Origin of the sequence: Mesorhizobium sp. M0011 (assembly GCF_040324155.1) — a bacterium.
GTDB lineage: Bacteria > Pseudomonadota > Alphaproteobacteria > Rhizobiales > Rhizobiaceae > Mesorhizobium.
Genome location: NZ_JAMYVQ010000041.1, coordinates 1 through 43,991, shown reverse-complemented (window position 1 = coordinate 43,991; position 43,991 = coordinate 1). Strand labels below are relative to the sequence as shown.

34 protein-coding genes and 10 pseudogenes are annotated in these 43,991 nt (G+C 57.9%); 12 read left to right on the top strand and 32 right to left on the bottom strand.

Features of this window, described 5'->3' with window-relative positions:
- Positions 1 to 199 precede the first annotated feature (199 nt).
- Both NKK51_RS29400 and NKK51_RS29395 read right to left on the bottom strand, forming a co-directional pair.
- Positions 200 to 415, bottom strand: a complete 216-nt coding sequence (locus tag NKK51_RS29400; protein ID WP_352555666.1) for a helix-turn-helix domain-containing protein — start codon at positions 413 to 415, stop codon at positions 200 to 202.
- 174 nt (positions 416 to 589) lie between these two features.
- Entirely contained in the window at positions 590 to 868 is a 279-nt protein-coding gene (locus tag NKK51_RS29395; protein ID WP_348524474.1) for a helix-turn-helix domain-containing protein, read from the bottom strand.
- Positions 869 to 958: 90 nt separating this feature from the next.
- Between NKK51_RS29395 and NKK51_RS29390 the strand changes: the two genes are divergently transcribed.
- Positions 959 to 1,237, top strand: a complete 279-nt coding sequence (locus NKK51_RS29390; RefSeq protein ID WP_023671869.1) for a DNA -binding domain-containing protein — start codon at positions 959 to 961, stop codon at positions 1,235 to 1,237.
- 8 nt (positions 1,238 to 1,245) lie between these two features.
- Here the strand turns inward: NKK51_RS29390 and NKK51_RS29385 are convergent, their stop codons facing one another.
- The 10 genes and pseudogenes from NKK51_RS29385 to NKK51_RS29335 all read right to left on the bottom strand — a co-directional run bounded on the left by NKK51_RS29385 (position 1,246) and on the right by NKK51_RS29335 (position 11,739).
- Positions 1,246 to 1,677, bottom strand: coding sequence for a DUF2285 domain-containing protein (locus NKK51_RS29385; protein ID WP_352555674.1), 432 nt, complete (start codon positions 1,675 to 1,677; stop codon positions 1,246 to 1,248).
- Between the two features lie 121 nt (positions 1,678 to 1,798).
- Positions 1,799 to 2,056 carry a transcriptional regulator domain-containing protein gene (locus NKK51_RS29380; protein ID WP_352555664.1) on the bottom strand — a complete coding sequence of 86 codons (258 nt, stop codon included), beginning with the start codon at positions 2,054 to 2,056 and terminating at the stop codon, positions 1,799 to 1,801.
- A gap of 43 nt (positions 2,057 to 2,099) precedes the next feature.
- A complete protein-coding gene (locus tag NKK51_RS29375; protein WP_352555662.1) occupies positions 2,100 to 2,717 on the bottom strand; it encodes an acyl-homoserine-lactone synthase in 618 nt (205 codons plus the stop codon).
- Between the two features lie 90 nt (positions 2,718 to 2,807).
- Positions 2,808 to 3,535 (bottom strand): annotated as a pseudogene (locus tag NKK51_RS29370) (LuxR family transcriptional regulator).
- Between the two features lie 312 nt (positions 3,536 to 3,847).
- A complete protein-coding gene (locus tag NKK51_RS29360) occupies positions 3,848 to 5,602 on the bottom strand; it encodes a CocE/NonD family hydrolase (protein WP_352555658.1) in 1,755 nt (584 codons plus the stop codon).
- A 586-nt stretch (positions 5,603 to 6,188) separates the two neighbouring features.
- Entirely contained in the window at positions 6,189 to 7,295 is a 1,107-nt protein-coding gene (locus NKK51_RS29355; RefSeq protein WP_352555656.1) for an ABC transporter ATP-binding protein, read from the bottom strand.
- The gene (locus tag NKK51_RS29350) at positions 7,292 to 8,308 is read right to left on the bottom strand and encodes an ABC transporter ATP-binding protein (RefSeq protein ID WP_352555654.1); all 1,017 of its coding nucleotides are present in this window, start codon (positions 8,306 to 8,308) and stop codon (positions 7,292 to 7,294) included. Before NKK51_RS29350 ends, NKK51_RS29355 begins: the two co-directional genes overlap by 4 nt.
- Positions 8,305 to 9,198 (bottom strand): ABC transporter permease, encoded by an 894-nt coding sequence (locus tag NKK51_RS29345; protein ID WP_352555652.1) that lies wholly within the window; start codon positions 9,196 to 9,198, stop codon positions 8,305 to 8,307. Before NKK51_RS29345 ends, NKK51_RS29350 begins: the two co-directional genes overlap by 4 nt.
- Position 9,199: 1 nt before the next feature.
- On the bottom strand, positions 9,200 to 10,138 hold the full coding sequence (locus tag NKK51_RS29340; protein WP_352555651.1) for an ABC transporter permease: 939 nt from the start codon (positions 10,136 to 10,138) through the stop codon (positions 9,200 to 9,202).
- Between the two features lie 20 nt (positions 10,139 to 10,158).
- Entirely contained in the window at positions 10,159 to 11,739 is a 1,581-nt protein-coding gene (locus NKK51_RS29335) for an ABC transporter substrate-binding protein (protein WP_352555649.1), read from the bottom strand.
- 779 nt (positions 11,740 to 12,518) lie between these two features.
- Between NKK51_RS29335 and NKK51_RS29330 the strand changes: the two genes are divergently transcribed.
- From NKK51_RS29330 to NKK51_RS29315, 4 genes are all read left to right on the top strand, one after another.
- Positions 12,519 to 13,883 carry an NAD(P)-dependent oxidoreductase gene (locus tag NKK51_RS29330; protein WP_352555647.1) on the top strand — a complete coding sequence of 455 codons (1,365 nt, stop codon included), beginning with the start codon at positions 12,519 to 12,521 and terminating at the stop codon, positions 13,881 to 13,883.
- Positions 13,880 to 14,587: a class I SAM-dependent DNA methyltransferase gene (locus NKK51_RS29325; protein WP_352555645.1), complete on the top strand. Its 708-nt coding sequence runs from the start codon at positions 13,880 to 13,882 to the stop codon at positions 14,585 to 14,587. Before NKK51_RS29330 ends, NKK51_RS29325 begins: the two co-directional genes overlap by 4 nt.
- Positions 14,584 to 15,513, top strand: coding sequence for a 2-oxoglutarate and iron-dependent oxygenase domain-containing protein (locus NKK51_RS29320; protein ID WP_352555643.1), 930 nt, complete (start codon positions 14,584 to 14,586; stop codon positions 15,511 to 15,513). The genes NKK51_RS29325 and NKK51_RS29320 overlap by 4 nt, the downstream gene beginning before the upstream one ends.
- A 401-nt stretch (positions 15,514 to 15,914) precedes the next feature.
- Entirely contained in the window at positions 15,915 to 17,141 is a 1,227-nt protein-coding gene (locus NKK51_RS29315; protein WP_352555641.1) for an ATP-grasp domain-containing protein, read from the top strand.
- Between the two features lie 967 nt (positions 17,142 to 18,108).
- Here the strand turns inward: NKK51_RS29315 and NKK51_RS29310 are convergent.
- The 6 genes from NKK51_RS29310 to NKK51_RS29285 form a co-directional block, all read right to left on the bottom strand.
- Positions 18,109 to 18,300 (bottom strand): hypothetical protein, encoded by a 192-nt coding sequence (locus NKK51_RS29310; RefSeq protein WP_352555639.1) that lies wholly within the window; start codon positions 18,298 to 18,300, stop codon positions 18,109 to 18,111.
- Positions 18,301 to 18,965: 665 nt separating this feature from the next.
- Positions 18,966 to 20,021, bottom strand: coding sequence for an ATP-binding cassette domain-containing protein (locus NKK51_RS29305; protein ID WP_352555638.1), 1,056 nt, complete (start codon positions 20,019 to 20,021; stop codon positions 18,966 to 18,968).
- Positions 20,018 to 21,052 carry an ABC transporter permease gene (locus NKK51_RS29300; RefSeq protein ID WP_352555636.1) on the bottom strand — a complete coding sequence of 345 codons (1,035 nt, stop codon included), beginning with the start codon at positions 21,050 to 21,052 and terminating at the stop codon, positions 20,018 to 20,020. The genes NKK51_RS29305 and NKK51_RS29300 overlap by 4 nt, the downstream gene beginning before the upstream one ends.
- A 171-nt stretch (positions 21,053 to 21,223) precedes the next feature.
- A complete protein-coding gene (locus tag NKK51_RS29295) occupies positions 21,224 to 22,195 on the bottom strand; it encodes a glycine betaine ABC transporter substrate-binding protein (RefSeq protein ID WP_352555634.1) in 972 nt (323 codons plus the stop codon).
- A gap of 152 nt (positions 22,196 to 22,347) precedes the next feature.
- Complete coding sequence (locus NKK51_RS29290) at positions 22,348 to 23,433, bottom strand: mandelate racemase/muconate lactonizing enzyme family protein (protein WP_352555632.1); 1,086 nt, start codon at positions 23,431 to 23,433, stop codon at positions 22,348 to 22,350.
- Between the two features lies 1 nt (position 23,434).
- Positions 23,435 to 24,325: a LysR family transcriptional regulator gene (locus NKK51_RS29285; RefSeq protein ID WP_352555631.1), complete on the bottom strand. Its 891-nt coding sequence runs from the start codon at positions 24,323 to 24,325 to the stop codon at positions 23,435 to 23,437.
- 142 nt (positions 24,326 to 24,467) lie between these two features.
- Here NKK51_RS29285 and NKK51_RS29280 point away from each other — a divergent pair, with 142 nt between their 5' ends.
- The 4 genes from NKK51_RS29280 (at position 24,468) to NKK51_RS29265 (ending at position 28,322) form a co-directional block, all read left to right on the top strand.
- On the top strand, positions 24,468 to 25,376 hold the full coding sequence (locus NKK51_RS29280) for an NAD(P)-dependent oxidoreductase (protein WP_352555629.1): 909 nt from the start codon (positions 24,468 to 24,470) through the stop codon (positions 25,374 to 25,376).
- A gap of 25 nt (positions 25,377 to 25,401) precedes the next feature.
- On the top strand, positions 25,402 to 26,175 hold the full coding sequence (locus tag NKK51_RS29275) for a class II aldolase/adducin family protein (RefSeq protein WP_352555627.1): 774 nt from the start codon (positions 25,402 to 25,404) through the stop codon (positions 26,173 to 26,175).
- A gap of 136 nt (positions 26,176 to 26,311) precedes the next feature.
- On the top strand, positions 26,312 to 27,238 hold the full coding sequence (locus tag NKK51_RS29270) for a 2-hydroxyacid dehydrogenase (RefSeq protein ID WP_352555625.1): 927 nt from the start codon (positions 26,312 to 26,314) through the stop codon (positions 27,236 to 27,238).
- Positions 27,239 to 27,281: 43 nt separating this feature from the next.
- Positions 27,282 to 28,322, top strand: coding sequence for a GlxA family transcriptional regulator (locus tag NKK51_RS29265; RefSeq protein WP_352555623.1), 1,041 nt, complete (start codon positions 27,282 to 27,284; stop codon positions 28,320 to 28,322).
- A 22-nt stretch (positions 28,323 to 28,344) separates the two neighbouring features.
- On the opposite strand, the gene NKK51_RS29260 is transcribed toward NKK51_RS29265, so the two are convergent.
- The gene (locus NKK51_RS29260) at positions 28,345 to 28,524 is read right to left on the bottom strand and encodes a hypothetical protein (protein ID WP_352555621.1); all 180 of its coding nucleotides are present in this window, start codon (positions 28,522 to 28,524) and stop codon (positions 28,345 to 28,347) included.
- Positions 28,525 to 28,558: 34 nt separating this feature from the next.
- Complete coding sequence (locus tag NKK51_RS29255) at positions 28,559 to 29,563, bottom strand: GlxA family transcriptional regulator (RefSeq protein WP_352555670.1); 1,005 nt, start codon at positions 29,561 to 29,563, stop codon at positions 28,559 to 28,561.
- A 382-nt stretch (positions 29,564 to 29,945) separates the two neighbouring features.
- Between NKK51_RS29255 and NKK51_RS29250 the strand changes: the two genes are divergently transcribed.
- Entirely contained in the window at positions 29,946 to 30,281 is a 336-nt protein-coding gene (locus NKK51_RS29250) for a hypothetical protein (RefSeq protein WP_352555619.1), read from the top strand.
- A gap of 15 nt (positions 30,282 to 30,296) precedes the next feature.
- Here the strand turns inward: NKK51_RS29250 and NKK51_RS29245 are convergent, their stop codons facing one another.
- From NKK51_RS29245 to NKK51_RS29210, 8 genes and pseudogenes are all read right to left on the bottom strand, one after another.
- Positions 30,297 to 31,670: a CapA family protein gene (locus NKK51_RS29245; protein WP_352555617.1), complete on the bottom strand. Its 1,374-nt coding sequence runs from the start codon at positions 31,668 to 31,670 to the stop codon at positions 30,297 to 30,299.
- A gap of 21 nt (positions 31,671 to 31,691) precedes the next feature.
- Complete coding sequence (locus tag NKK51_RS29240; protein ID WP_352555615.1) at positions 31,692 to 32,441, bottom strand: ABC transporter permease; 750 nt, start codon at positions 32,439 to 32,441, stop codon at positions 31,692 to 31,694.
- A gap of 1 nt (position 32,442) precedes the next feature.
- Positions 32,443 to 33,372, bottom strand: a pseudogene (locus tag NKK51_RS29235) (ABC transporter permease).
- A gap of 6 nt (positions 33,373 to 33,378) precedes the next feature.
- Positions 33,379 to 34,980: pseudogene (locus NKK51_RS29230) on the bottom strand (ABC transporter substrate-binding protein).
- 174 nt (positions 34,981 to 35,154) lie between these two features.
- A pseudogene (locus NKK51_RS29225) lies at positions 35,155 to 35,322 on the bottom strand (IS110 family transposase); the annotation flags it as partial.
- 154 nt (positions 35,323 to 35,476) lie between these two features.
- Positions 35,477 to 36,322: a LuxR family transcriptional regulator gene (locus tag NKK51_RS29220; protein WP_352555613.1), complete on the bottom strand. Its 846-nt coding sequence runs from the start codon at positions 36,320 to 36,322 to the stop codon at positions 35,477 to 35,479.
- Between the two features lie 343 nt (positions 36,323 to 36,665).
- Positions 36,666 to 37,007 (bottom strand): annotated as a pseudogene (locus NKK51_RS29215) (hypothetical protein).
- Positions 37,007 to 37,850, bottom strand: a pseudogene (locus tag NKK51_RS29210) (IS5 family transposase); the annotation flags it as partial. The pseudogenes NKK51_RS29215 and NKK51_RS29210, both read right to left, overlap by 1 nt.
- Before the next feature lie 107 nt (positions 37,851 to 37,957).
- Between NKK51_RS29210 and NKK51_RS29205 the strand changes: the two are divergent.
- Positions 37,958 to 39,004: pseudogene (locus NKK51_RS29205) on the top strand (IS110 family RNA-guided transposase).
- 1,212 nt (positions 39,005 to 40,216) lie between these two features.
- Positions 40,217 to 41,506, top strand: coding sequence for a diaminobutyrate--2-oxoglutarate transaminase (ectB, locus tag NKK51_RS29200; protein WP_502902521.1), 1,290 nt, complete (start codon positions 40,217 to 40,219; stop codon positions 41,504 to 41,506).
- A 105-nt stretch (positions 41,507 to 41,611) separates the two neighbouring features.
- Here ectB and NKK51_RS29195 read toward each other — a convergent pair.
- The 4 genes and pseudogenes from NKK51_RS29195 to NKK51_RS29180 form a co-directional block, all read right to left on the bottom strand.
- Positions 41,612 to 42,523 (bottom strand): annotated as a pseudogene (locus tag NKK51_RS29195) (IS481 family transposase).
- 4 nt (positions 42,524 to 42,527) lie between these two features.
- Positions 42,528 to 42,980 carry an ISAs1 family transposase gene (locus NKK51_RS29190; RefSeq protein ID WP_352555611.1) on the bottom strand — a complete coding sequence of 151 codons (453 nt, stop codon included), beginning with the start codon at positions 42,978 to 42,980 and terminating at the stop codon, positions 42,528 to 42,530.
- A 7-nt stretch (positions 42,981 to 42,987) separates the two neighbouring features.
- Positions 42,988 to 43,374, bottom strand: a pseudogene (locus NKK51_RS29185) (ISAs1 family transposase); the annotation flags it as partial.
- Between the two features lie 62 nt (positions 43,375 to 43,436).
- A pseudogene (locus NKK51_RS29180) lies at positions 43,437 to 43,670 on the bottom strand (transposase family protein); the annotation flags it as partial.
- Between the last annotated feature and the right edge of the window lie 321 nt (positions 43,671 to 43,991).

Genomic DNA, 43,991 nt, shown 5'->3' with positions numbered 1-43,991 from the left:
ACAGCCCGAAGGGCTGCCCACGCCAAGGGGCGAAGCCGAATGGCCGAGACCGCCTGAGCTTGCCGAAGAAAAGCGGGCTCGGTTCACGAGCACCTGGTGCGCGCTGTAACGCGCGCGGGCGCTCCTGTCAGCAGCATGAAAATGCCTGGAAACCTTAGGCCGAGTCTCATCAACCGCGGTTTCGTCCCTCCTTCCAGATCTATTCAGAATGAGGGTTGAGTAAATCGGCCGGCTCGATTCCGAGCACTCTGGCGAGTTTTGCCACAGTATCAATACTGGCGGCATAGACCGAGCGCTCAAGTGCGCTGACATATGTTCGGTCGACGCCAGCTTCGTGCGCCAGCGCTTCCTGGGACAGTTTCTTTTTTTGGCGTTGCCTACGCAGATTGCGGGCAAAGACCTCTCGGATTTCCATGCACGAGAAGCCACCCTCTTGTCGAGGATTTCACCACGGAGTATTCTCTACAAAGATCAGAGACAACAAAGGGCGAGCGGCTGCACGGCATCATTTCGCGAGGGCAAATCCCCTGAGCCGTGAACTCAAGGACGGGAATCGTGAAGTTTGGCAGCCAAACAAAGCGCACGCCATCTACAGGTCACGGGCGCGACGCAATTGTGCCAGAAGCTCGCAAGGATCGATACCGAGAGCCTCGGCGACGTCGAGAAACTCAATGACGTCCAGCCGACGTTCACCACCCTCGTACTTGGCCACGAAGGATTGTGGGCGGCCCAACATATCAGCAACCTGGGTCTGGGTGGCACCTTTGGTTTTGCGCGCCGCAATCAGCCGTTGTAGCAGCCGGCGCTGGCGAGCTGATCGAAGTGATTTCGGCATCAGACGAACCGGGCCAAGAAGGAACCGGCTCATGGACTAATCCCAGTTTCGGATTATCCCATTTTAGGATCTTGTGCGGTCAAAGATCTGCGCGGCGCAGGATAGGTCTCGGCGAGAGATGAAATGGTAGACAGATTGCTCAAACCTGCTGTTGCCGACGAGGTCCCATGGGCGGAGAGCCTGACCGCTTACGACGATGAGCACTTCACGACATATTTGAAGCTCTTAGATGCATGCGCCGGCAATGCCAGCGAAGAAGAGATGGCCCAGGCGATATTGGGAATCGATCCGGTGCAAGAGCCAGCGCGCGCCCAAAGGGCGGTTCGCAGCCATCTGGCGCGCGCCCACTGGCTGGTGGTGGCGGGGTACAAGGAGCTGTTCTCTGGCCGCCAAAAGGCCTGATGGTGGCGTTATAGAAGAAGACGCTTATAACCACTGTTCATTAGCGAGCGCCCGCGTCTGACTGCACGGCGGACGCTGTCTCGAAGATGGTCACCGGGGTCGGCCCAGTCCTGCTCGACACGGGCTCTGCCGAAGAGAGCAAGGCCGATTTCGCGGTGTGATACGCCAGCGATGAAGCCATCGAGGGCATGTAAGACTCGGCGCAACCGCGAGCTACGGGGCTCGGTCGGAAAGAATCCTGATTGCAGCCTGCCGGTCCAACAGAGGCTGTTCAGACATTCCAACGCGTTCAGGCGCTGCTTCAGTTCCTCTGGCGACCAGAGGACCGAGGATGTCAATCGCACAGGTTCGAGGATGCTGACGCCGGAAGCAGCCAGCTGCAAGCTCCTGCCACTGTCCTCGACTAGGAGGTGCTGATGCCCGTCCCGCGTGACGAGCATGGAGATGCGGCAGGAGTGCCGGTCGAGATCAAGCAAGTCGACCCCGCGCGGCCGCGCCGCCGTTTCGGCCACAACGGGCAAAACATGCGGACATTGGCAGCGGCACCAAAAGACGCTCGCATCAGTTCCTTTTGAGCTTGCAAAACAGAAGGCCCCAGCGCGAGAGATCAACAGTATTCGAAGCCAGGCTGATAATGTCCATGGACCGGGCGTTCGTGCGTTCGGCACCGCGTAGCGCGTTCGCCAGATCCTTTTGGAAGTCCGGATTGCGCCTGAGGAATTCCCAGGCCCAGCCTCGGCTGGTGAGCTGGTCGACATAGCCATAGGCACGATCATCTTGCCTGTCCGGCCAAGCAGGGCCAAGTCTTGTTTCGTCCATTGCATCATTTCCAGAAAGGGTTGGATTGCAGGCTCAGGCGATCTTAAATGACCGGGGTCCACAGGATCGGGCCCTTGAGCCCGCCATTGCGACGCAGGGCTTCCAAGCTCTCTCTCGAGACGTCGAGATATCCGGCAACGGCGTGTGTGTTGCCAATTGTTTGCGGATCGGACAACCGTTCAAGTGGCCAGCCGGCGCGACGCAAAATCCGCTCTATGCGCAGATCGGTTACGGTGACGATGCTGCGCAGACCGCGTGACAAACCAAACTCGACCATTCCGGCAAACAGCTCGTAGGTGCCAATTGCGATGCCCGCCTGTTTGGGCGCGGAAGGCGGCAGATCAAGCGCAAAACGGCTGCTTTCCCAAACACGTGGATCTTCCGGCGCTGGACGGTCGGCAAGAAGAGCGAAGAAGTTATCACGCAGCATCGTCGGTCCTGTAGTCGGCAATAGGCGCACGCAGCCGTCGATGCATCCGGCGGCCGCACGCAGCAATAGGTAATGGGGACGAAGCGCATCAAACGGATCGACCTCAAAGCCGCCGCTGAACGAAACGTCCCAATCAAGTCGATCCCTGAAAACGCGATACCGCAAGCGATGCATCTGCTCGAGCTCGTCGCTGAACTCAGCGTAACAATCCGGGGTGATCAACTGCAACATGATGGCCTTCTCCTCGCATGGATAGCACCTGCGATTGAAGGCAAAGGCCGGAGTTGAAACAACCTGTGTATGTGCCCAGGTTTCGGGAGATCAGGTGAAGAGAGATGGCCGAGACAGTGCCAGCCGAACAGCTGCCTGAATAGCCGTCTTCACGCCAAGCTTCTTCTTGGCGTTATCCCGATGATAGGCTGCGGTGCTCCGACTGATTCCCAAGATGCGGCCGATTTCCCACGCCGTCTTGCCCCGAGCCGCCCACTTCAGACACTCCATTTCCCTTTGAGATAGGGTAACGCCATCCACGGTCCTGCCGTCGGCCAGCTTGCGACAGGCATGAAGATGGAAGAAGATCGCGATGAGTTCGAGCGCGCGGTCATATCGATTAATCAGGCGAAAGAACGGTGGTCGCCTTTCATCGGAGGCGAAGGTCAGTGCTGCAAAACTACCGGTGCTGTCATGGATCGGGATCGTGAAGCCGCAGTGAATGCCAAATTGCGTCGCCTCATCCATCAGTTGTCGCTGCTGCGTCGATAGTTCGAGATCAGCACCGTGCGCATCCCAGTTGAATGGTTCCTGACCACCACGCGCTTGATGAATTACCGGGTCAATCTTTTCATACCGACTGTGAAGGTAGTGAGATGTCAGGATTGAGGGTAGGTGGAAATCAGGCGCACGTTGCGGCCCTTGCCAGAAGAAGGGAAAAAATAGGCGAAAGACGGCAAATCGAGCGAAGAGGCAATCTCGCCCAGAGCGTTGCGCAGGTCCGTCGCGTCAGCGCTGTTTGCGATTTGCTCGACAAATCTATGAAAAGCGTCTTGCATAGCTACATCAGGTCGGCTGGCTCGAAGCCCTGAAGCCTTTGAAGCCTTGAAGCCTTGAAGCCTTGAAGCCTTGAAGCCTTGAAGCCTTGAAGCCTTGAAGCCTTGAAGCCTTGAAGCCTTGAAGCCTTGAAGCCTTGAAGCCTTGAGTGTTATCCAAATATTTAATTCAAGCGAGGGCGTAACGTTTGAGGAGAACGGTCCAGTCGCTGACTATCGCTCGGCGAGAGGGTGAAGGAAAATCCTTGTGCGCATGCGGGTCTCGCATGCGCACCGTCAAACGGAATCCCTACCGGACTGTCGTGTTAGGCAGGATCAAAATTCATTTGGGTTAGGGGACTGGAAGCCTCCAGCTATGAATTTACCTTCCTTGCGGCTTGGTTGATTAAGAAGTGTACCGCCTGCAGGCGCTGGGGCTTGTGCTATCACGCCTGGGAAGATCGGCAGGATTATTCTGGAAGAATGCGTTTCAGAATGGTAAATTCGATTGATAGAGAGAGAGCCAGCTGGAATGCTCGCAACTAAACGGTGCGGGATAGGGTTTGGTGCGCCAATTGTCAGCTCAAGACTATGCCCCTTTCGTACAACGTGAGCGAGCGGATTGAGCAAAGACATCCTTACTTCATATATCTGTTTCGGCTTAAGCTTTTCGTTCTTTGCGAACGAATGTAACACCTCCTCGGAAGTGGTCTGTGCTTCATCAATCTCTTGGAAAGATGCACGGTGTAAGCCTGATTGTAGGAACAGAACGGTATCATCTGGACCGACATCTTTGAGCGTGATTGCTAAATCGGCATCGTCTCCGCTATCAATGCTAAGAAATAGAATCACCTCCGGGTTCCCTAACAGCGTCATGTCATCGATTGTCGCTTCGGTTCGATAGTTTAGTACTCCGTATTCATATGGCAGAAGCGCAAATTGTTTATCCCCGCCAGTAAGTTCGACTCCGGTCGGATAGATATAGGAACGGACACCTTCCTTTGGGCTTGAGGAAGGCTGTTCGATTGAAAGGCTCCCGTCTGACGTGAGGAAAAAGGGCCGCCGTTTCACCGCAGGCTCTGGCCAGGTAGAATGAGACGTAGTCCAACCTGCAATCGCTTTCTTCGGATCGCCTTCGGCCGCACTCACTTCCCAGAATACCTTTACGGCCGGTTCATTCTCAATGCCATTTTGGATACCTTTGACCCAGCGATCTAGGAACCTAATCTGTTCGGCGCGGATGAAAGGATAGCCCCTCCAGAAGGATCCGGTTCTGTGGTCCCCATTCGTCAGTAGTAGTCGTTTGTTTTTCAAGTTAGGCATCAATCGACCGAAGATTCGCGCGCCCTCTCTCGCGGCGCCGCCCCATTCATCGTGCCACGCGCCTATGATCATAGTCGGTACGTTAATTTGGCCTACAACCTCAGCGCGGGCGGGATCCACGCTGTGCCACCACTCATCTTTGAACGTGTGCTCTCGCATCAAGTCAAAATATTGGTTCTTGACAATCTGCTGAGCACTTCCACGAATCTTATCGTATTCGGTGTCGCCGTGGCTTAGCCGCCAATCCACTCCGCTCAAGTGAGTGTGAATCTGGGTCCAGATTTCCCATGTCGCTAAGCTTGGCTGCATCATGCCGCCCAAGTATCCCATGGTTTCGAAACCATCGCAGAGCGCAGAGGGCACAATGGCTTTCAAGTGAGGAGGCTTCTCCGCAGCGACCCAGAGCTGGCTCGATCCCACATATGAATTGCCCGCCATCCCGATGTTCCCGTCGCTCCAAGGCTGCTCAGCGATCCATTCGATGATCTCGGCACCACAGGCGCCTACTATGCGGTTCGGAAACCAGTGGTCGACGATACCTTCCGAGCACCCTGTTGCAGGCCAGTTTGCGCCGAGGATAGCATAACCAGCATCTAAGCATGGCTTGGCATCTTCGAACGGTATTGCACTGCCGGCATAGGGAGAGAAGGTAAAGATGGTCGCGTGTCGGCCGATCTTAGGGCGGTATGAAACGTATGCGATACGTGTGCCATCTCTCATGGGCACGTACGCTACGTCGCAAATAACATCAGATTCCATATAGTTCATGTTGTCCTCCGTGTTTAGCTATGCGCAAGGTCTGGCTACTGCCAAGATGGGTTCAGTCCCGATAAGGCTACACAGGATGCGGCCGTCCGAACGGACCCTCCACGATCGCTGCCATAGGTAATCGGAGTAATCCCGCGCCGACGTCCGCCGGGGAGACACCAGAAGAGCCACCGGCGGAGCGCTCCAAATTCTATGGATTTCCGCTAATGCCATCGAGAATGCGTTAGCTGAGTCCGACAGGCCCAACTGGGGGTAATGTTGCTCTTCCGACACACCGAAGTCCGCGGGCCCGGGCGTGACAAAAAATACCTGTCGGTTTTGAGCGGCAGCATTGAACACGCGGTTTATTTTTCCTGGGGCGTCCATCTTCGCGAGCTCCTATTTCCTCGTGAAGGAATGCACCCGTTGAAAGGCCTGGCGTCGGCGCCCCCAACGATCTCAGTACCTTAGATGCGGATCAAACTCGTCGTGAGCGTCGCGTGCCAAGCCCGTCAGTTCCACAGGCGTCACTTCGCTCGCTATCACGAGCAAAGCCAATCGGTGGCGTCGTATCTATGTATTTGCTCAATATCATTTCAGCGATCCCTCACTTTCTCCCGATTATCTTGGCGCGACGAAGCGTGGCGGCTGTATAGGCGCGATCATGACTCGCCACCGTTGGAGTTGGCCTAACTGGAGACAGCGGTCCCTGCTCCAACTGCCCCATTTCGCCCTTCAGTGGAAAATGGCATCTGAAACTGTGCTCGTTGTCTTCTGGGCTTGCTGAAGCTTCAGGGAACACGCGATGACAGATATCCTGCGCATAGCGACAACGGGTGTGGAACTCGCAGCCGGATGGTCGTCTCATCAGACTCGGCACCTCACCCGTGAGCTCGATCCTATTGAGCACCGCATCCGGATCAGGCTCGGGATTGGCCGCAAGCAGCGCCTCCGTATAGGGATGACGCGGGTGCTCAAAGATGCGCTCGGTCGAGCCGACCTCAATAAAGCGGCCGAGATACATGATCGCCATTCGATCGGTCATGTGGCGCACGACATTGAGATTATGCGAAATGATCAGGATCGCCATACCGAGTTCGTCCTGAAGCCGCGCGAGAAGATTAAGCACCTCGCCCTGCACCGAGACATCGAGGCCTGCAGTCGGCTCATCGGCGATGATCAAGTCCGGATTCAGTGCAAGAGCACGCGCGATACCAACGCGCCTGGCCTGACCTCCGGAAAGTTGATGGGGATAGCGGCGGACAAAATCCGCCGGCAAGCCGACCATCCGAAGCAGGTGCTCGGCTTCGCTTCCCGCATCGCGATCCTTTAGTCCATGGATCCGGAAAGGCTCCGTCAGCAGTGATCGCACCGTCAGCCTTGGCGAAAGCGAGCCGACCGGATCCTGGAACATCATCGCCATGCGCCGCAAGTAAGGCTTGCGTTCAGCCCCGCTTAGCTCCTCAATTTTCTGTCCGTCGAAGCTGATGCTGCCGCTCACGGCCCGCTGCAAGCCGATTATCGTGCGCGCGATGGTGGATTTGCCTGAGCCGCTTTCGCCGACAAGGGCGAGTGTCTCGCCCTTGTCGATTTCAAAGGACACGCCGCATACCGCGTCGATCAAAGAGGCCTTCGTCCCGGTTGCGAACGCCTTCAACGGACCCATGGTGCGGAAGCGGACACGCAGGTCGTCTACCCGAAGCAGCGCGCTCATGCCGAAACCAGCCGTTCTTCGTCGAGGAGATGGCATCGTGCGACTTGGTCTACGCCGATGCGGTACTCACCCGGGTTCTCTTGGACACAGCGGTTGGACGCATGTCGGCAGCGTGTGCAAAAGATGCAACCCTTCCTGTTGCCTAGAAGACTCGGCACCTCACCGGGTATGGTCGGCAAAGTCCGTGTCTTTTGTCTGATCCGTCCCGGATCGCAGTCGAGCAGCGCGCGCGTGTAGGGGTGAGCAGGATTGTGAAAGATGTCCCGGACAGCTCCCTGCTCCACCACTTCGCCCGCGTACATGACGGCGACCCGGTCGCACAACTCAGCCACCGCGCCGAGATGGTGGGAGACGAAGAGAATCGAGCAACCAATTTCTGTTTGCAGATCCTTGAGCAAATGAATGATCTGTACTTCCAGCGTTGCATCGAGTGCCGTTGTCGGCTCGTCGGCGACGAGGAGCGCTGGTTTCACAAGCAGCGCCATGGCAATGCAAACGCGCTGCCGCATGCCGCCAGAGAAATGATGCGGATAGGCCGCGATACGGCTTTGCGGATCAGGAATTCCTACCCGGAGAAGCATTGCGATGGCACGAGCGCGCTTTTCGCTCCGGCTTCCCTGTTCGTGGTGCTGAATATCGATCATCTGGCTCTCGATAGTCCGCACCGGATTGAGTGCGGTCATCGGATCCTGAAAGATCATGGAGAGACGGTCGCCGAGCAGGCTCCGCCGCGCCTGAGCCGGCATTTTGAGCAGGTCTTCACCCTCGAACAGAATGCTGCCGGCTGTCACATCTGCATTTTCGGCCAGCAGGCCCATCACTGTATACGCGAGCGTCGACTTCCCGGATCCGCTTTCGCCGACTATGCCAACCACCTGTGCGGCTGGCACGTCGAGAGAAACGTTACGCAGGGCATGAACGCGCCCACGCGATGTGCCGAAATCGAGATTTAGGTCACGAATCTCAAGAAGCGGCCGGGCGGACTTATGCTGTGTCAGATCCTCGCGTCTCATAGATCTTTCCGCAATTTTGGATCGAATGTGTCACGCAGCGCCTCGCCCAGGAACGTGAAGCCAAGCGTTGCCAGGACGATGGGAATGCCGCCGGCTATGACCAACCAAGGCGTCTGGTTGATGTAGCTATAACCATCGTTGAGGATAGCACCCCAATCGGGCGTTGGTGGTCGCACGCCCATGCCCAGAAAGCTGAGACCCGCCTCTACGGCGATGACGGCCGGCACGTCCATGCTCACGAGAATGAGAAGCGGGCCGAGGACGTTGGGCAGTATGTGCACGGCCAGAATACGCGTCGTGCCTGCGCCCATACTACGCTCTGCGGCGATATACTCACTGCTACGCAGCGCTTCCGTCTGCGTGCGCACGACGCGCGCGTAAATGGGCATGGACGTTATTGCGATGACGAGGATGACACTCGCCAGGCTTGGTCCCAGAAGCGCGATCATGGCCAGCGCAAAAATGATACTGGGAAACGACCGGATCGTATCTAAGAAAAGCAGGAGCAAATTGTCGAGCCAACGCGGACCGAAGCCCGCGATCAAACCAAGGACCAGGCCGACTGCCAGTGAACTGCCCAGAGAGGCGAAAGCAACGAGGAGCGGGATACGGCCTCCCATGATGGTGCGAGAAAACGTATCGCGGCCCAGTTGGTCCGTGCCCAGCAGAAAATCCAGTGAAGGGCCAGCCAGACGTGGCCCGACCATGATCCGGGTCGGATCGTGCGTGATAACCAGCGGAGCGAAGATCGCAATTGCTGCTATGAGGACAACAAGCAGCGCTCCGAGAATGCCCAGGCGGTTTTTGCGAAATTGCCCCCAAAAGGTGCGAAAGGCGCCGACAGCCGTGGCATCGTTGGCTTTCGGACGGAGGGCTTCAACGCTTACCATGTCAGAGCTTTTCCCGGGTTCGCGGATCGAGCAATGCGTTGACCACATCCGAGACCGTCGTGGCGGCAACAATGAGGAAGGTTGTGACGAGCACGACGCCCATCACGATCGGATAATTCCGTGTATTGACCGCGTTCACAATCAACGCGCCTATGCCAGGTCTCGCGAAAACCACCTCGATAAAGACAGCGGACGAAAGCAGCCACGCGATGCCTACCCCGAGTATGGTCACGGTCGGCAGGATCGCGAGCGGCAGCGCGTAGCGCGCAACGATGCGCCATTCCGAGATCCCGAAGGAGCGAGCCATTCGGATGTGGTTTTCGCCCAGGACCTCAAGCATGGACGCGCGAACCAATCGGGAGATGTAGCCGACCCAGCCAATCCCTATGGCGAAAGCTGGGAGGATGAGATGGATAAGTCCATCCCAGAATCCATTGCCGACACCGATCGCTGGCAACCAGCGCAGCGTCACGGCAAATATCAGCAGCGCGTAGACCGCCACGACGAAGGAAGGAATTGCTATCGTGGCGACCGTCACGACACCGGCCACCTGGTCGACCAAGGAGTTGCGCCGCATCGCCGAGTAGCAGCCGAGCGGCACCGCTACCACGACCGCCCATAAGATCGAAACCATGATCAGTTCGGTCGTATGGGGCAATTGCTCGAAGACAATGTCGGCAACAGGCCTCTGGCTGAATACGTCAAAGCCGAGATTGCCATGAAGCAGCCCGCCGAAGAACGTGACGATCTGCACGATGAGCGGCTTATCCAGCCCCATCTGCTGATGCAGCAGCGCCTTCATCTCGGGCGTCGCCCGCGGGCCGAGGAGAACCGCGGCAGGATCGCCGGGCACTGCCCTGATCATCAGGAATAATAGCGTCACCGCGATCGCAATAATTGCAATCGCGAGGACGATACGCTTGACGAGATACAGCCACATATTCCCTACGCCGCTTGAGGCTAAACCGGCTTGAAATTGAGGAACAGCGGGCGTCCGTCCGGGAGTGTCGCGGCCTGCGTTTTCGTGGTGCGATACATAACTGGATCGCCTCCATAGGTCAGAAATCGGAAGGCGCCGGACTCCTCCAAGAGATCCTGCATCTCTTGGTAGACCTTCGCCCTCTCGTTCGGGTCGCTGATGGTGACCCCCTTGGCGCTGAGCTCGTCGTAACGCTCGCTGCGAAAACGCTGCCAGTTCCACACGCCCACTTGATCTTGCACGAACCAGGTCGTTGCGTAGTGCGGATCAGGCAAATTGCTGAAGTACATGACGGTGAGCTGCAGCTCCTTCCAGCGATCGCCTTCCGATTCCATGCCGAGCGCCCAGTACGATCCGCTATCCTGGACATTGACTTCTACCGTGATGCCGATCTGCGATAATTGTGCCTGCACAGTCTGGGCTATGGTCGAATAAGTGCTCTCGTTCAGGCAATCCATGGTCAAGTTTAGATCGCTCACACCGGCCTTTTCCAGGAACTCCTTGGCTTTTTCGACATCGCCTTCCGGCGGGACGAGTGCTTTCTCGCGATGCCCCACAATACCTGGAGGAATGGTGCCTGTGCCGACCTCAGCCTGTCCAGCATATGCGACATCCAGGATCTGGGGCACATTGATCGCCCACTGAATCGCCTTGCGAACATTAATATCCTTCAGCTTCGGATGATCCATATTCATGCCGATCCAATAGTAACGGAGCGAAGAATGTTCCTCGACCTTGGTCTCGGCGGGCGGATTGCTCTTCAACGTCGAAAGCGTATCCAGACTGATACCAGCGAAATCAACGTCGCCCGCCTGATAGGCACGTTCCGCCGTCTTGTCGTCGTTAATCGGGATGATGCGGATTTCGTCGAAGCCCGGCTTTGGCCCCGACCAGTCCGGGTTTCGGGTCAGAAGCGTATACTGCTTCGCCTTCCAGTCGGCGAGCACGTAAGGGCCGGAGAAAGCCGGCGGCTTCATGCCGAAACTGCTGCCATTCCCAGTTGCCTTCATCACCGCATCCTCTGAAACGATATGGCCAACTCCAAAGGGGAGCGCGACGTTCCAGACCGGCACAAACGGCGTCTTGAATACGATCACGCCAGTATAGTCATCCTCGATCTCAACGTGGTCGAGTGGGCCCCAATCGGGTTTGATCGGCGAATTGTGCTTGATGACACGCTCGAAAGAGAATTTGACGTCCCTAGCGGTCATTTCGCCGTAACCGCCGGTGAACCTGGTGCCTTTCTTAAGATGGAAGCGGATATGGGTGGGGTCGACCTCTTCGATTCGTTCCGCCGCTTCCAGTTCCCAGCCCCATTCGGAGCCCGGCTTGTACCGAATGAGCTTCGAATAGATGCAGTTCGTCACGTCTATATCCCCGAAGCCGATGTAGAATCCGGGGTCGAGAGTAGCGATATCGGAACCGGAGCGCACCTTGAGCACCTTGCCCTCGGCGGCCCAAATGGCTTGCGACAAGGGCATCCCGGCGATAACTCCCCCACCCAGCGCGGCGCCGGTCTTAAGAAAAGCCCTTCGGCTCATATTGCGTGCGGTATCATTCATGATTGTTCCTCCCGTTCTGTTGAGCGATTTCCCCCTTCGCAGCAGGGCCGCTTTCGTCTTGCTTAACCTGGCTCGTCAGCGAGATCGTGAGCCGCACTTTCGACGGACCGTCGGCGCGGGCGCGCCTGCTGCTTCGCTGCCAAAAAGGTTCCCAGAAACAGGAATTATACCAGCATCGGACATTTAACTAACGAATATAGTTCGAGGCTGGCATCGACTTTCTCGATCCCCATCCCACTTGAGTGACTTCCAATCCAAAAGCACGGGAGGATGGTTCACTCGTCATTCGATAAATAGATCATCAGTGTTTTTCTCTAGCCGAAAGGGAGCACGGGCGCGTGCATTCCGGGGAGCCGCAGCTTTGCCGCTTCTCTGAACCGTGCCGGTGAGGGCATCACTGCATCTCGACGGCGACCCGTCATGATCGACTTCTCCGGACCGATATCGTCTTTGCGTGAGGCCGAAGCAAACGCCAACACCAGATGAAGGCAGAAAGCCACGATTCTCCACTGCCCTTCTACGCAGATGTTCACGGGGCGATCCAATCGCCACAATCAGCGCGAATTCAATGAGCTCTCTGCGTTTTGGCGAACAGATTCTGTCACTCGACAGTCTTCTCCACCATCATTCAGTTTACAAAAGTGTGACAATTATAAGTCACAAATGTTTAAATAACCGCCACGGGGCGATATACTTTCTCAATATATCTTTAATGGAAACCGCCAAATTTTGCCACAATCAAATCGGACTTTTGTCATGGCCAGCGGAGATCTACGTCAATGTCTCATCGTGACTTTACTTGTAAAATGACGTCCCATGTGGGTGCCGCTCATTTCCGCAATGGTCAACAAATCGCATTCATTGGTACTGGCAGCATGGGGCGACCGATGATCGCCAAGCTCTTGCAAGCCGGCTATCCGGTGAATGTCTACGACATCGATCCCGCGGCTGCGAGAGACGTGCTGGAAAAGGGAGCCCGGTGGCATAACGCACCGCGCGACGCGGCCCGCGATTGTGAGATTGTCATCACCTGCCTGCCGCTGCCACATGACGTCTTTGACAACATGACGGGCGAGCAAGGCGCCTTGGCCGGAATGGCATCGGGCAGCGTATGGATCGATACCTCCACCACGGACTACCACAACACGATCGAGATCGCCCGCCGGGCGGCAGCAACTGGCGTGTATTCGCTAGAGGCGCCCGTGAGCAATTTGTCCCACATGGGGGTCGATTTTAGCAACGTTAGCTTTTTCGTCGGCGGGCGACCGGAGGCCTATGCACTTAGTGAAGCGGTGTTGCAAACAATTGGAGCTGTATCTTTTCATGTCGGAGACATCGGTCAAGGCCAATCAGTCAAACTACTGACGAACCTACTCTTTTACACGGCTGCCGTTGCGAGCGGCCATGCGCTCTGCCAAAGCGTGCTCGCCGGCGTTCCAGCCCAGCAGGCATGGCGGAGTTTTGTTAGCTCCGTGGCGAACTCAGTCGCGATCGAACAGTTCGCCCCGTTTCTCCTGGACGGCAGTTACGACTGCTCCTGCGCTTTGGAGATTGCTGTGAAGGACATGGAGTTGACTGTTCAATTGGCCGACGAACTCGGCGTGAGGCTGACGATTGGGCGTGCGGTCGAAAAGCGGTATAGCGAGGCCGGACGGAAGTTCAACCGATACGATAACCATCTGCGAGTAGTCGAATTGGCCCAGGCGGCCTACGGCGTTCGAGTACAAGTGCCAGGTTATCGAGCGCCATCCAAGTACGGGGCCGACCCCGAGCATCCGCCAGACCAAGAATTCCTGACCGATCCGATCGGACGGATCAAACCGAAGCGTGAGCATGTATTTCCGCTCGACGACGTCCCACTCAGTGACATTCAGATTCATTTGCTCAAGTCGCTGGTTGGCGAGCTCATCTACGTTAATCGCCTGATCCTTGACGAGGCGTTTGATCTCGGACGCGGCATGGGCCTGAAGGATGCCCTGATCTACGACGTTATTATCTGGAGCGTAGGCGCCTCAGCTTGGTCGGACAGTCGGGCTCAGGAATACAGCAACGCGCAGATTGTAGATCCAGCCGGGACCGTTGCGCCTTCGCTTAGTACTATACCGCATCTCATCCACCCTTTCACGGAGAAACTACCGTCATGACCACCCTCGATCAGCAGACAGCACTAGAGCAAGCCGCACGAAAGCGCATCAAAGATTCTCATGCCCTCGAGGGCGACGTCGGTCGGTTGGTCCACTTCTATCGCGGTTGGGCCAGTTCCTATGAGTTGGATGTCGGCCGCGACGGGTACTGCGGGCCGAGAATCGTGGCGGAACTGGCGGGTGCCGTGCAGACCGCGTATTTGGCCAATGACCGCGCAGCCATCGCAATCTTGGACGCGGGTTGCGGGACTGGCCTCGTCGGCTTGCAACTGGAGCGCCTAGGCTTCCGGTTGATCGACGGTTGCGACCTCTCCGAGGAGATGGCCGAACAGGCCCGGAAAACTAGCGTCTATCGCCATGTCCAAGGCGATGTCGACCTTAACGGGCCGCTCTCCGATTACTCCAGCGCGAGCTATGACATCACGGTCTGCTGCGGCGTGTTCACGCTCGGGCACATCGGACCGAACGCACTGCGCGAACTGGCTCGCGTGACGCGCCCCAACGGATTCATCATCGCAAGCACCCGCAAGAGCTATGCGGAGGCCACATCCTTTGAACATGAGGTGCGGCGTCTGCAGGATGAAGGCGTGCTTGTGACGGCACAGCGTCTAAACGATGGCAAATATATCGCTGAGGAGGGTGCGCATTACTGGGTTTTCAAAATGCCCGATAGGGCCTGCGCAGAAACGGAGCAGCAGCTATGACCACACTACCGCAAATCTCACTAGCAAAATTGGCCGCCGATACAACGCGACAAGAAGAGCGCGAGCGCCTACGCCGGGCCTGCGAGGAATACGGGTTCTTCTACCTCGAGCACGGTATCCCGAAAGAACAGATCGCAGAAGCCATCCAGGCTTCCCGGCGGTTCTTCGCGTTGCCACAGGCGACAAAGGAACGTTTCGGTCACTCCGCCCAAGACGTGTACCCCACTACCGCCCGTGGATACACTCCGTTGTACGGCGAGGCGCTGCATCCCGAGGCCGGCCCCGATCCGAAGGAAATGTTCGACCTCGGAATCGAGAACGAAGGCGACCGGCGTCCGTTTGCTGGTTGCACACGCCTTCCGGATGACGCGGTGGCTCCTGGTTTCGCGCGAAGCCTGCTTGCTTTGCAGGCTATCATGGTCAACGACGTTGTGCCGAAGCTCGGAATCGCGCTAGCCGACCTGCTCGATATGGAAGAGGGCTGGTTCCGACGCCATTTCAGCCCGCCGACGGTCCTGCAACGCGTGATCCGGTATCCATCTACTGGCGGCACGGCCGGAAAGCATACCGACAATGGGTTCTTCACGCTGCTGCTGCAGGAGGAACTCCCCACGCTCTCCTTGCAGGTATGGTTCGGGGAGCGCTGGGTGCCGGCGCCGAGCTTGCCCGACACTCTCGTTGTCAATCTGGGCGACATGCTTCAAGCCTTGAGTGATGGCCGCTTCAAGAGCACGCCCCATCAGGTCGTGCACACCGGTTCGGCCGAACGAATTTCGCTTCCCTTCTTTATCTATCCTGACATCGACGCTCGCCTGACTTCCCGGCAAGGAAAGCAAACCTTCAGCGTCGCAGAAGTGATGCTGCGCAACTTTGAATCAATCTGGGAAACCGGGGATGGCGCCGGACGAGCGCGAGAGTTGCAGTAGGTCGTTCGCGGTTGATGGCCCTCGATGGCGGCGATGTCGGTTTTCTCGGAAACCTAACGGTGGCTCGGTCGGTTCAATGGTAGAATTCGGGCAAGCCCTTTCGGGGCTGGCGACGGCAATCATGCTTCGCACCGTGCCGGCAGTTCCATCGACACGGGTCTGGCCCGATCCGAGCATTTCTCCTTCAACGGCCGGAAGGCTCCGCCATTCTTGGCTCCGTGTCACACCGTCGGCAACCAAAACGTTGCAACAGATCCTTCCACTAAATTCACAAAATCTTTGCAAACGCAGAGTGCGGACGATGGTACCCCCATCGTAAGTCTAGGGAGGGCACGGCTAGAAAAGCTGATGCCCATCTACAATCTGACCCCCGCACAACTCGCAATAGAGGCTCAACAGCAATGCGAAGACGAGCGCTCATCTTGGTTGAAGGCGGTCCATGGGGTTGTGATCTGCTATACGCACAAGCGGCCCAGCGGCTAGGCCTTCATCTAATCATCCTTTCGGCTCACTCAACTTGCGACGACAATCTTGCGGCGGAAGAGATTCAAACAATGCGTGTCGATACAAGCAATCTCGATGCGCTGATCCGTGAATGTTCCCGGATACGTGCGACATATGATATTGTTGGCATTGCGGGCAAATCTGTGGCCTACGCGACAGTAGGCAAGCTTTGCCGGCATTTCGGTCTACCGGGACCGAACCCCGCATCTATTGAACTATGCCAAGACAAATTCCTTCAACGTCAGCTCCTTGCGGATGCCGGCGTTCCAATGCCTGCCTATCGCTTGGCAGCGAATGCGAAGGACGTTGAAAGCTCTGCAGCAGAGATCGGCCTGCCGGTAATTCTTAAGCCAACTATAAACGGCGGCAGTATTGGAGTTCGATTGTGCCGCAACTTAGACGAGGTAGCCGAGCATACGGCATATCTGTTGGGCGGGAAGCACATATGGCTATCCTTGCCGAGAATACTGGTTGAAGAATTCGCACAAGGGCCCTACTATACCGCTGATATAATGGGAAATGAGGTTATTGGAATTGCCGCCGGTGACTTCGGCCCTCCGCCGCATTTTGTTTATCGACAGTTCACCTATCCGGCCCTTCTGACTGATGAGGAGTATAACCGTATCGCCGATGTTTCGTTGAGCTGTTTGCGAGCTCTCGACCTTAGCTGGGGGCCAACGAACATTGAATTCCGGTGGACGAGGGGTGGCCCAGTCGTCATTGAAGTCAATCCGCGTATGGGTGGCACGCCCGATCCCCAACTGGTTCGGCTGGCTTACGGTATCGATCTAATCACCGAACACATCAAGCTTGTCATCGGCGACGAATGCGATTTGCGTAAAAGGCATTCGCACACTGCGGCCGCGCGGTTCCTGGTTGCTGATCGCGATGGCGCCCTCGATTGGATCGGTGGCGACAGTCAAGCGGCTGCCGTATCAGGTGTGGCCGAGGCCAAATTATATGTTGAACCCAAGACGCCGATCGTCAGGAAAGGCGACTACCGAGACTGCATCGGACATGTCATCGCCGCTTCACCTACCCATGCGCAGACCGAGGCGATACTTCAGCATGCCGTCGACTTGATCGATTGGTCCATCACACCATTTCCGATCCCTGACGAATAGAGCAATTTGAGGCCGTATCTCCCGGCGCAGGTGGCGCCAGGCAAGATCTGATCGTGACGAAAGTAGGTGCAATTGTCTGAATCCGAGTATGCCATGCTGAGGCATGTGGGGATAGGTTTATTTCCCAAAGCCTCGTCTTAGCGCCCTTACCCAGAAGGAAACTGACGGTAGTTTTCATGAAAGACCCCAAGGGCGAGGAATCTCTGCGCCTGCAAATAATTGGGTCATCTTGCTTTGCATCTTGGGCTCCTCATTCAATAACTGGGTTGTCATAGATGTAACGTCGCAGGGCAAGTATTTCGTCTCATTGCAGATAATTGACTAGCTTCGAATAAAGCGCGTTCCTCTCCGGAGAAACGACGCCCTCATAGCTCTGCAGCAAGACTAGCCATCATCTCGACGAGCTGATCGCTGAAGTTGCTGTCGGAGGGCACTCTTGTTCTCAAGCACGCTGATGTAGACGACGACAGTGGCAGTGTCAGGGTTTGCAAGCAGTACTGACCGCTCCGGCCGCCGTGGCCGAGCCAAGTGCCGTCGGTTATCGTTTGGCGGCTATAGCGGCGCGACTTCTGTAGGGACGGCCCCGGATTGCGGCGGGTATCTTCGATGAAGGCGGCATCGCCCACGCGGCGCCCCTCGACCCCTCGCCCTTGCGCGCGAAGAGCAGGCCGTAGCGCGCGAGGTCGCGGAGAGGCAGGTGCCGCCGTTGACCGCGGCACGCCCTCACGGTCGCAGGTGATATGGAAGTACCCTTCGATGCCCGCGGCCTCGACAATCTCGATCAGCCAGTGGCGCAGCGGCCGGCCACTGGCGCGCTCGACTATCCACCCGATGACTTCGCTGTTAATCGACTTGTAGAGGCGTGGCCCGCACAGTTCACGAGATCATCGCTAGCGACTCCACAGAGGAAGGCTTGAATTGTGCCCTCCTTCTCGCCCTCCGGTGGCAAGCGCCATCCTGCGTCGCGCTAGATGGCAAACCACGTCGCGCAGGGGTCGTTGAGATCCTCGGAGAAGTCGTTGGCAAGCTCCGCCTTCGTCGTGGTGCAGCGACGCTCAACCTGTTGCTCGGCCGCTGCGTCGCCGACGGTCTCGTCGACCCTGACCGCAGAGGTAGGGACTACCTGCCCGAGATCGGCGCGGGTTATGGCCGGACGCATCCTATACGAGGCGTATGCGCCGGACTTCGGTCCGGATAGGCCTCACAGCATCCAACCGATCACCAAGACGGAAATGCGGTATGGCGAGGAAACGAGCGACCTCAGGACGTTCGCCGATCGTCCAGTCGATCTGCTTCACGAGGGGAAAGACTGAGGGGGCGCGGAAGGAGAGGCTGTAACGGGCCATCCTGTGGAGGTTGTGGAAGCCATAGCGGCCGTAGTCAGGCAGGTTCCAGCGCGGCTTGTTGTCGGCAGCTATGACGAGGTCGGACTTGGGGTCGAGGCGGCTTCATGTGGCGGGTCCTCCAAGATGGGATCCGTTCGTGGGATTCATGGCCGAACACCGCGTGTGTCTCGCGTCTTTACCAGCGTCCTAACGTTTACAGGGTTAATGCGCGGATCAACCTCATCGTATGCCTCTCGGGCCATGCGGATCAGCCCGACAGGAGTCATTTCGCCCGCGCTCAACAGAGAGGCCAAACCGACGGCATCGTATTCTGCATGTTCACTCACCGTCATTTCGCGTCCTTCTTTTTCCATTAAAGGAGCGACGCCTGGTGAGCTTCGCCATGAGGGATCGCAGCCACTTCGTCGGACACTTACGCGGCAACAGCGTGGTCCATTCGGTTGAGGAGCGCCATGGGAATCCCATCGTCGTGGTGGCCTTACATGTTGCTGTGACTACGCCCAGTCGCGGCGGTAGGGACCAGTGCCTTTAGAACGTCAGTCATCTTCAGCGTTCCCACGCGGGCGCCATCCGAATGCACTGCAAAGGACTTGTCGGCCGCGCCATGGGATTTGTGGATTGCCCGCTCCAAGGTGTCGTCGCCATCGAGGACTTCGTAGCCGTCACCTTCGACCGTCGTCTTTTCCATCACCGAGCGGACGCGAAGCACCCGGGCTCGGTTGATATCGCTGACGAAGTCTTCGATGTAGGGGGCGGCCGGGTGGAGCAGGATGTATTGCGGTTCCCCCTGCTGCACGATCTCGCCGTCTTTCAGGATCACTAGGTGGTCGGCAAGCTTGAGGGCCTCATCAAGGTCATGGGTGATGAATACAACCGTTTTTTGGAGGTCTTTCTGCAACTCCAGGAGGAGGTTCTGCATGCTTGACCGGATCAGGGGGTCCAGCGCGGAATAGGCCTCGTCCATGAGCATGAGCTCGGAGTTCGACGTCAGCGCCCGCGCGAGGCCGACGCGCTGCTGCATGCCGCCCGAGAGTTGATGGGGATACAGCGCCTCCGAGCCCGCGAGGCCGACCCTGCTCAGCCACTTGCGAGCCGTTTCGTCGGTCTTGGACCGCCCGTCCCCGCGCACCGAACATGGCATGCCGGCGTTGCGCAGGACCGTTTCATGCGGCAGCAGCGCAAACTTTTGAAAGACCATGGACATCTGGGTCCGGCGCAGATGCTGGAGCCGGAGCCGGTCGAGCCTCATAATGTCTGTGCCATTGACGATCACCTCACCGGCTGTAGGGTCGACAAGGCGGTTGAGGTGACGGATCAAGGTTGATTTTCCGGAGCCCGACAGCCCCATGATCACCGTGATCTCGCCTTTTTTGATTTCAACATTGATGTCGCGCAACCCGAGCACATGGCCATGGGCTTGCAGCATATCCTTTTTGTGCATCCCGGCCTTCGCATAGGACACCATGGCCTGCGCGTTGTTGCCGAAGATCTTGTAAAGGTTGCGGATAGATACGAAGCTCTCAGTCATGCTCATGTCCGCGACTGGTGCATCTTGTTGACGCGCTGGAGGGCAGCCCGGCTGACCCGGTCGAGAACAATGGCCAGGAGGACAATGCCGAGGCCTGCAACAAGGCCGACGCCGAGTTCAAGTTTGTTGATACCGCGCAGCACAAGGGTTCCAAGGCCGGGCGCGGACACCAGCGAAGCGATGACAACCATGGATAACGACAGCATGATGGTCTGGTTGATACCAGCCATGATGTTCGGCAGGGCGAGCGGCAACTGGACGCGATAGAGCTTTTGCCAGGAAGTCATGCCGAAGGCCTCCCCCGCCTCCAGAACGTCCTTGTCCACCAGTCGGATGCCGAGGTTCGTGAGCCTGATCGACGGCACGATCGCATAGAGAATGATCGCGATGCCGTACAGCTTCGGCTCCGTGACGCTGAATAGGAAGATCAGCGGGATGAGGTAGACAAAGGTGGGCAACGTCTGCAGCAGGTCGAGAAAAGGCGTCAGCCAACTCTCTAACCGGTTGCTGCGCGACATCGCGATGCCGATTGGCACGCCGAGCAGGACGCACATGAATGTACAGACCATGATAATGGCGAGCGTCTGCATCGCGTAGCCAAAATGGTCAACGAACGCCAACCCCAGGAACGCCACCAGCACGAAAACCGTCACGCCGGTGCGACGTCCGGCAAAATGGGCGATGGCGACCAGGATCAGGATCGCGGCCCACCACGGAAGCGACTGCATCAGATCGATGGCGTTGCGCAAGGCGCAGCTCAATGGCTGCGTCACCGGGTCCAGAACGACTTTGACAGGGTCTTTCACGTCCAGGAACAGACGTTCCAAGCCGGCCGTCATGTCGCGGGTGCGTGGGATGGCGCCGCAGGCCTTATGAAGGACGTCCAGGGATGGAAACGGGAAAGATTCGGTTTGGTCGGCCCCCGCTGCGCCGGCCTTTGCAAGTAGATCGTCCATCGACATGGGACCGCCAATGGCGCCGGCGTCGCACCAGGACCGCAGTCCCAGCGTGTCAAAAACTTTTTCGTAAGCTGCCATGTCTATCCTTAAATCGCCGCAATCCGGCAGCCACGCCCATCAGGGCGCGGCCACCGGAATTGACCGAGGGGCTTGTCGACGTGCTTGAGGTGCCGCCAAGCATTTTGCCAAGTCAACCACCAGGCCGATACATCCCTTGGGTGGTGGGCCAGGTGACCGTGATGGCGGATCTCACTTCAGGACCGCCGCGAGCTTTTCCTTGGCCTCGGGGCTGAGCCAGTCCGCCCACACCGTCTTGTAGGTGGTGAGGAAGTGGACCGCCGATTCGTCGGCCGAAGCCTTCTTGCTATCCTGCCAGGCCAGTGTCTCGCTCATCTGCTCATTTGTGAAGGTCACCTTGGACATGAGCGCTGCAATATCGGGCTCGCGCTTCTCGAAATGCGTTGTCGCTGCCGTCACCACCTCTGCCGGCGGATAAGCGGACTTACCGGGTATCTTGCACGTTTCCACCGCGTTGCAGGCGTGGATCTCGGGGACATACGGGCCAATGTCGACCTTGACCATCTTGTACTTGCCGAGAACGGATGTTGGACCCCAATAGTAACCGAACCAAGGCTGCTTGTTCTCGTTGGCTGCGGCGATCGCCGCTGCCAACGTCTCTCCGGAGCCGTGATTAAAAACTTCAATGCCGTGGCCTTTCAAATCGAAAGCCTCAGCCAAATGGTCGTTTGTGATCTTACAACCCCAGCCTTCGGGGCAGTTATGGAATTTGCCGCCGACCCAGTCGGGATGGGCCAGAATGCCGTCGATCTTCGCAAGTTCCGGATGTTCATCAACGAGGTATTGTGGGATCCACCATGCATCAATGCCGCCGGGGGTCAGGACATGGCCCAACGTGTTAACTTTGCCGGCGGCCACCAGTGCTGGATAAGCTGGCGCGCCGTTGAGCCAGAGTTCGGTGACAATGTCGGGACGGCCGGTCTCTGCAACCGATGTGACTGCAGTAGCAGTAGCCGAAGGAACAACCGTGACCTTGCAGCCGTAGCCCTGCTCCATCAGGAACTTAGAGACGGCCGTGACGATCGAGCCCGAGGCCCAGTTCATTTCCGTGATGGTGACATCGCCGCATTTTGCTTCGGCCGCGGTAGCGGCAAGGGTGGCTATGAAGGCGGCGGCAGTCAGCTTTAGCATGCGTGAAAGCATTGTTCTCTCCTGTTGGTGTTCCATTCCAGGCGATGCCCCCGGCCTTCGCAACTGCCGGGGTGGTTCCCCGCAGCAGAAATTATAAGATCGCCCCACATTTAACTAACGAATATAATTCCGGCCTGACATCGAGTTTTCCGATGCAGCGGGCGTCAGTCGAGGGAAAAGCGGCTAACGGCGATCTCATCGAAGGTGAAGCCTGTCCCGGGCCGTGCAGATATGAGAACGTCCCCGTCTACGATTTCCATCTCTTCACAAAACAGCGGGGCATACCACGGCATGTGCTCCACAGAGATGCAGTTGGCGGCTGACCCGGCGATACATAGGCTGTGCTCCGTAAAGATATGAGTGGATATCGGCAGGCTATACGCTTCCGCGAGCGCGGCCACTCGGCGCATCTCCGATAGCCCGCCAATCCTCTGGAGGTCCGGCATCAACACATCTGCGGCGCGAGCATCGATGGTGTTGCGGATGCCGAAGCGGGTCCACTCGGTCTCACCTGAAGCGATTGCCATATCGAGCGCATTGCGGACCTCGGCCTGGCCCGCGAGGTCATGGACTGAGACCGGCTCTTCGAGCCATCCGATGTCGAGCTCCTCAAGCATCCTGCCAAGACGGATGGCCTGCTTTGGCGTGAGAGCTTGGTTGGCGTCCACAAGAACCTCAATGGATGGTCCGACCGTCTCACGGACCGCCTTGACACGTTCGAAATCCTTGCGCGGATCGGCATTGCCGACGCGGACCTTCATCGCCCGAAAGCCCTGCTGAAGGAAACTCGCTGCTTCATCGGTCAGCTCGTCGATGCTCTGCGAAAGCCAGAGCCCGCCGCTGGCGTAAGTGCGGATGCGATCCCGGCAGGCCCCGAAAATGTGATGCAGCGGTCGGTCCACGCTTTTTCCGACCAGGTCCCAGCAGGCGGTATCAAGCGCAGAAAGGGCAGAGATCGTGACGCCGGCATAGCCGGTCGGGTTGATTTCCGCCCATATGGAAGAATTGATCGCTGTCACATAGTGGGGGTCCTGACCCACAATGCGATGTGAAAAGCCGCGGACCATCTCGTCGAAGGCTTTGAGCCGGACTGCGTTCAACGTGAAAATATAACTTTGACCAACCAGCCCGACATCGGTTTCCAAGTAGACAAGCAGGCAGCCGACTGAGCGCATGTTATGAATGGCGGTGGTAATCGGCTTGGCAAAAGGCACATCCGTCAGTCGAGTCTTCAGCGCTGTGATTTTCATGTCATCTCTCTCTGGCAGTAGACTGGAAGTTCAGGGAGATCGTGTCGCGCAAGGCCTCCACAGCGGTTTCGATAAATTTCGGCGCAATGACGTCAATACGAACGGCGACGAAGACCGTTCGTTGAAAACGCGGCGCGCCCTCGACCACATGCAGGCGGCCGGACTTGACCTGAGGCGCCACGGACTCGGCCAGGAAATATCCGGAGCCGCTATTGGCCAGGATATGATCCATTGCAACCGCGGAATTTCGGATCGTCAGCTTGTGGCTAAACACCCCGGGGAAATATATACTGTGTTGGGCTCGGAACGTCTCACCCCAATCCACGAAAACGTAGCCAGGAACAACCCCGCTTTGAACGGCACGTGGTTTGGTCGACACCATCACGAGTTCTTCGCTGATGAGTGGCTCGATCCGCGCCTCAGCGCAGTGACGCGGGTCATAGAGCACGGCAATGTCAAGCAGTCCGGCTCGCAGTTTCTCCATAAGTATATCCGAATGCTCACTGAGCGCGCTTGCGACGCCATCCGGTAAAGCCTTGGCCATCCGTTCCAACCAGCCCGGCACCACGCGGGGCCAATGATTATCCTCGACCCCTAGGGTAACGAAAGCATTCAGGCCTTCCGGCAGCGTGGCGACCTGCTGACCCCGCTCCCAGGCACGCACGATATTCACGGCGCTCGAATGGAACTGATGACCGCCGGTCGTAAGGGCCACTCCGTTGCGCTTGCGGTGAAACAGCTGGCGGTTAAGCCGACGTTCCAGCGCCTTTATCCGGGCGCTGATCGTCGACTGGGTGACGTTAAGCTGGTCGGCGGCGTGCTGGAAGCTGCCGGTCGAGCCGACTTCCAAAAATGCCCTGATATGCTCGATGTTCAAAAAACCTGCCTTCAAATCGCATTTTTCGATATGACTCCCTAATTATATTCGTTTGCCACGTCAATCTGGGTCAGGAAGAGTGGCGTGAGATCAGTCATGAAAACGACAGTTGGAGCGCGCCGAAACGGCCTTAGCTGCCCACTGAACGGAGATACATATGCGGATTGCATTCATCGGGTTGGGCAACATGGGCGGGCCAATGGCCAGCAACCTGGCGCGCGCCGGATACGAGCTTGCGCTGTTCGACCTGGATACAAACAAGGTTGATGCGGTGCGGGCGACTGGAGCAGCGGCCGGCAACCAGATGATCTCGTCGGCCGCAACCGCTGCCGAGGCGGCCTCCGGCGCTGATATCGCGTTCACATCGCTACCAAACCCAAAGATCATCGAGGCGGTCGCGCTGTCCGATGAGGGGATACTTGCCGCACTGCCGAAAGGCGCAGTTTGGATCGACCTTTCAACCAACAATCTAGAGTGCGAGCGCCGCATCCGAGGCGCTGCTACCGCCCGGGAGATTGCGTTTCTTGACGCTCCGGTTACCGGCGGGATTGAAGGAGCATCTGCCGGAACGCTGATGATCATGGTCGGCGGAGACGCTCAGGTATTTGCGCGCTGCAAGCCGATGCTGGAGAAGATAGGCAACCGGGTCATGCACCTTGGCCCCCACGGGGCGGGCTATGTCGCCAAGATTGCGCAAGTCGTGCTCTGCTATCTCAACTCGGTGGCGCTCAGCGAGGCCCTGATGCTGGGGGTAAAAGGTGGGGTTCCTGCTCACATCATGCTGGGCATCATCCAGGGCAGCACCGGCGCAAGTTACGTCGCGGACCGCTACGGTCCGGCTATTCTCGACGGCAGTTACGATCCTGGCTTCGCACTGGGGCTCGCGCACAAAGACATGGCCCTGACCCTGGAACTGGCAGGATCTGTCGGCGCCACCCTGCCGATGTGCGAGCAGGTTGAGGCGATCTACAAGAAAGCAGTCGACCAGTACGGTTTTGGCCAGAACCATCTCATGGCCGTAAAGCTCCTAGAGGAGCAAAACGGCACATTCCTCCGCTCCACCTGACAACAACCGATCGAAAGGACCACCAATGGCACATGAGATGAAAGCCGAGGACTTCAGCGTCAAGGGCGGCCACGCGAACATCTCCAAGGAAGAATGGGAAGCGCGAGTCGACCTTGCCGCCCTGTACCGTCTCGCCAACATTTATGGCTATGACGATCTGATCTGGAACCACATCACGATGCGTGTCCCAGGCACCGACCACCAGTTCCTTCTGAACCGCTTCGGACTGCTTTACAACGAGGTCACCGCGTCCAACTTGATCAAGGTCGACGAGCAGGGCAAGGTTCTCTACGGCCCCCCGGACGTCAATACCGCGGGCTTCGTCATCCATTCGGCAATCCACAACACCCATCACGACATGAAGGTGGTGTTCCACAGCCACGCACCGGCAGGCCTTGCCATCACGGCGCTACAGGATGGCCTGGAGTTCTTGACGCAGGACGGCTCGATGCTTTGGGGCGACATCGGTTATCATGACTGGGAAGGACTGTCTCTGACGCTCGAGGAGCGGGACCGTCTTGCTAAGAACATCGAAGGCAAAAAGTGCCTGATCATGAAGAACCATGGGTTCCTTGCGGTCGGTGCGACCGCCGGTGAGGCTTTCATGAATCTTTATTACGCGATCCGCGCCTGCCGCGTGTTGATCGATGCCTACTCCACGGGCCTGAAGCTCGATAAGAGCAGCGAGGAAATATGGCGGCTGGCGCACCGGCAGTACGACGATTTCCCGCTTGGTAAATATGAGTGGCCGGCGCTGTTGCGCCAGTGCGATCGGGTTGATCCTTCGTACCGCTACTAAGTCACAGCTGGAAACCTCGGCCCACGCTAGCCGGGGTTTCCAGTTTCCATTCGTCTGCAGAAGTTTGCACGGAGGCCGAACGGCCAGGCCGTCCCTTTCGCGAGATGATTCTCTTCTAACGGGGGCGCCCCGACCCATGACTATCCTGTTGAACAACCATGGCTACGGCAACGAGAGTTGGCGAACCGAAATCAGCCGCCAGCTTCCAGAAATGCCTGTCAAAGTGTTCGGGGAGCCTATAGATCCTGATGAGGTCGTGTATGCGATGGTCTGGAACCATCCTGCGGGTGACCTCAACCGCTATCCCAATCTCAAGGCGATTTTTTCGCTCGGCGCCGGGGCGGAGCATTTCGTAGCAGACACAAGCCTGCCCGACGTTCCCGTGATCCTGCTCGCTGACCCGGCCGTAGCTCGCGACATGGCTGCCCATGCCCTGTACTGGGTGCTTACCTTCCACAGGGGCTATGGGGATTACCGCTCACAACAGAAGGACCGTGTCTGGCATCGCAAGAGTATCGTACCGACGCGGGAGTTTCGGGCTGGAATCTTCGGCCTGGGCCGCATCGGTACCGAAGTCGCCAGCCGAATTCGTGATTTCGGATATGCCGTCAACGGGTGGGACGGCAGCAAGCGACAGATCGAAGGGGTGGACTGCTATCACGGGAGGGATTCCCTGACGGAATTCTTGGGCAACACCGATGTCGTCATCAATGCGCTACCCCTCTCACAAAAGACCCGTCATTTCCTGGATGCCAGTATCTTTGCCGCGATGCGTCATGGTGGGTTCTTCATCAACATTAGCCGGGGAGCGGTCGTCCATGACGAGTCGCTGCTCGAAGCTCTCGATAACGGCCACCTTGCGGGCGCGGCATTGGATGCATTTGCCCAGGAGCCGCTACCTATCGAGCACCCATACTGGTCTCATCCGCATGTGTTTGTGACCCCACATATGTCTGGGGCGACGTTCGCCTCCAGCGCAGCCGCCGTGATCGCAAACAATGTCCGCCGCCTCGAGCTCGGGCTTGACGTCTTTCCGTTGTTCAACAGGGAAGCGGGGTACTAGAACCGCCGCCCTTAAGGGATCTCGGAAAGGAAATTGCGTCGGCATGCCAGTAGTTTTGCGACAACGTGCCACTCACCGAAACTCCGACTTAGCGCCGAACGGGGGTCGCGCGCCATTATCCGTAGGATTTGTCCTCCTAAGCCGCTTCACGCTTGGGGCGTTTGCCAATTTCATTGATGTGCTTCGCCTATCCGCAGATGACGGCGACCGGAGTCGACCCATTCGCTGCCAGTGGCGCATCATCTCTACCGACATGTTGCCGATAATGTCCAGTTGCGGCGTCGCAATCTCTCCCCACGAAAGGATCGGTGACCTCAAACGCTTTGACTATCTTGTTGTTGTCGGAGGTCTCCTCGACGAGAACAGTTTCCTGGCGGATGCGCGTTTCGACGAGCATCTGAGACGAGCGGCCGCCGTAGGCATTCCGCTGGTGGGCCTGTGTACCGGCTCTTTTATCCTGCACCGCGCCGGCCTTATGGACGGTTACCGGTGTTGCGTCAGCTGGTTCCACAATTCAGACTTCCTGAGGCTTTTCGATGGTTTGCTGGCCGTCTCGGATCAGATCTTTGTGGTCGATCGCGACCGGCTGACCTGTTCGGGCGGTGCCAGCACTGCACATCTGGCCGCCTTTCTCGTTGACCGGCACCTGGGTAAGGCTCTTGCCGCTAAAAGCTTGCGGATCATGATGTTCAACGAAGCTGCGAACGATGAAACTGCCCAGCCGACTGGAAGCCTGGATATTGTCGTTCGGGACGAAAAATTGAAACGGGTTGTGTTGCTCATGCAGCACCACTTGGATGTCCCACTCACCATCGACCAAATTGCCGACAAGCTCGATTTGAATAAGCGGCTGATCGAGCGTCGCTGCCGGTCCGACCTCGGTATTTCTCCGCAAGTAGTGTACACCCGAATTCGTCTCGGCCATGCACGCCACCTGTTAGCACGCACCGAGAAATCGACTTCCACGATTGCGCTCGAGTGCGGCTTTTGTGACAGCTCGCATCTGAGCCGGGTATTCCGCGATTACTACCACCAGACCCCCCACCAATTTCGGTCCCAGCGCTCTGTTGCGCTGCTGGCGTAAAAGGCGCTTGAAGGACGGGCGGTTACTGGCGAACTGGCCCTACGCTGCGCAGTCCGGCGGCCTCCACGGTCTGATCGGTCCAGCCATCGGCGGCCGAATCGAGATGATCGGCGACCTGCGCACCGATGCGCTGCACAAGGCATGCGCGGGCGCCGACCAGGGAAACACACCTGATCGCGTCGCTCGTGCTCGCGCTAGCCAATGGCGACTCCCACATGTGAGCGTGGTTTTTTTGTCTATGCCGCCTCCACCAAAATTTTTCTCGGCAGTCTGACGTTTGCAATTGCCGGATCCGATGTCACGCGATGCGGCGATTGCCGAAGCGTAGTTCTGCGAGCTTCCTGAGGCGAGGTGCCGTTTGTCTCACGGTAGCACTTGGAGAAGTGCGAGGCCGAAATGAAGCCACAGGCAACGGCGATATCGACGATCAGCATGGTCGATTGCGTGAGCAGCAGCCGGGCCCGCTCGAGCCGCAACTCGCGATAGTAACGAACAGGCGAACATTCGAGCTCGTACCGGAACAATCTCTCGATCTGGCGACGGGACAGCCCGAGACGGGCCGCGAGGTCATCCATGGACAGCGGTTCCGCCATGTGCAATTCCATCTGTTCGACCGCTTTGATAACAGTCTTGTTCGAGATCCCGTGGCGAGGTGACAAATGCAGCCGCTGACGCTCGCCGGGCGCTCGCACCCGCTCAACCAACGCCTGCTCGCAGATGGCCGCCGCGGTCTGTTCGCCGAAGTCCCGTTCGATCAGGTGCATCATCATGTCGAACGACGCGGAGCCGCCGGCACAGGTCCAGATCTTGCCGTCGACCTCATAAATGCTGGAATTTGGAACGGGACGGGTGAATCTTTCAGCAAAGCCCGGCAATTTCTCCCAGTGTATCGTGCAACGTTTGTTATCCAGCAGCCCCGCCTTGGCCAGCACGTAAGTACCTGTACCGAGCGCTCCAATGTGGATGCCGCGATGCCTGCATTCACGCAGCCACGCTTCCAGCGATCTGTTGGAGTAGTCTTCCACGTCCAGGTCCGCACAGACGATCGCCATAGACGGGCGACCCGTGCCGAACAGGCCCTTGCGCTCCATAGCCAAATGGCTATCGGTCAGCACGGAAAGGCCGCAACTTGCGCGAACCGCGCCACCGTTGTCGGAAACAAGACGCCACTTAAATGCTTCGTAACCGAGCACGCGATTGGCGAGCCGCAGCGCCTCGATAGCCGAGGAAAAAGCCAGCATCGTGAAATCCGGAACGAGATACAAGGCGAAGACGATTGGGCCGGCCGGGGCCGCGTTCGTAGGAGTGTGTTTCGATTCGGATGGCTGCCGCGCTGTCATTCGAGCATTCCTCATGTGGCAACAATTGCCGGGAGCCACTATTGACCTCCCGCGAATGTGCGAAAAGAATATTCGCGACAGTTCGGCATACGATTCGAGACAACGGCAACATGTGGGGTCATGTGCGGATGTTCTCCGCTCGATATTCTGATTGGATCCGACCCGCGAAGTTCATCAGGGCGCCGCAGCCATAAGAGCTGCTTCAATCAGGCCCGACAAATGGCTCACACGTAATCGCTCTGTTCAGATCGTCACCAGCCCGGGCAATGCGGAGAGTATCCACATGGCGACGATCGAACTGGCGATTGTTCTCCAATCCGCACGACCTCAAGACGGTGCGCCGCAATGGCAGGCGCTGCCTAAGTTGGTGGCCCGCTTCCTCGACAACGTAGACGGCGGCGGCACTCCGGAACGACAGAAGGCGCTCACGATGTCTGACAATATCCGGCCGGATCATCTGGAGCGCAAGGCGATCCTGTATCGCCACTCCTCCGCCCACAAGGTTCTGCACAACCGCGAGAGCAGCGGCCTACAATATGCGTGCGACCGCCTGCCGGGTTGGGCACTAGCGCCGAGACTTTATGCTTCGTCGAAGCCCCTTTCAAGCAGGGTATACTGACGATGCCATGGTCACTTACAGTCGTATCAAACCGATGCCATTCTCAATTGCAATATTTGTCCCGAACGGTTCGGAAAGCCTTTGCAGGCGCGTAAGGATGGACTCTGCCTTCGGCGCTGATGCCAAGCTTGGCACCCCACGCTGAGCAAGTCTTTTGGGGTGACCAAGTTCCACCGGGATTAACCTAAGCTCCGCTAGCTTATTTCCCCTGAATCTGCTCATCGTGATGACACTCTCGTAAAAAATTGGATCAGAAAACCCTGGGTTGGCTTCATATCCTTCTATCATCTCTGCGGCCGTTACTTCCGCCTCTGTGTGTAGTCGTGGATCTTTTCCATAGCTGTCAAACATATCAGCGCCGATCGGTGATCGAAGGTCATCGATCATGAAATTCGCCAGGCTGTAGAAGATTGGCCTATTCTTATAGACCTCAATGCCCCTTAGCTGGTGCGGCCCGTGCGCGACATAAGCGTCAGCGCCAGCGTCGATGGCCGAATGGGCAAAGGATTGTTCGTAGTCACCAGGCTCCTGACTCCAGTTGCCGGGTTCGTGGCCATGGTTGGCAATGATGCAAAAGTCGGAATATTGCTTTCCCCGCCGGACATTACGCAGGATGTTTGTTATGTCGTTGGAATTAGGTACGAAGCTAAAGCCCGGCGCTCTCCCTACTTTATATATGGTCTTAGCAAGGATAATCTGATCGGGGCCTACATCAGAGACCTTGAACCCAGGCAAAGCATTGCGGACCCGCCTCAAGTCCTCGAGCATCTCTGGTGAGACTAAAATATGGCGGGTTAGGCGAAGGGCGTTAATGCCTGGCCTTCCCGGAGTTTCTGCTGCGGGATCGGCTGCTCGAGATTGCGGAGTGAACGTTGTGGCACACGAAACTAAAGCCACGCGGCCTCGGGGTGTCTCAAGGAAGCGCGCTGCTGCGGCCTGCGCGAGGTTCTCCCCTGATCCCGCATTTACAATGCCATTTTGATCTAACACTCGGCATGTCTCACGCATGCCCTCAATGCCCCAGTCAAACGTATGATTGTTTGCGAAGCTGAGCAGATTGAATCCCATCTGCTTGAGATCTGGGCCAAGCGCTGGAAGACTAGCATGATAGGCACCACCGAACTCTGCTTGTGGACTTCCTTTGAACGAGCGGATGTCGAAGATGCTGGTCTCCATGTTACCGAGCGTGACGTCGCCTTCACGAAGAATCTCGATGATCGCGCCAAAGCCGGGATGGTGACCACCAGTCAGCGCTCGCGACACGATGAGGTCGCCAACGGCTACCATCGTAAAGCCGTCTGCAACGTTCGTCGCGATCGAACCGACCGTATCGTAATTGTCTCCCCGCTGGACCAGACCAGAACCGTCCTCGTGTAAATGATTTTCCATAGGGTTCTCCTTTATCCTTTTCTACTTGCGGAACTCGGAACGACGTTCCGATCGCGTCTCGGGCGGCACGCCCACGCCGAGGAAGCTCAGCCCCGCCTCCGTCAGGATCGCACTGGCGCAGACAGTAGCGCTCTGGACCATGAGCGGCGGAATGGTGCTCGGCAGGATATGCCGGCATAGCACCTTGGGCAGGCGCGCCCCGCCGCAGAGCGCGGCCTCCACATAGGGACGCTCGCGAAAACCCAGAACCACTGAACGAACCAGCCGCGCGACGGCCGGCGTCTCGGGGATCGCGATGGCGACGATGAGGATCCCGATGGCGGGGCCTGTCAGGGAAATAAGGGCAATGGCAAGCAGAATCGTCGGGATCGACATCAGGCCGTCCATGACCCGCATTACGACGTTGTCGAAGCAGCGGCTGTAGCCGGCGATGACGCCGATCAGGAGCCCGCCCAGAGCCGCGCACACGGCCGACATCAATCCGACCCTGAGAGAGATCCGGGCGCCGAAGATCGTCCGCGCAAACACGTCCCGGCCCAGATTATCGCTTCCGAACCACATCTCAGCCGAAGACGGCTGGAGTCGCTTGAATGGATCCATGTTCACCGGATCGCCGGCGTAAAGCGGGGCGGCGAGCGCCAGAATGATCAGGAGCACTAGGAGACCGCCGCCGATCAGGACCAGCGGGTGCCGCCTTGCCATACGGGGAAAGTCAGATAGTCGCAGCCGACCCATCGGCACGACTTCAACTGGTGCGGAGAGGAGGGTCATATCAGGACCGGATGCGGGGATCGATCAGCGCATAGGCAAGATCGACCATGAGGTTGATAAGGACGTACAGACCCGAAGTCAGGATGAGCACGCTCTGAATGATTGGATAGTCGCGGTTGCTGATTGCATCAACGACCAGACGACCGATACCGGGTATGTTGAACACCGTTTCCGTGAGGATGACTCCGCCGATCAGATAGGCAAAGCTTATGCCGATCACGGTCAGGATCGGGACGTCGGCATTCTTCAAGGCATGGTGGAAAAGCATGGCATAGGACGAAGCGCCCTTGGCAGCGGCCGTTCGCATATAGTCTTCCGACAGGACCTCGAGCATGCTCGCCCGCGTAACCCGGGCTATGAATGCAATGTAGGCAAGACTAAGAGCCACGGTGGGCAGGATCAGGTGCACCTAGACCACCATCGATCGGCACATATCCCTGGACCGGCAGCCAGCGTGTCCTGATGGCGAAGAAGTATATGAGGAAATAGCCAATGACAAAGACCGGGACCGAATAACCAAGTGCCGAAACGCCGCGAGGAGGCGGTCGACCAGCCCGCCAGATCGCCACGCGGCAAGGATGCCGAAGGAGACGCCGACCGTCACCGAAAGGATCATTGTCAGGATCGACAGGGAAAGGGTCGGTTCAAGCCGCTGCGAGATGAGCTCGAGAACCGGTCGTCCGGAAAAGATCGAGATGCCGAAATTGCCGCCGAGCATGTCCCGCACCCAACGTATGAACTGAACCGGCATAGGATCGTTCAGGCCCAGCTGCTCGCGGATACCGGCGATCATCCCCGCCGTGGCCGTGTCGCCAGCAATCATGGCTGCCGGGTCGCTCGGCGCCAGCCGGAGAAGCAGGAAGATGAAGATCCCGACCATCGCCATGACGGCGATGGTCGAAACCATCCTGCGCAGGATGTAACCGGTCATTGGACCTCAGACCTTTTGCATGTTCCACATCGGACGATCGTCGGCATGCCGATGAGGCCGGTAAGCGTCTTGCGGCGCGCGACTGGCGAGAAAAACTGACCCAGCCTGAGGTCTTCGACGAAGTCCCACCATATGCGTTGCATCTTGCGAGCCAGCGCCTTGCGCTCTTCGAGGGTTCCGACGTCTGCCCATTGGGCGCGAAGAGCCTCATACTCGTCGTTCGTCGGCCAGCCGTACCAGCCCTTGTCCCCATTCGCGGCTAGGGTGACTTGGCCGACCGGATCGCCGAAGACAAAATCCGAATCGCTCGTGATGAAGAGGCTCCAACCACCGTTCTCGATGGGCGCCTTGTTCGCCCGGCGCGCGACAATCCCGCCCCAGTCGCTCGGCGCGAGTTCGGCATTGACCCCAATCTTCCGCAGCGCGGCCGCCAGAATCTGAGAAGCATTGGAGAACGTCGCCACGTTCGTGGGCTGAAGAATGACGACCTTCTCGCCAGCATATCCCGCCTCCTCGAACAGTTGCTTCGCCCTTTCTGGATCGCCGCCCTTCTTGTACCATCCCGTATTTTCGTCGTTGGAACAGAGCGTGCCGTTTCCGAAGATCGAAGTGACGGTTTTAAAGTATTGTGGATCACCGAACGCGGCCCGCAGGATCGACTCTTGATCGATCAGGTGAAGCATGGCCTGGCGCGCCTTCACGTTGTCGAACGGCTTCTGCAGAAAATTTATGCGCAGGTACATGTCCTCGCCTGCCTTGTCGAGGACCTGGAGTTCAAGGTTCGGATCGCTCTCTATCATCGGCAAAAGATCGATGGATGGCTGCTCAAAGTAATCGATTTCACCCGATTGCAACGCCGCGATCGCAGTCTGCTCGTCGGCGATATTGTCCCAGATAACACGATCGACCTTGGCGATCTTGCCTCCTGCCAACCCATCGGGGGCCTCGCTGCGAGGTACATATTGATCATTGCGGTCGTAGGTGAAGCTCGCACCCGGCTTGGCGAGAGCTTCATTGAACTTGAACGGCCCCGAGCCGATATCGCGGTCACCTGCTCCGTTGCCGGGCCACTCGCGTCCTTCTCCCGCATGATGAACAGACACGGCGTCGAAACTGTTGCAAGGATATCACTCAGAAGCCCCAGCCGCTCCTTGAGTGTGACCGTGAACGTTTTGTCGTCCTTCTTCGAAATATCCTTGGCCCGCTCCATCAGCAGTTGTCCGCCGGGAGCCACCTGGCCCACCGACGGATCGAGGCGACACAGTCCGCCGCGGTGACGGGGGAGCCGTCGTGCCAGCCCAGACCATCCCGAAGTTCGAACGTGTAGGTCTTCTTGTCGTTGGAGACGCCCCACTTCCCCACCATTTGCGGTTGCGGCATGAGCTTGGAGTCGAGCGAGAACAGTGTGTCGTAAATCGCCGCGCCATGGTCGGCGGTGATGAGCGCCGCCGAGAAAATCGGATCGAAGACGCGGAGGTCCCCACCCTTCACCATGCGGACGGTCCGCGCGGCGGTTGGCGCTGCCTGTGCCCGCGCGGCCGACGGCATCGATAGAGCCGTTCCGGCGGCCAGACCCATCTTGACGAGGTCGCGTCGAGAGATTCTCATATTTAAGCTCCCTTGCTGGTTTATCGTCCGTGTTGCGGTTGGCTGGGACTATCAAGGATTCTATTATAGTGTCGACGTGGCCAAGCGGCGCGGCATGAAACGGGCAAAGGTGGCGCTGGCCCGCAAGCGCGCGCGATCAGGTGCACGATGCAGGTTTGAACCACGGCAGTGGGCCGCCTCTAGGCCGACGCGGATGACCGGCAATCCCTGATCGGCAAAATGCTGCAACAGTGCCTCTGGCTCGCTCGCCACCTTCGTCTCTCGCACGATCTTGCCCGATGAATCCACCACGCATACACTGCTCAGTTCCAGCGACACATCAATTCCTGCATAATAGTCCAGGGCTGTCCCTCGTAATGCTTGGGCCGACACAATCGGACCCCGTTCAACACTATCACTCTGAGGGACAGCCGCCTTCCTGGCTAGGCGAGGAGCGCCGGCCCATTACGGCATCTAGCGGTCCGAGTTTAACTCCCACTACCATTGGATGTGATTTTTACAATTCTATAATTCCCAATTCTACTGCCTTTATCGCGGCGACCGTTCTGCTGCCAACATCCAACTTTCTCATCGCGTTTTTAATATGGAAGTTCACAGTATTAACTGATACGCACAAAATCTTTCCTATTTCCCACGACGATTTACCCCTCGCGGCCCACAAAATGCACTCCTTCTCTCTCAGAGACACTTTAGGGATTTCCCCGACGCCAATCAAATTCTCCAACTTCGTAACGCTTAGGTGGAAGTGAGCCGCCGCAACCTGCAAGTAAGTGACTGTCCTATTTTGGAATTCGCGGTCCCAAGGTCGAGCAAAGCTCATGATCGCAAAGCTGCCATGGGGGCCGCGCAGTGGAATACTAATGCCCGATCTTAACCCGAACGTCGCAGCCTCATCGAAAACGCGCCGTTCGTCTTCGCTGGTGCTTGCAGCGTTGTACACGTCACTCCATCGAAAGGCGCCCGCCCGCTTTCGACTCGTCTTGATGATGGGGTCTATCCTGTCATAGTCCATTTTGAAATAACGCTCCTGCCACTCATCAGGATAGTTCAGCAGGACCGCCCGATCGCGTCGAGCCGACTTTAAGAATCTTTGGTCCGGCGCAAGAGAGCGATAGGCGAGCCACGGGCAATCACAATTCAAGGCAAAAGCAGATAACAGTTCGAACAACTGCTCCGATTGAGCAACACCGTCAGTAAGGTCCAGAAATCGGTCGAACTCGACCGCAAACGCCTTCTTGGCTGCCTTTGGGAAACGCATCGACGAGGCCAAAGAAAACTGGTTGGACCTTTTCGGTGCCTGCCCCCGACGTCGGGAGAGCGCAGTTTTCGGCGAGCAGTCCATGGTCTCTTCTCCGCAGCCATTTGCATTGGATATTATCGGTGCGCAGTTGAACAAGCTGCCGCTGTAAGCCTCCGGCTCTGCGCGCCCTTATCGGTAGACCGACATCGGCAACCTTTATCACGTTAACGAAGCGCAGCATGTTATTTTGAGTTAAGAGTAGGTTAGGCGCAATTTACTTAGGTATTAACGTCGTAGCAAATATTTAATGGATACCGTATTGACAATTAACCGAAATGGTCATTTCGCCTCTCCAGGCTATGCAATTGGCAGGCGTACCGCCGCTCTGCATAAAAGAACATCGAAACTCAAACCAATCTCCCATTCGCACGAACTTTTGAAGGAGTCAGGCTCTTCCGCGAACGAAGCCTGAATCGTCGGCGTTGTGGATGTAGAAGTGGCCGACGAGGCGGCCTGCAGTGCCAGAGACAACCCAGCCCCGGCCACAGGCTGGGTCGTTCTCATCATGTCCCTCCCACTAGAATCCCGCGCAGGCTGACCCATCGCGGGTGCCATATCGGACATCAGGAGGCCCTTGAGTGCGCCGAAGGCGATCTCGCCATCCGCCGAGCCTTTGAATGTCGTGCGCTTCCTCAACGAGATCGATGAAGTCGTTATCCCAAACATCCATCTCGGCGATGCGCCAGCGGCCGGCGAAGGCCCTGGCGAAGCCGGGAACCTTGGCCATCAGCCTGTTTCCGCCATGAGCTTTGGCAGTCGCACCAGATTGTAGGCAGCGGCTGCGAAGGTGAAAGCCCATCCGACACGGTCGCGGCCGCGGAACCTGGTCTTGTGCTGGCCGGCCGCGACCTTGATCCAACCGAACGCCTCTTCGATGCGCTTCCTGATGCGCTGGCTGACGGCACAGCCGCCATGTCGCGTCGTGCGCCCGTCGATTGCGGAACTGCGGCCGCTCGTGTTCTGCGCTACATGCGGCGTCACCCTCATCGAGCGTAGCTCATTAACGAAGTCTTCCGCGTCGTAGGCCTTCTCGGCGCCGAGCGTGATCGCCTGTGGCCTTTCCGCTCGAGGTTCGATCAGGTGCAGTGCGGCCACCCGCTCGGCATGTCCGTCGGCCAGTGTCAGGCAGGCGTCGACCAACACGCCGTGGCGGTTCCCCATCAAGCCATGTCCGATAAAGCAAAGCTTGGCCCCCTTGCTTTGCCCTTGCGATAGAGCCGGGCATCCGGATCGGTGGTCGAGGCATGTGTGTCGTTAGAACGCTTGTGGCCACGGAAGTCCGCTTCCGCGTTTCGCCCGCCCCCTTCAGCCGGTGGCTCCCCATGCCATCGACCGAGAAGTGGTCCGTAGACAGAAGCTTCGTCACCTTGGGCTGCGCCAGCACCGCAGCAAGGAACTTGGTCGCGATGTCGCCCTCCAGCAGCCGGTCGCGATTTTTGGAGAACACCAAATGGTCCCAGGCCGCGTCATCGACGCCGATGCCGACGAACCAGCGGAACAGAAGGTCGTATTCCAGCCGCTCCATCCACAGCCGCTCCGAGCGGAATCTCTCCGGAGACACTGAATCACGCTCACAGCCCCGCTGCGAGCCACTTTTTCAACAGATGGGTGATTGGGGTCTCGCCTGAGCCAAGGTGCGGGCGGCTGCTCCTGTATGGATGTTAGAACGTGGTCGCCTTGGAGCGCCACAAACATCGGGAAGGAGCAGCCGGGAAGTATTTTGCTGGATTAGACGTATCTTTGGAAGAGACCGCGATTTGCGTCGTCGATGAGAGCAGTCAGATCGTGAAGGAAACACGAGCGGCGAGCGAACCACAGGCCTTGTCCGATGCGTTGCGGAAGCTCGATCTGCCGCTGGAGCGCATCGGGCTCGAAGCGTGCTCGCTGACGGCCTGGCTTCACGATGGATTGTGCGCCGAAGGTCTGCCTGCGATCTGCATCGAGACGCGCCAAGCCAATGCGGCCATGAAGACGATGCCGAACAGACCGATCGCAACGACGCCCGCGCGCTTGCGCACGGGCTGGTATCGGCAGGTGCATGTCAAGAGCCGGCATGCCGGCTGTGGCGTGCGCTGCTGGTTGCCCGCCGGACGGTGCTGAACGAGATGCGCAGCATCGAGAATGTCGTGTCGCGCCATGCTGCGAGAGGCCGGCGTCAAGCTCGGTACGCCGTCGCGCACCGCCTTTGCTGATCGCGTGCGCGAACCGGCCAGTGCCGAGGTGATGGCGATGGTCGAGCCGCTGCTTACGATCCTCGGCACCATGCTCAAGGAGTTCGCTGACCAAGAGAAGGTTCTCGACATCGTCCGCAAGGAGGAGGTCTGCCGGCCGCTGATGAGCGCGCCAGGCGTTGGTCCGATTACGGCGCTCGCCTTCCGCGCCACGATCGACCGGCCGGAGCGGTTCGGCTCCTCGCGGGCGGTGGGAGCGCATCTGGGTCTGACGCCAGCGCGATACCAATCCGGTGAGACCGACATCCAGGGCAAGGTCAGCCGCTGTGGCGACGAGCTGGCCCGCACAGCACTCTACGAGGCAGCCCATTCACTGCTTGTGCGTTCCAAAAAGTGGTCGAGCTTGCGCGCCTGAGGCATGAACATCGCCAGCCGCCGCGGCATGGCGCGGGCGCGGGTGGCGGTGGCCCGCAAGCTGGCCGTCATCCTGCACCGCATGTGGGCAGACGCAACCGAATTCCGCTTTGGAAAGGAAGCCGCCGGATCGGCATGAAATAGCGCAAGGAACAAAAACGAACACAGACAGTGGTTCGCCCGCGAGGGTGATCTGGATCGTTCCAGTGGGGACGATGGGCAAGGCGATCTCGTTAGCAGGCACGATCCTGGGCGAAGTCTCCAAGGTCGTTCAACAGATTGAGACGCCTCGCTCTCCTGACCTTATCATGCGGCGGCTCCGCGCCGACCGCGAAGAGAAGCGAGTGACCCGCGGGGCGACATGGTCCGGAAAAAAGACAGGAAACGCTTGACCTCAGCGGCCCCAATCAGAGAAGCCTGCTAGTTAGACCTCCAGATCGGCTGATGCATCCGTATGAACCGCGCCTCACGATTAGTCTGATTTTGGCGGACAGCAATGAAGCGATCGCCATTCTTTTCGCAGTTGAAGGAGCACCAGTATTGCTATGTCATAAAACTATTGTGGCAGGGTAGACATCGTGGCAGACAATCTGACGGAGATGGGCCTTTTTTGCGCGCAAGCTCGCCGTCATCCTGCATCGCATGTGGAACGATGCGACCGGGTCCGGCTTCGGTAAGGAAGCTCGCCCGGCATAGGTCACGAAGAGGAAACACGGTGGTTCGCCCGAAAGGATCCGGATCGTTCCCGCGAGGACGATGGGCAAGGCGATCTGATCTCGTTGGCAGCCTAGATTCTGGGACAGACTCTCCCAAGGTCGCTCAACAGATTGAGACGCCTCGCTTTCCTGATCCCATCATGCGGCGGCCCGGCGCCGACGCGAAGAGAAGCGAGCGACTCGCTGGAGCGAAGGTCCGGAAAAAACAAGCAGACCTCACCAACCCCAATCAGAGAAGCGTGCTAGGCGTGTCTACGCGACGCACCAGCTCTGCATCACTTCGAGCGAGAACCGGATTGGTCGGATGATGCCGTGCTTGGCCTCGTGCGCACGCAGGCTCTGCCGGCACGTCCGGGGCCGATCTGCGGCCTGGATCGTCAACAATACCTCCATCGCTCAACCGCGACCCAAAGGGGCCATCGGCAGAGGCGACTACCCCATCGAACACGGGGAAACCTACCAGTGTTAGTAGGTTCATTCTTTCCGCTAGTTAGGGTAGTAAGAGCTGTTCTGGGAAGTACTATTCGAGCAAACACAAGGCCCACTGCGACGCGCGGCACGACCCGAGTCGTGTCCATCCGCAATTTGTAAAACCTTCTTGCTTGTTTAACCGGTTGCTCGCGAAGGAGATGATCATGTGTGGAACGACTGGCCGGTCACGCAATATACGGGCTTTCGACGGCCTGGAATCAAACGTCCGCTTATACTCACGTTCCTTTCCAACTTTCTTCAGTCGAGCGCGCGGCTCTATCATGTTAACGGAGGATGGTCGAAAGCTCATTGATTTCCTTTCTGGTGCCGGAGCACTGAATTACGGCCATAACAATCATGAATTAAAAGCGGCTATTATGGAGTACCTTGCGTCGGATGCTGTGATCCACGGGCTTGACATGGCAACTCCTGCAAAACTCGAATTTATGGAGACCTTCAGTTCTGTCATACTTCGGGAGCGGGATCTAAAATACCGGTTCCAATTCACAGGGCCAACAGGCGCTAACGCTATTGAGGCGGCTTTAAAGCTCTCACGGAAGGTCACAGGGCGACAGAATATCATTTCATTCACGCATGGATATCGCGGTCTGGGCTTAGGGGCGGTTGCCGCGTCTGGTAATTGTTTCTATCGAAAAGCCAGTGGGGTTTCTTCGTCCGAGGTCACTTTTATGCCGTATGACGGCTATCTTGGACCAGCTATCGACACGGCTGACTATATAGAGAAGGTATTGCTCGACACTGGTAGCGGCGTTAATTCTCCAGCCGCCATTCTTGTCGAATCTGTGCAGGGCGACGGCGGTATAAATCCAGCTAGCAAGGAGTGGTTGCGATCAATTCAAGCCATAGCAAAAGATGCCCATGCTCTTTTCATAGTCGACGATGTCCAAATGGGCTGTGGCCGCACGGGTGACTTCTTTAGCTTTGAATTCGCGGAATTGTCACCAGATATTGTTGTATTATCAAAGTCGCTAAGTGGATATGGTCTGCCACTATCCATATTGTTGATCAAAGAAGAGGTCGACGCGTGGCAACCAGGAGAGCACACTGGAACATTTAGCGGAAATAACCTTGCGCTCGTGGGTGCAACCGCAGCTATAAACCTCTATTGGCGGAGTCAGACGTTCTCTCAGGGTGTTCATCGCATGGGAGAACTTATGCGGCGTCGGCTTGAGGCCATTTCACTCAAGCATGGAAATAGCTTTGCTGTCCGAGGGCGGGGCATGGCGCTGGGATTTGATTGCCAAATGGCCGAAATCGCGGAGGCTACGGCACGCACGGCATTTGAAAAGGGATTGATCGTCGAACGATGTGGGCCCGCTGGTCAGGTCGTGCAATTTTTGCCTGCACTTACCATCGACTCTGAGACGCTCGATCTGGGCCTTCAGGTATTCGAGGATTCTTTGGCCGAAACACTGAGCAGACTAGCTCATTAAGGGAAACGTCTATACTGGATCTCATCGAGCATGCGCAAGGCGCGTCTCAGGAAGCCCTACGCTAGGTGAGACGAAGCCCTACGCTAGGTGAGACGAAGCCCTACGCTAGCTGTGGAGCCTCAACGGGTTGTCCAGGGTTAGAGCGAGGCGACTGATAGGTGTTTTGGATTTTAAGCTCCCGTGGGGACGGTGCCAATTGTAGCGATGCAGCCAGACCGGCAACTCTGCGGCGCGGTGATCTCAAGTCGGATAGGCGATGGCATAGGCCCATTCGTTCAGCGCCGTCTGGATGAAGCGCTCGGCCTTGCCATTGGTCTTGGGCGTGTAAGGCCTTGTCCTGACATGCTTGAGGCCGAGACCGCGGCAGGCCTTTGCGAAGGCCTTCGATCTATAGCAGGAGCCGTTGTCGGTCATGACGCGGGCTATCGCGACGCCCAGGCTGGCGTAGTAGGCGACCGCCGCCTTGAGGAAGGCGATGGCGCTTTCTTTTTTCTCGTCGGGCAGAATCTGCGAGAAGGCGATGCGGGAGGCGTCGTCGATGCAGGACATGGACGAACTCCCAATTGCTGCCGCGCGAGCTGGCATTGCCGGTACGCTTGCCGGTAATGCGATGGCCGATGCGCTCGAAACGACCGAGCTTCTTGATGTCGATATGGATCATCTCGCCGGGATGCTCGCGCTCGTAGCGTCTGATCGGCTCGGCCGGTTCGATATCCCTGAGCCGCGACAGTCCGGCACGCTTGAGAACGCGACTAACAGTGGCGGGAGACGCCGACCTCATGGGCGATATGCTTGCCGGTCCAACGTTGCCGCCGCAGCGCAATGATGCGCTCGGCGATCAACGCAGCGGGCCTGTGGCATATGAGCGGGCCGCGAGGAACGGTCGATCATGCCGGCCCGCCCTTCGGACTTATAGCGCGCGACCCAGCGCGCCACGATCTTGGCCGACACGCCGTAGACGCGCGCCGCATGGGCTTTGGACAAAGCGCATTCTATCACCGACAGCGCCAGGGGAATCGCTTCAGGTTAACGTTGATTTTTGACGGATGAGATTTTCGAGATAGTGGCCGTTGAGATTGGCGAGTTTTCGTCGGACCTTGAGGCTGTGCTTGTCCTTGGGGTTTCGGACGATGTTCATGGCCATGTGTTTGACGATGGCCATGTTTTGCGGTTCGTGCGCTGTTCTGAGACGCGCGAGATCGTCGTGGAAGACGACATCGAGTACCCAGTGGAGGCGGTTCTCGATGCCCCAATGGGCTCGCACGGCATGGGCGAAGGTTTTGGCGTCGAGCTTGGCGGAGGACAGATAGTAGCGCCGCTCCTGCTCGGTCTTGCCGTTGCGTTCGACGCGGGTTTCGACCATGCCGATCATGGCAAGCCGGGGGAAGCGCGGTTCGCCGGGATAGCGGCGGTCGGAGAAACAGCCAGTCAACCGTATGGCAGACGGTGTGGCGACGGCCTTCAAGGCGGCCATGGTCGTTGTCGATGGTCTCGACGGGTGTTTGCAGCATGTTTTGCGGCGGCTCTGCGAAGAAGCGCTCGATATCGGCGAAGGTGGCAGGCCAATTGGCCTTGAGCGCGAGCAGATAGTCGCCGCCCTTGGCGACAATGGCTTCGGCGATTGCCGCCTGCGTTCCCATGGCGTCAATAGTGACCAGCGCGCCGGTCAACTCAAGGCGCTCGAGCAGCAACGGGATAGCAGTGATTTCATTTGATTTTATGTCTGTCGCCTGCTGGCCGAGCACGAGCCTCTGACGGGTTGCCCAAGCCGAGACCAGATGCAGCGGCTCACGTCCCTTGGAACGCGCATGGCTGCGCCGCGAGGTCTTGCCATCGACGGCGATGATCTCGGGATCGCTGTCGCGCAGGGTCTCGACCCAGCTTGTGAAACAAGTCTTGAAGAGGTCGGGATCGAGCGCACGTCGTTGAGCGTATCGTGCGCCGGAATGCCACGCTCATAGGGCAGGAAACGGCGCAGAAACTCGAGGCGCTGCTCACCCCACAGCTTCGTCTCGACGAAATCGTCCATGCCGCACAGCGTCGCGCACAGCACCACAAGCAGGATTTCGGGTAGCGGATAGGCGACACGCCAACGCCGGCGAGGATCAGACAGCGCCGAAAAATGATCGAGAATCGAAAGCGAACGGGAATGTTGGCGCGACATCGAGGGCTCCGCAAATCACGAAGCCTCCCATGAATCATATTCGCACCCCAAACGCACCACACGTTAACCCGAAGCGATTGCCCTGCCGACAGCGCCATCTCCTCTCGACATAGCGGCGTAAGACGGGCATTCTTGTGGATGTTCATTCGGACCCTCCGGTGCCTGGTAACTCCAGTCTCCCCGGTCCGGTCCGAATGGACAATCTCCCGAAACCCACAGCTAGACGTCATGTTCCGAGGCGGAGAACGGTGGGCCGCCCTTTCGTGCGATTAAAGACGAGGGTTGCTCGGATGGGCCGAGCCGATCCTCACGCACGGAGAG

Bases quoted from the DNA above. Each gene is read 5' to 3' on its own strand.
- NKK51_RS29400 (WP_352555666.1), bottom strand. From the start codon at position 415: ATGGAAATCCGAGAGGTCTTTGCCCGCAATCTGCGTAGGCAACGCCAA.
- NKK51_RS29280 (WP_352555629.1), top strand. From the start codon at position 24,468: ATGCGGATTGCATTCATCGGGTTGGGCAACATGGGCGGGCCAATGGCC.
- NKK51_RS29295 (WP_352555634.1), bottom strand. From the start codon at position 22,195: ATGCTTTCACGCATGCTAAAGCTGACTGCCGCCGCCTTCATAGCCACC.
- NKK51_RS29335 (WP_352555649.1), bottom strand. From the start codon at position 11,739: ATGAATGATACCGCACGCAATATGAGCCGAAGGGCTTTTCTTAAGACC.
- NKK51_RS29300 (WP_352555636.1), bottom strand. From the start codon at position 21,052: ATGGCAGCTTACGAAAAAGTTTTTGACACGCTGGGACTGCGGTCCTGG.
- NKK51_RS29265 (WP_352555623.1), top strand. From the start codon at position 27,282: ATGCCAGTAGTTTTGCGACAACGTGCCACTCACCGAAACTCCGACTTA.
- NKK51_RS29360 (WP_352555658.1), bottom strand. From the start codon at position 5,602: ATGAACTATATGGAATCTGATGTTATTTGCGACGTAGCGTACGTGCCC.
- NKK51_RS29350 (WP_352555654.1), bottom strand. From the start codon at position 8,308: ATGAGACGCGAGGATCTGACACAGCATAAGTCCGCCCGGCCGCTTCTT.
- NKK51_RS29325 (WP_352555645.1), top strand. From the start codon at position 13,880: ATGACCACCCTCGATCAGCAGACAGCACTAGAGCAAGCCGCACGAAAG.
- NKK51_RS29190 (WP_352555611.1), bottom strand. From the start codon at position 42,980: ATGGCCGCCTTGAAGGCCGTCGCCACACCGTCTGCCATACGGTTGACT.
- NKK51_RS29380 (WP_352555664.1), bottom strand. From the start codon at position 2,056: ATGGACGAAACAAGACTTGGCCCTGCTTGGCCGGACAGGCAAGATGAT.
- NKK51_RS29220 (WP_352555613.1), bottom strand. From the start codon at position 36,322: ATGGACTGCTCGCCGAAAACTGCGCTCTCCCGACGTCGGGGGCAGGCA.
- NKK51_RS29340 (WP_352555651.1), bottom strand. From the start codon at position 10,138: ATGTGGCTGTATCTCGTCAAGCGTATCGTCCTCGCGATTGCAATTATT.
- NKK51_RS29245 (WP_352555617.1), bottom strand. From the start codon at position 31,670: ATGGAAAATCATTTACACGAGGACGGTTCTGGTCTGGTCCAGCGGGGA.
- NKK51_RS29310 (WP_352555639.1), bottom strand. From the start codon at position 18,300: ATGCGTCCGGCCATAACCCGCGCCGATCTCGGGCAGGTAGTCCCTACC.
- NKK51_RS29270 (WP_352555625.1), top strand. From the start codon at position 26,312: ATGACTATCCTGTTGAACAACCATGGCTACGGCAACGAGAGTTGGCGA.
- NKK51_RS29330 (WP_352555647.1), top strand. From the start codon at position 12,519: ATGTCTCATCGTGACTTTACTTGTAAAATGACGTCCCATGTGGGTGCC.
- NKK51_RS29255 (WP_352555670.1), bottom strand. From the start codon at position 29,563: ATGCTGGCTTTTTCCTCGGCTATCGAGGCGCTGCGGCTCGCCAATCGC.
- NKK51_RS29375 (WP_352555662.1), bottom strand. From the start codon at position 2,717: ATGTTGCAGTTGATCACCCCGGATTGTTACGCTGAGTTCAGCGACGAG.
- NKK51_RS29290 (WP_352555632.1), bottom strand. From the start codon at position 23,433: ATGAAAATCACAGCGCTGAAGACTCGACTGACGGATGTGCCTTTTGCC.
- NKK51_RS29275 (WP_352555627.1), top strand. From the start codon at position 25,402: ATGGCACATGAGATGAAAGCCGAGGACTTCAGCGTCAAGGGCGGCCAC.
- NKK51_RS29390 (WP_023671869.1), top strand. From the start codon at position 959: ATGGTAGACAGATTGCTCAAACCTGCTGTTGCCGACGAGGTCCCATGG.
- NKK51_RS29315 (WP_352555641.1), top strand. From the start codon at position 15,915: ATGCGAAGACGAGCGCTCATCTTGGTTGAAGGCGGTCCATGGGGTTGT.
- NKK51_RS29305 (WP_352555638.1), bottom strand. From the start codon at position 20,021: ATGAGCATGACTGAGAGCTTCGTATCTATCCGCAACCTTTACAAGATC.
- NKK51_RS29355 (WP_352555656.1), bottom strand. From the start codon at position 7,295: ATGAGCGCGCTGCTTCGGGTAGACGACCTGCGTGTCCGCTTCCGCACC.
- NKK51_RS29250 (WP_352555619.1), top strand. From the start codon at position 29,946: ATGGCGACGATCGAACTGGCGATTGTTCTCCAATCCGCACGACCTCAA.
- NKK51_RS29320 (WP_352555643.1), top strand. From the start codon at position 14,584: ATGACCACACTACCGCAAATCTCACTAGCAAAATTGGCCGCCGATACA.
- NKK51_RS29240 (WP_352555615.1), bottom strand. From the start codon at position 32,441: ATGACCCTCCTCTCCGCACCAGTTGAAGTCGTGCCGATGGGTCGGCTG.
- NKK51_RS29385 (WP_352555674.1), bottom strand. From the start codon at position 1,677: ATGCTCGTCACGCGGGACGGGCATCAGCACCTCCTAGTCGAGGACAGT.
- NKK51_RS29345 (WP_352555652.1), bottom strand. From the start codon at position 9,198: ATGGTAAGCGTTGAAGCCCTCCGTCCGAAAGCCAACGATGCCACGGCT.
- NKK51_RS29395 (WP_348524474.1), bottom strand. From the start codon at position 868: ATGAGCCGGTTCCTTCTTGGCCCGGTTCGTCTGATGCCGAAATCACTT.
- ectB (WP_502902521.1), top strand. From the start codon at position 40,217: ATGTGTGGAACGACTGGCCGGTCACGCAATATACGGGCTTTCGACGGC.